General features: G+C 65.0%; 51 protein-coding genes and 1 tRNA gene (1 of these 52 cut by a window edge). 28 read left to right on the forward strand and 24 right to left on the reverse strand.

The genetic code is table 11. The features are described from left to right. Positions 1-1,599: DNA topoisomerase IV subunit B (locus tag ACHFFA_RS03750; protein WP_394269503.1), on the forward strand; the 1,599-nt coding region annotated here is incomplete at its 5' end. A 46-nt stretch (positions 1,600-1,645) separates the two neighbouring features. On the opposite strand, the gene ACHFFA_RS03755 is transcribed toward ACHFFA_RS03750, so the two are convergent. Then, positions 1,646-2,644 (reverse strand): TerC family protein, encoded by a 999-nt coding sequence (locus ACHFFA_RS03755; RefSeq protein WP_394269504.1) that lies wholly within the window; start codon positions 2,642-2,644, stop codon positions 1,646-1,648. A 317-nt stretch (positions 2,645-2,961) separates the two neighbouring features. Beyond that, entirely contained in the window at positions 2,962-4,176 is a 1,215-nt protein-coding gene (locus tag ACHFFA_RS03760; protein ID WP_394269505.1) for an alpha/beta fold hydrolase, read from the reverse strand. 85 nt (positions 4,177-4,261) lie between these two features. Between ACHFFA_RS03760 and ACHFFA_RS03765 the strand changes: the two genes are divergently transcribed. Then, positions 4,262-5,116 (forward strand): AAA family ATPase, encoded by an 855-nt coding sequence (locus tag ACHFFA_RS03765; protein WP_394269506.1) that lies wholly within the window; start codon positions 4,262-4,264, stop codon positions 5,114-5,116. Between the two features lie 30 nt (positions 5,117-5,146). Here ACHFFA_RS03765 and ACHFFA_RS03770 read toward each other — a convergent pair whose 3' ends face one another. Next, the gene (locus ACHFFA_RS03770) at positions 5,147-6,544 is read right to left on the reverse strand and encodes a methyl-accepting chemotaxis protein (RefSeq protein WP_394269507.1); all 1,398 of its coding nucleotides are present in this window, start codon (positions 6,542-6,544) and stop codon (positions 5,147-5,149) included. Between the two features lie 123 nt (positions 6,545-6,667). On the opposite strand from ACHFFA_RS03770, the gene ACHFFA_RS03775 reads away from it, so the two are divergent. Beyond that, positions 6,668-7,849 carry a VWA domain-containing protein gene (locus ACHFFA_RS03775; protein ID WP_394269508.1) on the forward strand — a complete coding sequence of 394 codons (1,182 nt, stop codon included), beginning with the start codon at positions 6,668-6,670 and terminating at the stop codon, positions 7,847-7,849. A 2-nt stretch (positions 7,850-7,851) separates the two neighbouring features. Further along, positions 7,852-8,685 carry a DUF817 domain-containing protein gene (locus tag ACHFFA_RS03780; RefSeq protein WP_394269569.1) on the forward strand — a complete coding sequence of 278 codons (834 nt, stop codon included), beginning with the start codon at positions 7,852-7,854 and terminating at the stop codon, positions 8,683-8,685. Here the strand turns inward: ACHFFA_RS03780 and ACHFFA_RS03785 are convergent, their stop codons facing one another. From ACHFFA_RS03785 to ACHFFA_RS03795, 3 genes are read right to left on the reverse strand one after another with little or no spacing between them, the layout of a single operon-like run. Then, positions 8,686-9,948 (reverse strand): M24 family metallopeptidase, encoded by a 1,263-nt coding sequence (locus ACHFFA_RS03785; protein WP_394269509.1) that lies wholly within the window; start codon positions 9,946-9,948, stop codon positions 8,686-8,688. An 11-nt stretch (positions 9,949-9,959) separates the two neighbouring features. Further along, positions 9,960-11,162, reverse strand: a complete 1,203-nt coding sequence (locus ACHFFA_RS03790; RefSeq protein WP_394269510.1) for an exo-beta-N-acetylmuramidase NamZ domain-containing protein — start codon at positions 11,160-11,162, stop codon at positions 9,960-9,962. Next, entirely contained in the window at positions 11,159-11,716 is a 558-nt protein-coding gene (locus tag ACHFFA_RS03795; protein ID WP_394269511.1) for a DOMON-like domain-containing protein, read from the reverse strand. The genes ACHFFA_RS03790 and ACHFFA_RS03795 overlap by 4 nt, the downstream gene beginning before the upstream one ends. A gap of 28 nt (positions 11,717-11,744) precedes the next feature. On the opposite strand from ACHFFA_RS03795, the gene tyrS reads away from it, so the two are divergent. From tyrS to ACHFFA_RS03810, 3 genes are all read left to right on the forward strand, one after another. Next, complete coding sequence (gene tyrS, locus ACHFFA_RS03800) at positions 11,745-12,983, forward strand: tyrosine--tRNA ligase (protein WP_394269512.1); 1,239 nt, start codon at positions 11,745-11,747, stop codon at positions 12,981-12,983. A 96-nt stretch (positions 12,984-13,079) separates the two neighbouring features. Further along, the gene (locus ACHFFA_RS03805) at positions 13,080-13,418 is read left to right on the forward strand and encodes a PilZ domain-containing protein (RefSeq protein WP_394269513.1); all 339 of its coding nucleotides are present in this window, start codon (positions 13,080-13,082) and stop codon (positions 13,416-13,418) included. A gap of 163 nt (positions 13,419-13,581) precedes the next feature. Continuing rightward, the gene (locus tag ACHFFA_RS03810; RefSeq protein ID WP_394269570.1) at positions 13,582-14,793 is read left to right on the forward strand and encodes an MFS transporter; all 1,212 of its coding nucleotides are present in this window, start codon (positions 13,582-13,584) and stop codon (positions 14,791-14,793) included. 3 nt (positions 14,794-14,796) lie between these two features. On the opposite strand, the gene ACHFFA_RS03815 is transcribed toward ACHFFA_RS03810, so the two are convergent. The 4 genes from ACHFFA_RS03815 to ACHFFA_RS03830 form a co-directional block, all read right to left on the reverse strand. After that, the gene (locus tag ACHFFA_RS03815) at positions 14,797-16,602 is read right to left on the reverse strand and encodes an acyl-CoA dehydrogenase C-terminal domain-containing protein (protein ID WP_394269514.1); all 1,806 of its coding nucleotides are present in this window, start codon (positions 16,600-16,602) and stop codon (positions 14,797-14,799) included. A gap of 33 nt (positions 16,603-16,635) precedes the next feature. Beyond that, complete coding sequence (locus ACHFFA_RS03820) at positions 16,636-17,109, reverse strand: MerR family DNA-binding transcriptional regulator (protein WP_394269515.1); 474 nt, start codon at positions 17,107-17,109, stop codon at positions 16,636-16,638. 33 nt (positions 17,110-17,142) lie between these two features. After that, on the reverse strand, positions 17,143-17,517 hold the full coding sequence (hisI, locus tag ACHFFA_RS03825; protein WP_394269516.1) for a phosphoribosyl-AMP cyclohydrolase: 375 nt from the start codon (positions 17,515-17,517) through the stop codon (positions 17,143-17,145). A gap of 322 nt (positions 17,518-17,839) precedes the next feature. Beyond that, on the reverse strand, positions 17,840-18,508 hold the full coding sequence (locus tag ACHFFA_RS03830; protein WP_394269517.1) for a ComF family protein: 669 nt from the start codon (positions 18,506-18,508) through the stop codon (positions 17,840-17,842). A 56-nt stretch (positions 18,509-18,564) separates the two neighbouring features. Here ACHFFA_RS03830 and ACHFFA_RS03835 point away from each other — a divergent pair, with 56 nt between their 5' ends. Then, positions 18,565-19,326, forward strand: coding sequence for a methyltransferase domain-containing protein (locus ACHFFA_RS03835; protein ID WP_394269518.1), 762 nt, complete (start codon positions 18,565-18,567; stop codon positions 19,324-19,326). Here the strand turns inward: ACHFFA_RS03835 and ppdK are convergent. From ppdK to ACHFFA_RS03850, 3 genes are read right to left on the reverse strand one after another with little or no spacing between them, the layout of a single operon-like run. After that, positions 19,323-21,986 (reverse strand): pyruvate, phosphate dikinase, encoded by a 2,664-nt coding sequence (ppdK, locus tag ACHFFA_RS03840; protein ID WP_394269519.1) that lies wholly within the window; start codon positions 21,984-21,986, stop codon positions 19,323-19,325. The two genes, ACHFFA_RS03835 and ppdK, sit on opposite strands and share 4 nt — an antisense overlap. A gap of 58 nt (positions 21,987-22,044) precedes the next feature. Next, positions 22,045-24,288 (reverse strand): glycine--tRNA ligase subunit beta, encoded by a 2,244-nt coding sequence (gene glyS, locus ACHFFA_RS03845; RefSeq protein WP_394269571.1) that lies wholly within the window; start codon positions 24,286-24,288, stop codon positions 22,045-22,047. A 50-nt stretch (positions 24,289-24,338) separates the two neighbouring features. After that, positions 24,339-25,238: a glycine--tRNA ligase subunit alpha gene (locus tag ACHFFA_RS03850; protein ID WP_394269572.1), complete on the reverse strand. Its 900-nt coding sequence runs from the start codon at positions 25,236-25,238 to the stop codon at positions 24,339-24,341. Positions 25,239-25,442: 204 nt separating this feature from the next. On the opposite strand from ACHFFA_RS03850, the gene ACHFFA_RS03855 reads away from it, so the two are divergent. From ACHFFA_RS03855 to ACHFFA_RS03910, 12 genes are all read left to right on the forward strand, one after another. Continuing rightward, positions 25,443-25,640, forward strand: coding sequence for a helix-turn-helix transcriptional regulator (locus ACHFFA_RS03855; protein WP_394269520.1), 198 nt, complete (start codon positions 25,443-25,445; stop codon positions 25,638-25,640). Continuing rightward, a complete protein-coding gene (locus tag ACHFFA_RS03860) occupies positions 25,624-26,052 on the forward strand; it encodes a hypothetical protein (protein ID WP_394269521.1) in 429 nt (142 codons plus the stop codon). The genes ACHFFA_RS03855 and ACHFFA_RS03860 overlap by 17 nt, the downstream gene beginning before the upstream one ends. A 23-nt stretch (positions 26,053-26,075) precedes the next feature. After that, positions 26,076-26,996 carry a TraB/GumN family protein gene (locus tag ACHFFA_RS03865; protein ID WP_394269522.1) on the forward strand — a complete coding sequence of 307 codons (921 nt, stop codon included), beginning with the start codon at positions 26,076-26,078 and terminating at the stop codon, positions 26,994-26,996. Between the two features lie 10 nt (positions 26,997-27,006). Next, positions 27,007-27,930 (forward strand): TraB/GumN family protein, encoded by a 924-nt coding sequence (locus ACHFFA_RS03870; RefSeq protein WP_394269523.1) that lies wholly within the window; start codon positions 27,007-27,009, stop codon positions 27,928-27,930. A gap of 141 nt (positions 27,931-28,071) precedes the next feature. After that, on the forward strand, positions 28,072-28,731 hold the full coding sequence (locus tag ACHFFA_RS03875; RefSeq protein WP_394269524.1) for a 50S ribosomal protein L25/general stress protein Ctc: 660 nt from the start codon (positions 28,072-28,074) through the stop codon (positions 28,729-28,731). 121 nt (positions 28,732-28,852) lie between these two features. Beyond that, entirely contained in the window at positions 28,853-29,428 is a 576-nt protein-coding gene (pth, locus tag ACHFFA_RS03880; protein WP_394269525.1) for an aminoacyl-tRNA hydrolase, read from the forward strand. Further along, entirely contained in the window at positions 29,428-30,027 is a 600-nt protein-coding gene (locus ACHFFA_RS03885; RefSeq protein ID WP_394269526.1) for a CPBP family intramembrane glutamic endopeptidase, read from the forward strand. Before pth ends, ACHFFA_RS03885 begins: the two co-directional genes overlap by 1 nt. A 68-nt stretch (positions 30,028-30,095) precedes the next feature. Next, positions 30,096-31,196, forward strand: a complete 1,101-nt coding sequence (ychF, locus tag ACHFFA_RS03890) for a redox-regulated ATPase YchF (RefSeq protein ID WP_394269527.1) — start codon at positions 30,096-30,098, stop codon at positions 31,194-31,196. Next, positions 31,193-31,567: a VOC family protein gene (locus ACHFFA_RS03895; protein WP_394269528.1), complete on the forward strand. Its 375-nt coding sequence runs from the start codon at positions 31,193-31,195 to the stop codon at positions 31,565-31,567. The genes ychF and ACHFFA_RS03895 overlap by 4 nt, the downstream gene beginning before the upstream one ends. Continuing rightward, positions 31,564-32,874 carry an ectonucleotide pyrophosphatase/phosphodiesterase gene (locus tag ACHFFA_RS03900; protein WP_394269529.1) on the forward strand — a complete coding sequence of 437 codons (1,311 nt, stop codon included), beginning with the start codon at positions 31,564-31,566 and terminating at the stop codon, positions 32,872-32,874. The genes ACHFFA_RS03895 and ACHFFA_RS03900 overlap by 4 nt, the downstream gene beginning before the upstream one ends. A gap of 54 nt (positions 32,875-32,928) precedes the next feature. After that, entirely contained in the window at positions 32,929-33,735 is an 807-nt protein-coding gene (locus tag ACHFFA_RS03905) for a DUF1206 domain-containing protein (RefSeq protein ID WP_394269530.1), read from the forward strand. A 54-nt stretch (positions 33,736-33,789) separates the two neighbouring features. Beyond that, positions 33,790-34,248, forward strand: coding sequence for a MaoC family dehydratase (locus ACHFFA_RS03910; RefSeq protein ID WP_394269531.1), 459 nt, complete (start codon positions 33,790-33,792; stop codon positions 34,246-34,248). 6 nt (positions 34,249-34,254) lie between these two features. Here the strand turns inward: ACHFFA_RS03910 and ACHFFA_RS03915 are convergent, their stop codons facing one another. Further along, positions 34,255-34,770: a hypothetical protein gene (locus tag ACHFFA_RS03915; RefSeq protein WP_394269532.1), complete on the reverse strand. Its 516-nt coding sequence runs from the start codon at positions 34,768-34,770 to the stop codon at positions 34,255-34,257. A gap of 70 nt (positions 34,771-34,840) precedes the next feature. On the opposite strand from ACHFFA_RS03915, the gene ACHFFA_RS03920 reads away from it, so the two are divergent. Further along, positions 34,841-35,086: a hypothetical protein gene (locus ACHFFA_RS03920; RefSeq protein ID WP_394269533.1), complete on the forward strand. Its 246-nt coding sequence runs from the start codon at positions 34,841-34,843 to the stop codon at positions 35,084-35,086. Positions 35,087-35,092: 6 nt separating this feature from the next. Here the strand turns inward: ACHFFA_RS03920 and mutL are convergent, their stop codons facing one another. Further along, a complete protein-coding gene (gene mutL, locus ACHFFA_RS03925) occupies positions 35,093-36,907 on the reverse strand; it encodes a DNA mismatch repair endonuclease MutL (protein ID WP_394269534.1) in 1,815 nt (604 codons plus the stop codon). 190 nt (positions 36,908-37,097) lie between these two features. Between mutL and ACHFFA_RS03930 the strand changes: the two genes are divergently transcribed. The 6 genes from ACHFFA_RS03930 to ACHFFA_RS03955 all read left to right on the forward strand — a co-directional run bounded on the left by ACHFFA_RS03930 (position 37,098) and on the right by ACHFFA_RS03955 (position 43,092). Then, a complete protein-coding gene (locus ACHFFA_RS03930) occupies positions 37,098-38,141 on the forward strand; it encodes a rod shape-determining protein (RefSeq protein WP_394269573.1) in 1,044 nt (347 codons plus the stop codon). 19 nt (positions 38,142-38,160) lie between these two features. Next, positions 38,161-39,159: a rod shape-determining protein MreC gene (gene mreC, locus ACHFFA_RS03935; RefSeq protein WP_394269535.1), complete on the forward strand. Its 999-nt coding sequence runs from the start codon at positions 38,161-38,163 to the stop codon at positions 39,157-39,159. Beyond that, on the forward strand, positions 39,159-39,710 hold the full coding sequence (locus tag ACHFFA_RS03940; protein ID WP_394269536.1) for a rod shape-determining protein MreD: 552 nt from the start codon (positions 39,159-39,161) through the stop codon (positions 39,708-39,710). Before mreC ends, ACHFFA_RS03940 begins: the two co-directional genes overlap by 1 nt. Then, entirely contained in the window at positions 39,710-41,779 is a 2,070-nt protein-coding gene (gene mrdA, locus ACHFFA_RS03945) for a penicillin-binding protein 2 (RefSeq protein ID WP_394269537.1), read from the forward strand. The genes ACHFFA_RS03940 and mrdA overlap by 1 nt, the downstream gene beginning before the upstream one ends. Beyond that, entirely contained in the window at positions 41,776-42,897 is a 1,122-nt protein-coding gene (gene rodA / locus ACHFFA_RS03950) for a rod shape-determining protein RodA (protein ID WP_394269538.1), read from the forward strand. Before mrdA ends, rodA begins: the two co-directional genes overlap by 4 nt. A 119-nt stretch (positions 42,898-43,016) precedes the next feature. Next, positions 43,017-43,092: transfer RNA gene (locus ACHFFA_RS03955), tRNA-Lys, on the forward strand. Positions 43,093-43,208: 116 nt separating this feature from the next. Here the strand turns inward: ACHFFA_RS03955 and ACHFFA_RS03960 are convergent. From ACHFFA_RS03960 to ACHFFA_RS04000, 9 genes are all read right to left on the reverse strand, one after another. Next, complete coding sequence (locus ACHFFA_RS03960) at positions 43,209-44,615, reverse strand: UvrD-helicase domain-containing protein (RefSeq protein WP_394269539.1); 1,407 nt, start codon at positions 44,613-44,615, stop codon at positions 43,209-43,211. After that, a complete protein-coding gene (locus ACHFFA_RS03965; RefSeq protein ID WP_394269540.1) occupies positions 44,615-46,324 on the reverse strand; it encodes an ATP-dependent endonuclease in 1,710 nt (569 codons plus the stop codon). The genes ACHFFA_RS03960 and ACHFFA_RS03965 overlap by 1 nt, the downstream gene beginning before the upstream one ends. Before the next feature lie 197 nt (positions 46,325-46,521). Next, complete coding sequence (locus tag ACHFFA_RS03970; protein WP_394269541.1) at positions 46,522-50,232, reverse strand: AAA family ATPase; 3,711 nt, start codon at positions 50,230-50,232, stop codon at positions 46,522-46,524. After that, positions 50,229-51,455, reverse strand: coding sequence for an exonuclease SbcCD subunit D (locus ACHFFA_RS03975; protein WP_394269542.1), 1,227 nt, complete (start codon positions 51,453-51,455; stop codon positions 50,229-50,231). Before ACHFFA_RS03975 ends, ACHFFA_RS03970 begins: the two co-directional genes overlap by 4 nt. A gap of 151 nt (positions 51,456-51,606) precedes the next feature. Continuing rightward, positions 51,607-52,311, reverse strand: a complete 705-nt coding sequence (locus ACHFFA_RS03980) for a hypothetical protein (RefSeq protein WP_394269543.1) — start codon at positions 52,309-52,311, stop codon at positions 51,607-51,609. Then, positions 52,308-53,333 carry a helix-turn-helix transcriptional regulator gene (locus tag ACHFFA_RS03985; RefSeq protein WP_394269544.1) on the reverse strand — a complete coding sequence of 342 codons (1,026 nt, stop codon included), beginning with the start codon at positions 53,331-53,333 and terminating at the stop codon, positions 52,308-52,310. Before ACHFFA_RS03985 ends, ACHFFA_RS03980 begins: the two co-directional genes overlap by 4 nt. Before the next feature lie 133 nt (positions 53,334-53,466). Further along, on the reverse strand, positions 53,467-54,351 hold the full coding sequence (locus tag ACHFFA_RS03990; protein ID WP_394269545.1) for a hypothetical protein: 885 nt from the start codon (positions 54,349-54,351) through the stop codon (positions 53,467-53,469). A 76-nt stretch (positions 54,352-54,427) separates the two neighbouring features. After that, positions 54,428-54,964 (reverse strand): hypothetical protein, encoded by a 537-nt coding sequence (locus ACHFFA_RS03995; protein ID WP_394269546.1) that lies wholly within the window; start codon positions 54,962-54,964, stop codon positions 54,428-54,430. A 113-nt stretch (positions 54,965-55,077) separates the two neighbouring features. Further along, entirely contained in the window at positions 55,078-55,923 is an 846-nt protein-coding gene (locus ACHFFA_RS04000) for a 3'-5' exonuclease (protein ID WP_394269547.1), read from the reverse strand. Positions 55,924-56,172: 249 nt separating this feature from the next. On the opposite strand from ACHFFA_RS04000, the gene ACHFFA_RS04005 reads away from it, so the two are divergent. Next, on the forward strand, positions 56,173-56,566 hold the 5' portion of the coding sequence (locus ACHFFA_RS04005; protein ID WP_394269548.1) for a hypothetical protein. 260 nt of this gene lie beyond the right edge of the window; only the first 394 of its 654 coding nucleotides appear in the window; the start codon lies at positions 56,173-56,175; the stop codon falls past the right edge of the window.

Genomic DNA, 56,566 nt, shown 5'->3' on the forward strand with positions numbered 1-56,566 from the left:
CACGGCGTCGGCGTGAGCGTGGTGAATGCGCTGTCGAGCCTGACGCGGGTGGAGGTGGCGCGCGACCGCCAGCTTTATGCGCAGGAATTTGCTCGCGGCGTGGCGGTCGGCGGGCTGCAATCGCTTGGCCTAACGCCCAACCGGCGCGGCACCACGGTCAGTTTCGTACCCGACACCGAGATTTTCGGCGACCGGCAGTTCAGCCCTAAACGCCTGTTCCGCCTCGCCCGGTCGAAGGCCTATCTGTTCGCGGGCGTGGAAATCCGCTGGAAATGCGCCCCCGCGCTCGCTGGCGACGATGTGCCGGTCGAAGCAGTGTTCAAGTTCCCCGGCGGCCTCGCCGATCACCTTGCCGAGCAGGTTGGCGGGCGCGAGTGCGTCACCGCGCAGCCCTTCACCGGGCGACAGGATTTTCCCGACGATCAGGGCCGCGTCGAATGGGCGATCGCCTGGCCGCTCTGGTCGGACGGCGCGACCAGCTGGTATTGCAACACCGTGCCGACCCCCGATGGCGGCACCCACGAGCAGGGCCTGCGCGCCGCGCTGACCAAGGGGCTGCGCGCGTTCGGCGAACTGACCGGCGCCCGCAAGGCCAAGGACATCACCGCGGATGACGTGATGAACGGTGCGGAAGTCATGCTCAGTGTGTTCATCCGCGAACCGCAATTCCAGAGCCAGACCAAGGATCGCCTGACCTCGCCCGAAGCCGCCCGGCTGGTCGAGAATGCCATGCGCGACCATTTCGACCATTTCCTTGCCGACAACATGGATCGCGGGCGCGCGCTCCTCGGCCAGGTGATGGAGCGCATGGACGAGCGCCTGCGCCGCAAGCAGGAACGCGAGATCAAGCGCAAGACCGCGACCAATTCGCGCAAGCTGCGGCTGCCCGGCAAGCTCACCGATTGCAGCGGCGAAGGGCCGGGCGAGACGGAATTGTTCATCGTGGAAGGCGACAGCGCCGGCGGCAGCGCCAAGCAGGCGCGCGATCGGCGGACGCAGGCGATCATGCCGATCCGCGGCAAGATCCTCAACGTCGCCAGCGCCAGCGCCGACAAGATCCGCGCCAACAGCGAGATCGCCGACCTCGCGCTGGCGCTGGGTTGCGGCACGCGCAAGGACTGCGATCCGGAACAGCTGCGCTACGACCGCATCATCATCATGACCGATGCCGATGTCGACGGCGCGCATATCGCCACGCTGCTGATGACGTTCTTCTTCCAGGAGATGCCCGAACTGGTGCGCAAGGGGCACCTGTTCCTGGCCCAGCCCCCGCTCTATCGCCTGACCAGCGGCAAGGAAAGCCGCTATGCCCGGGACGACGCGCACCGTGCCGAGCTTGAGGCGACGGTGTTCAAGGGCAAGAAAGTCGAGGTCGGGCGGTTCAAGGGCTTGGGCGAGATGAACCCGGGTCAGCTGCGCGAAACGACGATGAATCCAGAAACCCGCAGCCTGATCCGCATCACCTTACCGCAGGAATTCGAGCAGCGCGCGGTGGTGAAGGAACTGGTCGACCAGCTGATGGGCCGCAACCCCGAACACCGCTTCAATTTCATCCAGAACCGCGCCGGCGACGTCGAGCGCGAGATGATCGACGCATAACGGAAAAGGGGGGCCCGCGCCGGCGGGCGCAGCACCCCCTTTCCGGTCATGATCGGCCGTCAGCCGGGCTGGCCGCTTCCTCGCCCCTGGTTTTCACCAATGACCAGATCACCCCGCCCGCGATCAGCGCCAGCGTGACCAGCAGGCTGGCAAGCGGCGGGAATTTGGCCCCATCCAGCAGGAAGTCCGCGATCAGAATTTTGCTGCCGATGAATACCAGCACCAGCGCCAGCGCGTATTTGAGGTAGTGGAACCGGTGGACCATCGCTGCCAGCGCAAAATACAGCGCGCGCAGGCCGAGGATCGCCATGATGTTCGAGGTGTAGACGATGAAGGTGTCGGTGGTGATCGCGAAGATCGCCGGCACCGAATCCACCGCGAACACGAGGTCCGCAAGGTTGATCACGACCAGCGCGAGGAAGAGCGGGGTTGCGGCCCGCACCATCTTGCCGGTCTTGCTGTCGGGCACCCGGACGAAGAACTTTTCGCCATGCAGTTCGGGCGTCACCCGCATGTGGTTCGATATCCACTTCACCGCGGGGTTGTTGGCGATGTCGGGTTCGTGATCGCTCGCCCACAGCATCCGGATCCCGGTCGCGATCAGGAACGCGGCGAACAGGTAGAGCACCCAATAGGCTTCGGCGACCAGCGCCGCCCCACCCGCGATCATGATGCCGCGCAGCACGATCACCGCGATGATCCCCCACAGCAGCGCACGATACTGATACTTGGCCGGAATCGCGAAGTAGGTGAAGATCATCGAGATCACGAAGACGTTGTCGATCGACAAGGCCTTTTCGAGGAAGAAGCCGGTATAGTACTTCATCCCCATGTCGGCCCCCTTCTGGGCCCACACCCAGGCCCCGAACAGCAGCGCAACGGTGATGTAGAAGGCCGACAGCTTGAGCGATTCGCCCACCCCCATCTCGCGGTCCTCCTTGTGGAGAAAACCAAGGTCGAAGGCGGTGAGGCCGATGACGATGACTCCGAAGGCAAGCCAGAACCAGACCGGCGTGCCGAGCCACCCTTGCATCAGGAATTCCATGACGCAGCCCCCCTTTCAACAGCGGGGGGCGCGGTGCGGCGCCGCAGGCGGGTGCGATGTGAAGCGGACATGATCTGTCATCCCTATCAAACGGTTTCGTTCGATCGGATGGTTGCCGGCACGAGGCGCAGAGAGAACAGCTGTTCCGGACCCTTCATCGGCAAACATCCGATGCGGTCCGACATCACGCGCATCCGGCCGCGATAGTGACCGGGACGCCGCGCCAGAGGGGCCCGGTCCGCTGATGTCTTTTTAGGCGAAGGTAACCGGCCGTTCAAGGGCCGATGTCCGCCCGGCCCGTCCCCCCTGCCTTTCCGTCAGGCGGGGGAGGTATGGATATGCAAGTCGCCTTCGAGCGTGCGATGCACGGGGCACCGGTCGGCGATCTCCATCAGGCGGGCCCGTTGGCTGTCGTCGAGATCGCCCTCGATCAGGATGTCACGCAGAAGCGCCTGGATCGCCTCAGCGCCTGCCATCGCCTCGACATGTTCGCCTTCGTGCCGATGATTGCGTTCGTGCCGCACCCGGACCGTCACCCGGTCGAGCGGCCACGCCTTGCGGTCGGCGTAGAGCTTCATCGTCATAGCGGTGCACGAAGCCAGCGATGCGGTGAGAAGATCATACGGGGTCGGCCCTGCGTTCTCGCCCCCGCTGCTGCGCGGCTCGTCGGCGAGCAGGCGATGCGTACCGACCACCAGTTCGGTGCCGAACTTCCCGTGTCCCGTCATCGCCACCACTCCGTCGTCAGGCGCCGGAGCTGAGGCCGGAGCTGGCAGATAGCGCCGCCCCCATCCGGCGATGACATCGGCCGCGAATTCGGCATCCTCGTCCTCGCTCAACAGGTGATCCGCGCCGGCCAGGCTCAGGAAGCTCTTGGGATGCTTTGCGGCAAGGAAGATGCGCCCGGCATTGTCGATGTCGACCACGTTGTCGGTCGGCGCGTGGCAGATCATCAACGGGACGCGGATGCGCGAGACCTCGTCCAGCAGGTCGATCTCGCGGGTGCGCTGGAGGAAACGGCTGGTGAGGACGAAACGTCGCCCGGCGATGGTCACTTCGCCCTTCCCGTCCCGCTCGATCGCATCGAGATCGCCCTTCACATTGCCGAGCACATGGGGAACGTCGGCCGGCGCGCCGATCGTGGCGATCGCGGCGATGCGGCCTTCGGCCACCATGCCTGCGCTGGCGAGGATCGCCGCCCCGCCCAGACTATGGCCGACCAGCAGCAAGCCTTCGCCAAAGCGCCCGGCCATGTACTCGGCGCTATCGAGCAGATCCTCGACATCGCTGGCAAAGCCTGCCTGGCCGAAATTGCCGCCGCTGCCGCCGAGGCCGGTAAAGTCGACCCGCAGGCAGGCGATGCCGTGCCGCGCTAGCGCCCGCGTCACCGCGACGGCAGCGCGGCTTTGCTTGGTGCAGGTGAAGCAGTGTGCATAAAGCGCCGCCCCCCGCACGAGACCGCCGGGCAGTTCGAGGCTGCCTGCAAGCGTGTGCCCGCGGTCAGTCGGTATTTCGATGGTCTCTGTCGGCATGATGTTCCCTTCCCCCTCCTAACGCCCTCTTGCCCTGCACGGTCCCGCACCCTAACGCTTACGTAAACCAAAATCAGGACCAGCGATGAGCGACCAGACCCGTTTCGAAGGCACCAAATCCTATATCGCGACAGAAGATCTCAAGGTCGCCGTCAACGCCGCGGTGACCCTTCGCCGCCCGTTGCTGGTCAAGGGCGAACCGGGCACGGGCAAGACGGTCCTGGCGCACGAGATATCAAAGGCTCTGAACGCGCCGCTGATCGAGTGGAACGTCAAGTCGACCACCAAGGCGCAGCAGGGGCTTTACGAATATGATGCGGTCGCCCGCCTGCGCGATGGCCAGCTGGGCGAGGAACGGGTGCACGACATCCGCAACTACATCAAGCGCGGCAAGCTGTGGGACGCCTTCACCGCGCCCGAACTGCCGGTCCTCCTGATCGACGAGATCGACAAGGCCGACATCGAATTTCCCAACGACCTGTTGCAGGAACTCGACCGGATGAGCTTCGACGTCTACGAGACGCAGGAGCGGATCGAGGCGCGCGAGCGGCCGATCGTGGTCATCACCTCGAACAACGAGAAGGAACTGCCTGACGCGTTCCTGCGCCGCTGCTTCTTCCACTATATCAAGTTCCCCGACCGCGAGACCATGCGCGAGATCGTCGAGGTCCATTTTCCCGGCATCCAGAAGACGCTGGTGAGCAAGGCGATGGATATCTTCTATGAGCTGCGCGACGTGCCTGGGCTCAAGAAAAAGCCCAGTACCAGCGAATTGCTCGACTGGCTCAAGCTGCTGTTGAACGAGGATATGCCGCTGGAGGTCCTGCAGGACAGCAATCCCAACAGCGCGATCCCGCCGCTGCACGGTGCGCTGCTCAAGAACGAACAGGACATCATGATGTTCGAGCGCCTTGCCTTCATGGCGCGCCGGCAGAGCTGACCGCCGGCGATGCGGTAAAAGGCATCTCGGTCAAAGGGTATAGGCGACCTCGAAATTGCCATAGCGGCGGCCCTGAATCTCGATCGGCACATAGGCGATGCGCCGCACGCTGTATCGATCACCGCCGTCCGAATGGCGATAGACGGCCATCGTGTAGGCGTCGGGCGACGTCTTGGCCCGTTCGTCGGTGGCGTTGAACATGATCAGTCCGTTGCGGCAATAGTCCGCGTCATGGACCGGGTCGCCGGTTGGCGTGCGCGAATGGCGCGTCTCGTGGGTCGGCAGGAAGCCGCGCATATCCGATATGGCACAGGCGACGACGCGCCCGTCCGCGGTGGAGAACGCGTCGAGCAGCGGGCGCCAATACATATCGGCCCAGGTCGTGATGCTGTTGGTATAGCGCGGCGGATTGGAACCGGGGATCGGGCGATAGTTCTGATCGTGCAGCGCCGCGGGCGAAAGCGAGCCGTCCGCCAGCGCCGCCTCCGCGAGCCTGGCCGCCTCGCCGGCGAATTGCCTGATCCGCTCGACGATCAGGCTGTCTTCGGGCGACAGGCCGGAATGGACGATCGCATTGAACATCTCGCTTGCCGTGGCTTCGAGATCCTCGATCCGGACATGGGCATATTCCAGCTGCTGTTCGTTGCGCGTCGCAGCCTGGTCGAAGCTGTCGAGCACGTCGGACACCCGGCGTACGTTGCCGGTCATCAGCTGGGTTGCGCGGGTGATTTGTTCGTTCTGGTTGTCGACCTCACCCACCAGATCGCTGACGCCGACGATCAGCGTTTCGATGCTGGCGACCGATGTTTTCGCCTGGTTCGAGGCGCGGGCGCCGGTCTCGATCCGGTCGATCATCGTGCCCGCCTCGCCTGCCAGCGTATCGACCACCTTAGTGATCTCGTCGGTGGCCTTGCGGGTCTCGCCGGCAAGCGACTTGACCTCGTTGGCAACCACCGCGAAAGTGCGGCCGGCATCGCCTGCCCGCATGGCTTCGATCGTCGCGTTCAGGGCAAGGATATTGGTCGTCTCGGCAATCTGCTCGATGTCGCGCGAACAGCGCTTCACCTGATCCATCGCCGCGGCAAAGCCGGTGACATGGGTGGTCAGGGCGCCGACGAGGTCGAGCAGCTCGGTGATCTGGGCAAGCGATGACTGGATCTGCGCCGTCCCCTGCCCCAGTCGCTCGATCGCGCGTTCGGATAGCAGCCGCGCCTCGTCGCTCGCCTCGGCAACCCGGCGCTGGTCCTGTTGAAGTTCGCGCACCGTCTCCTGCAGTTCGACATGCTCTGCGCGCAGCACCCCGGAACTGTCGATGACTGCTTGGACGATGCCCGCGACATCGCTGCATCCGACGGTGACCTTGCCACACTTTTCGGGAATGCGATCGAGTAGTGCCGTATCCTGCGGCTCGATCTTGCCGAGTTCCATACTTTCAACCCCTTGCTGTCCTGCGCACGCTAGTGCGTGCTGGTTATCAGCGGATTAAGAACCCGCCGCCCGTGCCGCGCAAAAGGCTTCGCGAAGTGCACCGCTCCCGCTAGGTACAGGGCCATGTTCTACAATTTCGTCGACGAGCTGCGCGCGGCCGGCATACCTGCCAGCTTCAAGGAACACCTCACGCTTCTCGAGGCGCTGGATCGTGACGTGATCGAGCAAAGCCCGGAGGCGTTCTATTACCTCAGCCGCGCGACCTTCGTGAAGGACGAAAGCCTCCTCGACCGGTTCGATCAGGTATTCCAGAAGGTCTTTCGCGGCGTCTTCTCCGACTATGGGCAGAACCCGGTCGAAATTCCGGAAGACTGGCTGAAGGCCGTCGCCGAGAAGTTCCTTACCCCCGAGGAGATGGAGCAGATCAAGTCGCTCGGCGACTGGGACGAAATCATGGAGACGCTGAAGAAACGGCTCAAGGAGCAGCAGGGGCGGCACCAGGGCGGCAACAAGTGGGTCGGCACCGGCGGCACTTCGCCGTTCGGCAATTCAGGCTACAATCCCGAAGGCGTGCGGATCGGCGGCGAAAGCCGGCACAAGCGCGCGATCAAGGTGTGGGACAAGCGCGAGTTCAGGAACCTCGACAACACGAAAGAGCTTGGCACCCGCAACATCAAGATGGCGCTGCGCCGCCTGCGCCGCTTCGCCCGCGAAGGAGCGGCCGACGAGCTCGATCTCGATGCGACCATCGCCGGCACCGCGCGTCAGGGCTGGCTCGACATCCATATGCGGCCCGAGCGGCACAATGCCGTCAAGCTGCTGCTGTTTCTCGATGTCGGCGGGTCGATGGACCCGTTCATCAAGATCACCGAGGAACTGTTCAGCGCGGCGACGACCGAGTTCAAGAACCTCGAGTTCTTCTACTTCCACAACTGCCTTTATGAAGGCGTGTGGAAGGACAATCGCCGCCGCTGGCAGGAGCGGACCAGGACCTGGGACGTGCTCCATAAGTACGGGCACGACTACAAGATCGTCTTCGTCGGCGATGCCGCGATGAGCCCCTACGAGATCACCCACCCCGGCGGCAGCGTCGAACACATGAACGAGGAAGCCGGCGCTGTATGGATGCAGCGGGTAGTCAATACCTACCCGGCAACCGTGTGGCTCAACCCGGTGCCGGAGAAGCAGTGGGGGTATTCCCAGTCGACCAAAATCATGAAGCAGCTGGTGAACGAGCGGATGTATCCGCTGACCCTCGACGGGCTGGACGACGCGATGCGCGAATTGAGCCGGAAGCAGGGTTAGGTATCGCTCACTCCCGCTTCGCCGCAGTCCGCCGGCGGCTCGAGGCGTTCGACCCCGGGGCCGGCTGGCGGCTGTGGCTCTACGAGTTCCTGCTGTTCGGGTTCAAGCAAGCGTGGGCGTGTCTGTTCGGCGCGCTGCTGCTCGTTCTCCTGCTGGCGACCCACCTGTTTTACCCCGAAGACGCGCCGCTGCACCGCTATGATTTCCTCACTCTGACGGCACTGGCGATCCAGATCGCGATGCTGGCGTTCCGGCTCGAGACGTGGGAGGAAGCCAAGGTCATCCTCGTCTTCCACGTGGTCGGCACGGTGATGGAGCTGTTCAAGACCAGCGTCGGATCGTGGACCTATCCCGAGGCGAGTGTGCTGCACATCGGCGCGGTGCCGCTATTCTCGGGCTTCATGTACGCCAGCGTCGGCAGCTATATCGCGCGCGCGTGGCGGATCTTCGACTTCCGCTTCACGCACTATCCAGCGCGCTGGGCGACCTGGGCGCTGGCGGCGGCGATCTACGTCAACTTCTTCGCCCACCACTGGCTGCCCGACATCCGCCTCGCGCTCTTCGCGGCAACGGCGCTGCTGTTCTGGCGCACCCGCATCCATTTTCGCAACTGGCGCCGGCATCGCTGGATGCCGCTGTTGCTGGGTTTCGGCCTTGTTGCGCTGTTCATCTGGCTGGCCGAGAATATCGCCACGTTTGCCAACGCGTGGAATTACCCCGGCCAGGAGAGTGGCTGGCAGATGGTCGGAGCGGCAAAGCTCGGCAGCTGGTACCTGCTGATGCTGATAAGCTTTGTTCTCGTCAGCCTCGTCAGCCCGATCCGCCGGCCGGACTGATCAGCCGATCGGATCGGCGAGGCTGCGGGGCGGCTGGCTGAACCAGCGCGGGCCGCTGTTGGTCATGTAGAAGCAGTCCTCGATGCGGATGCCGAATTCGCCCGGAATGTAGATCCCGGGTTCGTTCGAGAAGCACATCCCGGGTGCAAGCCTCGTCCGCTCGCCATGGACGAGATTGATCGGTTCGTGGCCATCCATTCCGATGCCATGCCCAGTGCGGTGCGACGTGCCGGGCAATTTGTACCCCGGACCATAGCCGAGCCCTTCGTAATAGCTCCGCACCGCATCGTCGACGCGGCCCGCCTCCGTCCCGACCCGGGCGGCCTCGAAAGCGACCTGCTGGCCCTTGCGCATCTGGTTCCAGACCATCGTCTGCCGCGGGGTTGGCTCGCCGTACACGATCGTGCGCGAGATATCTGACTGATAGCCGTGCAACGTGCATCCGACATCCATCAGCACGACCTCGCCCGGTCGCACCTCCTGCGGCTTGCCCGAGCCGTGGGGATAGGCGCTCGCCTCGCCCAGCAAGACCAAGGCGAACTCGGGATTGCCGCCAAGCTCTCGCGTTGCGCCGTTGATCAGCGCGCCGATGTCGGAAGGGCGCATCCCCGCCTCGATCCGCGGCACGGCATGACGATAGGCGGCCATCGTGATGTCGGCCGCGGTCTTCATCAGCGCAAGCTCCGCCGGCGACTTGATCATCCGGCATCCTCTTACCACCGGATCGCCGCTGACGATTTGCGCCTGCGGCAACGCGGCGCGCAGCTTGTCCACGGCGAAGAAACGCACCGTCTCCTCGATGCCGACGCGAGGGAGCCCGCGCAATTGCCCGATACGGTCGGCGACCAACGCAAGCGGATCCTCGTGTTCATTCCAGGTCAGCACCTCGGCCGGCAGCACCAGCGTTTCGCGGACCGAGGGTTCCTCGAAGAACGGCGTGACGACGAAGATCGCCCCTTCGCGGGTGATGACGGCGCCGGTCAGACGTTCGCTGCGCCACCACTTGATGCCGGTGAAATAGTCGAGGCTGGACCCTGCCTCGATCAGGACGGCATCGATATCGTTCGCGCGCATCAGCGCCGCTGCACGGGCAACGCGTCCCGCGCGCTCCTCGGGCGTGATCGGCTGTGCATCGGCGGCAAGGTCAGGCAGGCTCCCGCTCTCGCCTCCACCGGCCGCAGACCTCGCAGTCTGAGCACCCAGCGGCATCGCGGTCGCCATTCCGGCGATGGCGGAGCCGGCAAGAAAAACTCGTCTTCGCATCATCCGCCCTTTCAACCGTAAATCAGATGCGGCGCGATGCTGTCGCGCCAACGGGCCTCGTCCGCCGCGGCACGCGCATCAAGATCGCCGGGCTGTGCGGCCTGGTCGTCGACCCACTCGCGCAGTGATGGTCCGCCATTGATGACGTCGATCGCCAGCCGATCGAATTCATACTCGTAGGGAAAGTCACGCCACAAGGCATAGTCGGGATAAAGGCTGCGGATCGCCTTGAAGGCCAGCGCCTGCAACCTCCAGGGGCGGAACTCATGGTGATCGTAGAACACCCCTTCTGCGTGGACCATCAGCCCGTTGCACAAGGTTCCTGCGTGCTTGTGGAACGTCGGCTCGAACCAGCATTCGCGCAGTTTGCATCCGCGCAGCCATGCCGGCGCAATCCGCTCCATTTCGCCAAGCACCGCGCGCGCATCGATATCGGGCGCGCCGAACAGCACCTCGAGCGGGCGGGTGGTGCCGCGCCCTTCCGACAAGGTCGTCCCTTCGAGCATCACCGTCCCGGCATAGGCGCGCGCCATGTTGAGCGATGCGGCATTCGGGCTGGGATTGACCCAGACCCGGCCATCGGGCCAACCGTAACCCGGCGCATGGCCCGGTTGCCAGCCTTGCATTTCCACGACGGTCAGCGGGACGTCGATCCGGAAATGGTCGACGAACCACAGGGCCATCTCGCCCATCGTCAGCCCATGCCGCATCGGCATCTGCGCCGCGCCGACGAAGCTTTCGGCACCCGGTTCGAGCAAGGTCCCCTCGACCGGACCGCCCGCCGGGTTCGGACGGTCGAGCACCCAGACTTCCTTGCCATGGCGCGCCGCCTCTTCCAGAAGGTAGAGCAGCGTGGTGACGAAAGTATAGATGCGGCAGCCGAGATCCTGCAGATCGAACAGGAAGACATCGGCGGTGCCCATCATCTGCCCGCCGGGGCGGCGTACTTCGCCATAGAGGCTGAAGACGGGGATACCATAACGCGGATCGGTCTCGTCCGCGGTTTCCACCATGTTGTCCTGCTTGTCGCCCTTCAGCCCGTGCTGGGGGCCGAAAGCGCTGGTGATGTTCACCCCCTGCCCGATCAGCGCGTCCAGCGAATGATCGAGATTGGCCGTCACCGAAGCAGGATGGGCGACGAGGCTGACGCGCCGGCCCTGCAGGCGCTGGCGCAGGGGGTCTTCCGTAAGCAGACGATCGATGCCGAATTTCATGGCGGCAGCGGTGGCGCATGGTTGAAGGCGAGGCAAGCCGGATCGTGGAAATCCGGCCGTTCGCCAGGATGCTTCGCGGCCCAGTAGCTGACGATGCCGCCTTGCTCGGCTATCACCATCGTCATTCCATAGGGCCACGGCGGGGGCGGCAGGGCATCGGTAGCGAGCCAGACGTCGAGCAAGGCGAGTTGCCCCCGCCCCCGCCAGGCGATGACCGGGGGGCGGCCGACCCGGACATTGCCGTCGCCCGTCCGATAGGCTGCGAAGCGATAGGCGGCCCATGCTTCCGAGGGGGAGAAGTTGAACTCGCGGTAGGCACCGGCGGTGCCGGTCTCGCCAGGCTCAGCCACGAACAGTTCGCCGCAGGTCGCCTGCCACAAGCCGTCCTTCCGCCGGGAACCGGCGAAGGGGGGCACGACGATCCTGTCCGCGCCCTCGATCCGCCATCGCAGCCTGATCCACCCTGCCTCTGGCTGATCGAAGCTGGCTGCGACGCGACGCGCCGACATCGGCGGGAATGCCGGATGCGCAATCAGTTCATGCGTTTGCACCATCCGTGCTTCCTGCTAGCGCCGGCGCGCCATGACCAGCTATCGTTCCGACCTTCTGCGCCTGCTCGACGAGCGCGGCTATATCCATCAGATGACCGATGCCAAGGGGCTAGACGAGCTTGCCGCGCGCGAGGCCGTGTCCGGCTACATCGGCTTCGATGCGACCGCCCCCAGCCTCCACATTGGCAGTCTGGTGCAGATCATGATGCTGCGGCGGATGCAGCAGACGGGGCACAAGCCCGTGGTGCTCATGGGCGGCGGCACCACCCGCATCGGCGATCCCACCGGGCGTGACGAAAGCCGCAAGATGCTGACCGACGAGGCGATAGCGGCCAATATCGCCGGTATCCGCTCCGCGTTCGAAAACCTGCTGTCCTTCGGCGATGGGCCTGGCGACGCGGTGATGGTCGACAGTCACGATTGGCTGGGGTCGCTCGGCTATATTGAAATGCTCCAGAAGGTGGGGACGCATTTCACGGTCAACCGGATGCTCACATTCGATTCGGTGCGGCTGCGGCTCGAACGCGAACAGCCGATGACCTTCCTCGAATTCAACTACATGATCCTGCAGGGATACGACTTCCGTCATCTGGCGCAGAGCATGGGGGTGCGGTTGCAGATGGGCGGCAGCGACCAGTGGGGCAACATCGTCAACGGCGTGGAACTGGGGCGGCGGATGGACGGGGCCGAGCTGTTCGGGTTGACCACGCCGCTGCTGACCACGGCTGATGGCGCCAAGATGGGCAAGTCGGCCGCCGGAGCCGTGTGGCTCAACGAAGAGCAGCTGCCCGCCTATGATTTCTGGCAATACTGGCGCAATGTCGACGACCGGGACGTGGGCCGATTCCTGCGGTTGTTCACCGACCTTCCGCTGGACGAGATCGCGCGGCTGGAATCGCTCGAGGGGGCAGAGATCAACGCTGCCAAGCGCGTGCTCGCCAACGAGGTGACCCGGCTGGTGCGCGGGGACGATGCGGCCCGGGCGGCCGATGCCACGGCAAGCGAGACCTTCGCCGGTGGCGGGGCCGGAGCCGATCTTCCCACCCTCGCCCTCCCGGCCGAAGGAATGCGGATCGCCGCGGTCCTTACCGAACTCGGGTTCACCGCATCCAACGGCGAAGCAAAGCGCAAGCTTGCCGAAGGCGCGGTTCGCCTAGACGGCGCGGTCGTGACCGATCCGGCATTTCCTGTCACCTTGTCAGATGGTTGTTCGGCAAAGCTGAGCCTGGGCAAGAAGAAGCATGCGGTGCTGGTCGCCGCAGCTGGCTGATCGACGCGCGGCTGCAAGCCTGTCCCAGTCTTTACCATTTGTCATTGATTTGCGCGTAACCACCGGTTCGCACACAAGCAACCGAGGGGTCATGGCATGGGAGCCGGGGCACAATTGAGCGTGACCGACCAGCGCCGCATGGCGCGCCATCCGGTCGATCATCCGATCATTGCCGAACATTACGGCAAGGGCGACGTGCGGATGCACATCGCCAATCTCTCGGCCAATGGCTTCATGATCGACGATGCGCGCGAGATCGCCCGGGGAGACCGCGTGGTCGTCCGTTTGCCGGTAATCGGCCGGATCGAGGCCTATTGCATCTGGAGCCGCGACAACCGCGCCGGGTTCCAGTTCGAACGGATCATCCGCGTCGACGATTTCCTCGCCCTTATCGATACGCTGCAACCCAACCCGCGCCTGCGCAAGCCGCGCTGAACGCCGCCGGCCCGCGCCGGCCTGACGACACGCGCGCTTTTCATTCGATCGCAAGCCTGTCATGCGCGGGCCGGTGACCGACACCGCACCCGCCGACGCTGACACGATCCGCAGCCCGTTCTCCATCCCGAACTTCCGCGCCTACTGGATCGCGCGGCTGTCGATGACGCTCGGCCAGTATGCGATGATGCTGATCATCGGCTGGCAGACCTACAACATCGCTCGCGATGGCGGGCTGGGGATTGCCGAGGCATCGGGCCAGTTGGCACTGATCGGGCTGTTCCAGTTCCTGCCGCTGTTCGTGCTCACGCCGTTCTGTGGCCTAGCTGCCGACAGTTTCGACAGGCGGACAATCGCCCGGCTCACGGTGCTGTTGCAGATCGCATGCGGAGCGGCGCTCGCCCTGCTCACGTGGAGCGGGCATGTCGAGCTTGTCTGGCTTTATCTGGTTGCCGGCGTGCTCGGCGTGGTGCGGGCGTTCAACGGGCCGGCACTGTCCGCGCTGGCGCCTAATCTGGTGCCCAAGGCGATCCTGCCCAACGCCATCGCGCTGTCGTCCATCTCGTGGCAAAGCGGAATGATCGTCGGGCCGGCCATCGGTGGCTATCTTTATGCGATTTCGCCGCCGTTGCCCTATGTCGCGGCCACGGCCCTGTTCTGCTTTGCGCTGATGGCGTTGAACCTGATCGGCAAGGTGCCCCAGCCACCGCGCGAAGCCAATCGCCGCCCGATCGGCCAGATGGTCGACGGCCTGCACTATGTCGTGCGCAACAAGATGGTGCTGGGTTCGATCACTCTCGATCTGTTCGCGGTCCTGCTGGCCGGGGCGACCGCGCTGTTCCCGGTCTTCGCCCGCGACGTCCTGAAGGTGGGAGAGATCGGGCTGGCGCAGCTCGCCATGGCACCCGCCATCGGGGCGGCGCTCACCGCGCTATGGTTCTCGTTTCGCCCGCTGAAATCGCGGGTGGGGCCGAAGATGCTCTTCGCGGTGGCGGTCTTCGGCGGTGCGACGATCGTGTTCGGCCTGTCCAAGTCCATGCCGCTGTCGCTTGCCGCCCTGTTCGTTGTCGGCGCGGCTGACATGTTCAGTGTGTACATCCGCCAATCGCTGATCCAGCTTCACACCCCTGACGACAAGCGCGGACGGGTATCGTCGGTCAGCCTGCTGACGATCAGCGCGTCCAACGAATTCGGCGACTTCTTTTCCGGCACCCTCGCCTTTCTGCTGGGGCCGGTGATGGCCGTGGTGGCGGGGGGCGCAGGCGCAATCGTGACAGTCGCCTTGTGGAGCCGGCTCTTTCCGGTCCTGCGCACCACCCACACCTTCGATCCGCCCCCGGAACTCGACCACCATCCGCCGGGAACGACCAGCTGAACCTCAAGCGGCGGTAGCGAAGGCCTCCTCGCTCAGGGTCATCATGCTGTCGCTGCCGCTCTCGATCTTGCGACGCAGGGCCCCGGCGTCGGGCAGATAGCGATCCATGAAATAGCGCGCCGTGACGATCTTCGCCTCGTAGAACGCCTTGTCCTCGCCCGTTTCAGTCAGTTGCGCCTTCGCGGCGGAGGCCATACGCAGCCACATCAGGCCAAGGGTCACAATGCCCATCAGGTGCATATAGTGATGCGCACCTGCGCCGAGGTGGTTGGGGTTTTGCATCGCGTTCTGCATGAACCACATGGTTGCCGCCTGCTGCTGACCGACCGCCTTTTCCAGAATGGCGGCCATCTCTTCCAGCCCGGCTACGTCCTTGGCCCTGGCGATATCATCGGCGGCGAGCTTGAAGAACGCCTGGATCGCCGCCCCGCCCTTGTGCGCCAGTTTGCGGCCGCACAGGTCCATCGCCTGCACCCCGTTGGTGCCTTCATAGATCTGGGCGATACGGGCATCGCGCACGAACTGGCTCATGCCCCATTCCTCGATGTAGCCGTGGCCGCCGAAGACCTGCTGCATGTTGGTTGCCACCTCATAACCCTTGTCGGTGCCGTATCCCTTGATGACCGGGGTAAGCAGGCCGATCAGAAGGTCGGCTTCCTCGCGCTCCTGTTCGGTCTGGGCCTTGTGCGTCAGGTCGACCAGCAGCGCCCCCCACAGGCACAGCGCCCGCATCCCCTCGGTGAACGCCTTGGCGTCCATCAGCATGCGGCGCACATCAGGATGTACGAAGATCGGGTCGGCCTGGGCCTGCGGGTCTGCCGGGCCGGTCAGTGCCCGGCCCTGCCGCCGGTTGAGCGCATAAGCGACCGCGTTCTGGTAAGCGACCTCTGCCTGGCTGAGGCCCTGAACGCCAACCCCGAGGCGCGCCGCGTTCATCATGATGAACATCGCCTTCAGCCCCTTGTTCTCCTCGCCAACCAGCCAGCCCTTGGCACCGTCGTAGTTAAGAACGCAGGTGGCATTCCCGTGGATGCCCATCTTGTGTTCGATCGAGCCGCAGCTGACCGGATTGCGTTCGCCCAGCGAGCCATCTTCTTCCACAAGGAACTTGGGCACGATAAACAGCGAGATGCCCTTGGTGCTGTCGGGCGCGCCGGGGGTCTTGGCCAATACCAGATGGATGATGTTCTCGGCCATGTCGTGTTCGCCGGCCGAGATGAAGATCTTGGTGCCGGTGATGGCATAGGAACCGTCGTCGTTCGGCACGGCGCGCGTGCGGATCATGCCCAGATCGGTCCCGCACTGGGGCTCGGTCAGGTTCATGGTGCCGGTCCATTCGTTGGAGATCATCTTCGGGAGATATTTCTCCTTCTGCTCCTGCGAACCCTGCGCGATGATCGCGGAGACCGCGCCATTGGTGAGGCCGGGGTACATTCCGAACGACTGGTTGGCGCTGGAAATGAACTCCTCGAGCGCGAAGCCGAGCACGTGCGGCATCCCCTGCCCGCCGAACTCCTCCGGCTGCGACAGCGTGCCCCAGCCCGCCTCGCGGAACTGATCGAACGCCTGCTTGAACCCTTCAGGCGTGGTCACCGAACCGTCATCGTGCCGGGTGCAGCCCTGCGTATCGCCGATGCGGTTCAGCGGAGCCAGCACCTCGGCGCAGAACTTGCCGCCTTCGCCGATTACCGCGTCCACCACGTCCGGCGTCGCCATTTCGAACCCCGGAAGGTTGTTGTAGCTCGCCAGATCGAGGACTTCGTTGATGATGAAGCGCGCGTCGCGGGCAGGTGCGGTATAGACGGGCATGAAGGTGTCCTTGTTGCAGGTTCGTTCGCGTGATCAGTCGAGCTTGGCTTCGACCAATGCGATGAATTCATTCAACTCGTGGATCGAACTGTCGATATCGTCGCGCTGGCGTACCAGCTTGGCGACATGCTTGCGGCATTTCTCGATCGTAACGCGGCGTTGTTCCACCCGCCCGTCGCCAAGATCGTAGAGGTCGATCATTTCGCGAATTTCCGTGAGCGAGAAGCCGACGTTCTTCGCCCGCATGATCCACGCAAGCCGGGCGCGATCGCGCGTGGAATAGATGCGCGTCAATCCGACGCGGGACGGCGCTATCAGGCCCTCGTCCTCGTAAAAGCGCAATGCCCGTGCGGTGCAGCCGAACTCGTCCGTCAGATCGGAAATCGAGAATTGCTGCCGGTCCAGCGCGTCGGGACGATCGAGATGCGCCCCGGAATGCGTACGATCACCGACTGCGTCCTTGCCGTTCCCGCGCGCGTCCTGCTGGGTTTTCGATAGGGCGTTCATCGCGCCCTCGATAGCAAGCGCTTTACGTTAGCGTCAAGACTTTACGGGTTGGAGAGTATTGCTATCAAGTCGGCGAAAGAAGCATGACCGTGCCCCGGTGTGGCACGCCGGCCCGGCGGGACGACAGCGAAGGATCAGCGCATCCTGATCGCAATCGACGAGGATCTCCACGACATGCAGGACATTACCCGATGTCTCCCCCTTCTTCCACAGCGCCTGGCGGGACCGGGAATGGAAATGCGCAACACCCGTGTCGCGGGTCGCCGCCAGGGCCTCCTGGTCCATGTAGGCGACCATCAGGATGGCGTCGTCCGCTACATCAACCGCGATCGCGCATAACAGCCCCGCTCGATCGAACTTGGGTGTAAATCGTTCGCCCGCGACAAGCCGAGCGTCGTTTCCGTCCATCAGAACCCTATCCCTGCGCAATCATGTTGTTGCATCCCCGTAACACCGGCAATGCAAAACAGCGCAGTATGGTATTTGCCTGTTTTCACAAGTCATGCGCTGAGGGATACCGGATCGGCGGGCAAGCGATGCCCGCATGATCCGAAGGCGGTCGATGTCGCCAAGGTTCAGGGATGTCGGTGTTGCAGCCTCTTGGCGGGGCGCCTCCGGCATGATGAGGTTTGTGACGGCGCGCATGTTGGGGGACAAGCGCCCGTCATTCGAAATTTCGTCACGCGGCGCCCGGGCTCTTGCAGCCCGGGCGTTCCGTTTTCCGCGCTTCTCATTCAACCTTGGCGAAGCAGGCCACGATCACCTGTGCCGCGCCCGCATGGCGCAGGACTTTCACGCATTCCCAACTCGTCGCGCCGCTGGTGAAAACATCGTCGACCAGAATGATCGTCCGTTCGGCAATCCTGGCGGCCGCCCGGGGCGATACGGCGATGCTGCCGGCAAGCACATCCCGCCTCGCCTGCGCGCCCATTCCGCCGAGGCTTGGCGTCCGGACCAATCGCCGCAGCCCGTCGACCGCCAGCCCGCCCCCGCGCAGCCGGGCCAGATCGCCCGCAATCAGGGCCGCCTGATTGTAGCCCCGTTTCCACAAGCGCCAGCGATGCAAGGGCACCGGCACGAAGACGGTATCGGCGCAAGTTTCGGGTAGACGCGCAGCGATCAGCCGCGCCATCATGCCGGCAAGGGAGATGCGGCCGCCGTGCTTCAGCGCCAGCACCAATTGGCGCGAGACATCGTTGTACTTCGTCGCAGCGACTATTCCCGCCTCGGACCCCTCTGCCGGCAGTTCGAGCCTGCCCCAGCAATCGGTACACAGGCCGCCCTGATCCATGATTCCGGCACCGCATACCGGGCAGCGGGGTGGGTACAGAAAGTCGACCAGCGGCGCGATACCCTCGCGTACGGCTTTGGCAGCGATGCGGAAATCGGCGCTTTGCATGGCAAACCAGTCATGCGCTGCTTGATGCCGGCGAGCAAGAGCGGCAGGGGCCGCGCATGAGCGAACGCCCCGCCCCGCCCGCCATCTTCTCGCGCGAACGACGGATCGCGGCGCTTCACCGCGCGCGGCAGCGGCAAGGGCGCACCAATGCGGCGCGCTACATCCTCGACGATATGGTTGCCGACATCATCGACCGACTGGAATTCATGCGCTTTTCCCCCGCCCGCGTGGTGATCATCGGCGACTGGACGGGAACCCTTGCCCTCTCGCTCGGCGGAAACGGCGCTGCGGTTCGCGAGGAAAGCGTGGCCACGATCGACGAGGAGCAACCGCTTCCCGGCGCGCCCTACGATCTCGTCGTGTCTCTCGCCTCGCTGGAGCGGGTGAACGACCTTCCCGGCGCCCTCCTCCATGCGCGCGCGGCCTTGGCGCCTGACGGGATTTTTCTTGCCAGCATCATCGGCGCCGGTTCGCTCGGCGCCTTGCGCGCGGCGATGATCGACGCGCAACCGGAGCGTCCGGCGGCCCGCATGCACCCCCTGATCGATACCCCGTCCGCCAGCGCACTGATGCAGCGGGCGGGCTTTGCGCGTCAGGTGGTCGACAGCCGGACCCTTACGGTCGCCTATCCCTCGCTCGGGCGGCTGGTAGGGGATCTGCGCGATCAGGCACTCGGCAACGTGCTGCGCGACCGGCCGCCGCCGCTTGACCGTGCAGCGCTCGCCCGCGCCGAAGCCTCTTTCCTGGCCCGCGCGGGCAAGCACGGATCGGTTGCGGAAAGCTTCGAGATTCTCACGCTGACCGGTTGGAAAGACTAGCGAAGTGCCGCCTGAGCAGCGGCCAGACGGGCAATCGGCACGCGGTATGGCGAGGCGCTGATATAATCCAGCCCGACCTGTTCGCAAAAGGCGATGCTGGCCGGATCGCCGCCATGTTCGCCACATATGCCGAGCTTGATATTGGGACGGGTCTGTCGCCCGCGCGCGGCCGCGAGTTCGACCAGCTGGCCGACGCCATCGACGTCGAGACTGACGAAGGGGTCGCGCGCGAAAATGCCCTTGTCGACATACTCGGCCAGGAACCGGCCCGCATCGTCCCGGCTGACACCGAGGGTGGTCTGGGTGAGATCGTTGGTACCGAAACTGAAGAACTCGGCATCGGCCGCGATCTCGCCCGCCATCAGCGCGGCGCGGGGCAGTTCGATCATCGTGCCGACCAGGTAGTCGACCCGCATGCCCCGCTCGGCAAAAACCTCTTCCGCGACCTGGTCGACCAGTGCCTTGAGTATCTGAAGCTCGCGGCGCGTGGCGATCAGCGGAATCATGATCTCGGGAAGCGGCGCCTCGCCCGAGCGCTGACGGACAGTACAGGCTGCTTCGAAGATGGCGCGGGCCTGCATTTCGTAGATTTCGGGGTAGGTAATGCCGAGCCGGCAACCGCGATGGCCGAGCATGGGATTAAATTCGTGCAGCTCGGCCGCTCTGCGGCGTAGCTTCTCGACCGGCACATTGCTCGCCTCGGCCAGGTCTTCGAACTCGGCATCGCCGTGGGGCAGAAATTCGTGAAGCGGGGGATCGAGAAGGCGGATCGTGCAGGGCAAGCCGGCCATCACTTCGAAGATCGTCTCGAAATCGCCCCGCTGTTCGGGCAGCAGGGTGCCGAGCGCCTTGCGCCGACCAGCCTCGTCATCGGCCAGGATCATCTGCCGCACTGCGCTGATCCGCGCCGCGTCGAAGAACATGTGTTCGGTCCGGCACAGGCCGATGCCTTCCGCGCCGAACTGCCGTGCCATGCGGCAATCGGCCGCGGTCTCGGCATTGGTGCGGACCCGCATCCGCCGATGCCGATCGGCCCATTCCATCAATGTCGCGAAATCGCCAGCAAGTTCGGGTTCGATCGTGGCTACCTCGCCGGCCATGACCTGCCCGTTGGCGCCATCGATAGTGATGACATCGCCCTCGCGCAGCTCGCGATGGCCGATCGTTAACGTGCGTCCTTCCCGCGCAATCGCCACCTTGTTCGCGCCAGAGACGCAGGGGCGTCCCATCCCCCGCGCCACTACGGCGGCGTGGCTGGTCATCCCGCCTCGCGCCGTCAGGATGCCGGCGGCGGCGTGCATGCCGTGGATGTCCTCCGGGCTTGTTTCGACCCGGACCAGGATGACCTTCTCGCCGCGTCCCGCCCATCGCTCGGCTGTATCCGCGTCGAGCACGATCCGGCCGCTGGCGGCGCCCGGTGATGCCGGCAGGCCGGTGGTCAGCACATCGCGCGGCGCATCGGGGTCGAGCGTGGGGTGAAGCAACTGGTCGAGCGCCATCGGGTCGACCCGCAGGATCGCGGTGCGCTCGTCGATCAGGCCCTCGCCCACCATGTCGACCGCGATCTTGAGCGCCGCCTTGGCCGTGCGCTTGCCGCTGCGGGTCTGCAGCAGCCACAGCTTGCCCTGCTGCACCGTGAATTCGATGTCCTGCATGTCGGCGTAGTGCTTCTCGAGCAGGTCGAAGACCGCAGTCAGCTCGCCATAGGCGGCGGGCATGGCTTCCTCCATGCTCGGTTTTTCGGCGCCTGCCGCCTCGCGCCGCGCCCGGGTCAGGTATTGCGGCGTGCGGAGCCCGGCGACCACGTCCTCGCCTTGCGCGTTGACCAGCCATTCGCCGTAATAGGCTTTCTCGCCGGTGGACGGATCGCGGGTGAACGCGACCCCGGTGGCACTGGTTTCGCCCATGTTACCGAACACCATGGCCTGCACGTTGGCCGCCGTGCCCATGTCGTGCGGAATGTCGTTGAGCCGGCGATAGACCTTGGCCCGCTCGGTATCCCAACTGTCGAACACGGCGGCAATCGCGCCCCACAGCTGGATGTTGACGTCCTGCGGGAATTCGTGGCCGAGTTCGCGCCGGGCGATTGCCTTGAATTCATCGACGAGCGCCCGCCAGTCCGCCGCCTGCATTTCGGTATCGGAGGACAGCCCGCGATCCTCCTTGGCTATTTCAAGGGCTTCTTCGAAGAGGCCGTGATCGAGGCCGAGGACGACGTCCGAATACATCTGGACGAAGCGGCGATAGCTGTCCCAGGCGAAGCGTTCGTCGCCCGAAGTCGCGGCCAGTCCCTCGACCGTATTGTCATTGAGGCCGAGGTTGAGGACCGTATCCATCATACCCGGCATCGATACCGCGGCGCCCGAGCGGACCGACACCAGCAGGGGATCGGCGGCATCGCCGAACCGCTTGCCCACCGTGCGCTCGACATGGGCCAGAGCCACGGCGACATCGTTGCGCAGGGCGTGGGAGAAATCGGCACCGCCGGCGAGATAGGCGAGGCATTCGGAGGTTGCGATGGTGAAGCCGGGCGGCACCGGCAGCCCGATGGCGGCCATTTCGGCAAGGTTGGCACCCTTGCCGCCGGTAACGGTCTTATCCTTCTGGCGGGGATTTACCTGCGTCGCATCGCCGCCGAAAGTGAAGACCGTTTCGCTCATGCTGTACCCTGGTAGGCTGAACCATGTCACACATGTCACACAGTCTTGGACAAGAAATCTACCCCTCGATCCGGTCGAAATCGGCGACCTGACGAACGGCATCGCGGAACCGGCCGAGCAGGGCGAGGCGCTGCCGGCGCCGCGTCTCGTCCTCGTCGTTGACGGTCACTTCGATAAAGAACCGGTCGATCGGTTCGCGCAACCCCGCGAGCGCCGCCATCGCGCCCGCAAAGTCTTCCTGTCCCACGGCGGCACGGGCGCGAGGTTCGGCATCCTCGAGCGCATCCATCAACGCCTTCTCCGCCGGTTCGGCTTCGTAGGAAACCCCTTCCCGCTTCTGCGCCATCTTGGCCTGGACGACAGCGGCAAGTTCGGGATCGTCGACAAGGGCCAGCGGGTCTTCCTCGCCGGTACGGGCGATCTCCGCCTCCGGCCCCTGCCAGTCCTCCTTCTTGAGGATATTGGCCGCACGCTTGTAGGCGGCCAGCAGGTCGGCCCCCTCGGGCGTGTCGATATAAGCTTGCAGTGCCTTCACACGGGCAAGAAGCCGGACGAGGTCGTCTTCGTTCCCGAGAGCGAAGACTGCGTCGATGAGGTCGTGACGGACGCCGGCCTCGCGTTGCTGGACCTTTAGGCGCTCGGCGAGGAAAAAGAGCAGCGCAAACTCTACCTCGGCCGGGTGCAATCCTTCACCCAAATCGTCGCGATTGCTCTCAACTGACCAGAATATTTCCCAACACTGACGCTCAGATAAATCGGGATGAAGGTCTCTGACCTTGCGCATCAGCCCCGGTCTGTGCTTCAGAATGAGATAGTGCATCGCATCTCGCACCAGCGAGAAGAGTAGCCCCCCCAGTGAAACGCGGAGCTCGTTTTCAGTGATTACTCGGATCACTGAAATTGCAGCACGGCGAAGGGCAAATGGATCCTTTGACCCGGTCGGCTTCTCATCGATCGCGAAAAACCCAACCAGCGTATCCAGCTTATCCGCGAGGCTCACCGCCACCGTGACCGGTGCCGTTGGCACCGCATCACCCTGCCCGACCGGCTTGTAATGGTCGCGGATGGCGTCGGCCACTTCCTGCGGCAGGCCTTCGGCGCGGGCGTAATAGCCGCCCATAAGCCCTTGGAGTTCGGGAAACTCGCCGACCATTTCGGACACCAGATCCGCCTTGGCGAGGCGCGCTGCCTGCTCGGCGAGGTCGGGGTCGGCGCCCTTGACGATCCCTTCCTCGGCCAGCCAGCGGGCCAGCTTGGCCACCCGCTCGACCTTGTCGGCGACGGTGCCGAGCTTTTCGTGAAAGGTGATCCGCTCCAGCTTTTTCGCGTGCTCGGCAAGCGGGGTCTTGCGATCCTGCTCCCAGAAAAAGCGCGCGTCGGCAAGGCGGGCTGCGAGCACCTTGCGGTTGCCTTCGACGATGGCTGCGCCGCCGTCTGTCGCATCGATATTAGCGGTGCAGACGAAGGCGTTGGCAAGCTTGCCCGCCGCGTCATTGCAGACGGAATACTTCTGGTTGACCCGTGCGGTCAGCTGGATCACCTCGGGCGGCACGTCGAGGAAAGCTTCATCGAACCGGCCAAGCAGCGGGACGGGGTATTCGGTAAGCCCGGCATTTTCGATCACCAAACCTTCGTCGGCAACAAGGGTCAGTCCCGCTTCGGCAGCGAGCCGTGCGGCACCTGCGCGAATAATCTCCTCGCGCTCCGCATGGTCGAGGACGACATGGCAGGCGCGCAATTTTTCCGCATAATCATGCGCCCCGCCGATGGTGATCGGGCCCGGGTGATGGAAGCGGTGGCCGAACGTCGTCGCGCCCGCTTCGATCCCGCCGACGCGGCACGCGACCACCTCTTCACCGAACAGCGCCACGATACCAGAGAGCGGGCGGACCCAGCGGGGGCTTTCGGTGCTAAGGGATGCGGCACCCCAGCGCATGGACTTGGGCCAGGCAAAGTCGCGTACGATCGCCGGAATGGCCTGGGCCAGAACCTCGGCAGTGCGCCGGCCGGGCCGCTCGATCACCGCAAACCACGTCTGCCGCCCCTTGACGTCACGAAGTTCGAGCTGCTCCCTCGTGACGCCGTTCTTGCGGCAGAAGCCGTCAATTGCAGCATCGGGCGCACCTTCCGGCGGCCCTTTGGCTTCCTCGCTGACGGCAGCCGTGGCGTCAGGCAGATCGCGCGCGACGAGAGCGAGGCGGCGCGGGGTGGACCATACGCTTACCTCGCCGAAGGACACCCCCGCCGCATCCATTTCGCGGCGGAACAGCCGTTCGAGTTCGGCGCGCGCGCCGGCCTGCATCCGCGCGGGGATTTCCTCGCTGCGCAGTTCGAGGAGAAAGTCGGACCCGCTCACAGCGACCACTCCGGATATTTCGCCTGCCACGCAGGGGCCATCGCCTCGGCATAGGCCTCGCACGACGAGCGGGCGAGATCGCGGACCCGGCCCATGTAGCTCGCCCGTTCCTGCACGCTGATCACGCCGCGTGCCTGCAACAGATTGAACACATGGCTCGCCTCGACCGCCTGTTCATAGGCCGCCACAGGCACCTGATTTTCCAAGGCATTGCGGCATTCCGCTTCGGCCTTGTTGAACAGGTCGAACAGGGCGTCGGTATCCGCCACCTCGAAATTCCACTTCGACATCTGGCGTTCGTTCTCGAGGAACACCTCGCCATAGGAAACGCCGTGGCCGTTGAAGTCGAGGTCATAGACGTTGTCGACCCCCTGGATGTACATCGCAAGGCGCTCGAGCCCGTAGGTCAGCTCGCCCGCCACCGGCTTGCAGTCGAACCCGCCCATCTGCTGGAAATAGGTGAACTGCGTCACCTCCATCCCGTCGCACCAGACTTCCCAGCCCAGCCCCCAGGCGCCCAGCGTCGGGCTTTCCCAATCATCCTCGACGAAGCGGATATCGTGCTTCAGCGGATCGATCCCGATCACCTTCAGGCTTTCGAGATAGAGGTCCTGAATATCCGGCGGACTGGGCTTCAGGATGACCTGATACTGGTAGTAATGCTGGAGACGGTTGGGATTCTCGCCATAGCGCCCGTCGGTCGGCCGGCGGCACGGCTGGACGAAAGCCGCATTCCACGGCTCGGGACCCAGGGCCCGCAGCGTGGTCGCGGTGTGGAACGTGCCTGCCCCCATGCGCATGTCGTAGGGCTGGAGGATGAGACAGCCCTGCCCGCTCCAGAAATCGTGGAGCGCGAGGATCATGTCCTGGAACGAGGATTGAGGCTGACGATGCATGGCGGCGCCGGCCATGGCTCAGGCACGAAAGACCGTCAACCACGCAAGGCTGGCCTGACCATCTGTCGTGCGCTTGCTACAAAATGTCAAGTTCTATTGACATCTGTGAGGTCGACGCGTCATTATGTCAGGACTACCTGACGATTCGTGGAGACGCAGTTTGCATGACCTACCGCTCGCATACCCCAGTGCCATTCGGCGACCATGAAGAACCGCCTCAAGGTCCTGCGCGCCGAACGCGACTGGAGCCAGGCCGAGCTTGCCGGGCGGATCGACGTATCGCGCCAGGCCATAAACGCCATCGAGACCGGCAAGCACGACCCGTCCCTGTCGCTGGCATTCCGGCTCGCCCGCTTGTTCGAAATGCCGATCGAGGAGATTTTCGATGACGAACAGTCCTGACACGCCGCTCAGTGGCGAGGCTCGCCTGCGCCAGAAGCGACGCCGCTTCATTGGCTGGGTCGCGGCCATGGGCGCAGGCTTTGCGATCCTCGGCTTCGCGACGGGATACAGCCAGGCCGCCGCCGAGGGCGGACGACTGCCCGGGTGGATCATCATTCCCCTGATCGCAGCGGCAGTCATCGGGCTGGTGCTATTCTCCGCCAGCTATTTCCGGCGCATCGACGAGGTCGATCTGCAGGACAATCTGTGGTCGTCGCTCATCGGTCTTTACTATTACCTTGCCGCTTTTCCCGCTTGGCATCTTCTGCACATGGCCGGATATGTGGCGGAGCCCAGCCACTGGGTGCTTTGGGGGTCCACCGCACTCGTCGCAACAGCAGCTTACGTCGCACGCAAACTGGGTCTGCGCTGAGCAGGTCCGAACAGGAGAGTTTTATGGTTTCGCTTCGCAAATTGTTCGTCACCGTTTCGGCCATGGGCCTTGCCCTGCAGGGATGCACCACCGCGACGTCTGGCGTGGGCGAACCCGCCGCGGTGGCGCCGGTCGCCTCCGGCTCGGGCCCGGCGCTGTGGAAGGCCGCCGATGCCGATACGACGATTTACCTGTTCGGCACGGTTCACGCCCTGCCCCAGAACGTCGAGTGGTTTCCCGGAATGATCGAGAATGCCCTGAAGGGGTCGGGCGAACTGGTGACCGAGATCCCGGTTTCCGCGATGACCGATCCGGCCACCCAGCAGGTGATCATGCAGAAGGCCATGCTCCCCGCCGGCCAGTCGCTGCGCGATCTTCTCAGCGACACGCAGCGCACGCGCTATGAAGCGGCGCTGGCATCCTTCTCGCTTCCGCCCGCCGCGTTCGATCAGTTCGAACCCTGGTTTGCCGCGATCACGCTGTCGGTGCTGCCGCTCATCAAGAACGGCTGGACTGCGGAAAGCGGGGTCGAGCATGTGATCAATACGAAGGCCGGGCCGGCGATGCCGCGGTCCGCGCTGGAAACGGTCGAACAGCAGATGGCGATCTTCGACACGCTCTCGCAGGACGCACAGGTGGCGTATCTCGATAACGTGGTCGAGAATATCGATCAGGTGCAGCCCACGATGGACCGGATGCTGGCCGAATGGGTCGAGGGCGATGCCGACGATCTGGCGGATATCATGAACGAAAGCATGAGCGACCCGGCCCTTGCCAAGGCCCTGCTGTACGATCGCAATGCCAACTGGGCGCAGTGGATCGATGACCGGATGGACCGCCCGGGCACCGTGTTCGTCGCCGTGGGCGCAGGACATCTGGCCGGCGACCAGAGCGTGCAGGATTACCTCGAGCAACGCGGCCTCAAGGTCACCCGCGTCAAGTAGGACGAGGCGCGTGGGCGCTTTCGCTGCCCTTGCAAGCGTCATGCGGCGGTGGGCCTTCGGGCTTGCCGCCGCTGTTGCGCTTGGCGGATGCGACCGGGCGCCGGACGAGCCGGCCGTACAGGCGTCGCCCGCCTTGTGGGCGGTCTATGCGCCCGGCGCCAACGACGACGCGCAGACGCCCGATGCCTGGCTGTTCGGGACGATACACGCCCTGCCCCCGGGGGTCGCCTGGCGCACCCCGCGGCTCGATACTGCGATCCGCCATGCCGGGGTACTTGCAGTGGAAGTGGCGGGACTGGACGATGATGGCGACGCGATCGCCGCGACCTTTCGGCGGATGGCGCAGGATCGTCCTCCGGCCGCACCGCTAGTCCGACGTGCAGACCCCGACCTGCGCGACGAACTGGCCTTGCTGCTTGCCCGCTCGAACATATCCGCCCCGGGGGACGGAATGGAAACCTGGGCGGCGGCCTTGATGCTGGCCCGCCTGGCACAAGAGGGCGATCCCGCGCTCGGCGTGGACCGCGCCCTCATCGAGGCGTTCGATGCGCGCCTCATCCTCGAACTCGAGGGGGCGCAAACGCAGTTCGCCGTCTTCGATGCCCTGCCCGAGCAAGAGCAGCGCGACCTGCTGAACGCAGTCATCGTCGAGGCGAGCGAACCGGCCGGCCTCGCAGGCCGCCTGGGGGATGCGTGGATGCAGGGCGACACGGAACAGATCGAGATGCTGAGCCGCCGCGGAATGCTCGCCGATCCGGAACTGCGCGAGGCTCTGCTCGACAGGCGCAACCGGGCCTGGGCAGCGGCCATCGTCAGGCTGATCGAAGACAGACGGCGCCCGCTGGTGGCAGTCGGCGCCGGACACATGATCGGATCGGCGGGGCTCCCGGCCCTGCTTATTCGGCAAGGTTATCGCGTGCGCCGAGTCCAGTAGCTTTGCGCGGCCGTCCCCTCGGGCGGCGGCGCTGGTCTTGCATTTGCGCGGCATCCTGCTATCGGCGCGCCTCCCGGCGTCATGGTCATCCCTGGAGGCGTGGCGGACCGGGTGTTCCGATGCATTCGAAAGGCAAGACCCATGAGCGACGCTCTGACCCTGCCGGCCGAGGCGCGCGAACGGGCTGGCAAGGGAGCCTCCCGTCAACTGCGCCGCGAAGGCCGCGTACCCGCCGTCATCTATGGCGGCAATGAAGAACCCACCCTCATCCACGTCGAGGCGAAAGCGCTTGTGAAGCAGCTCGATACCGGGCACTTCATGAATTCGATCGTCAACATCGAAGTCGGCGGCGAAACCATCCGCACCCTGCCCAAGGACGTGGCCCTGCACCCGGTCAACGACCGGCCCGAGCATGTGGATTTCTTCCGCCTCGTGCGCGGCGCCAAGGCGCAGGTCAGCGTGCCCGTCGTGTTCCTCAACGAAGACGACAGCCCCGGCCTCAAGAAGGGCGGCGTGCTCAACATCGTGCGGCACGAACTCGAACTGATCTGCGATGCCGACAGCATCCCGAGCGAGATCGAGATCGATGTGACCGGCAAGGACGTTGGCGATTCGATCCACATTTCCGACGTCACCCTGCCCCAGGGCGCGGAAAGCGCGATCACCGATCGCGACTTCACCATCGCCACCCTGGTTGCCCCGTCGGCGCTGCGCAGCGAATCCGACAGCACCGAGGCTGACGAGGTGCCCGCGACCGAACAGGGCGGCGGCGAAACCGAGGACGACAGCGACGGCGAATAACGCCCGGACTGCACCATCCGATCACGCTGACGCCGGTCCCCAAGGGGCCGGCGTCTTGCGTTGGGGCCTGCTTTGCCCCTCCACGCTTGCCCCGCCCGCGCCAGCCGTTATGCGCCTGCCCATGCAAATCTGGACAGGTCTGGGCAATCCCGGCCCGCAATACGCGCTGCACCGCCATAACGTCGGGTTCATGGCGGTCGACGTCATCGCCGAGATGCACGGCTTCGGCCCGGTGCAGAAGAAGTTTTCGGGCTGGGTCCAGGAAGGACGGGTCGAAGGCCGCCGGATACTGCTGCTCAAACCCGCGACCTTCATGAACGAAAGCGGCCGCGCGGTGAGCGAGGCGCTACGGTTCTACAAGCTTAGTCCCGAGGCGCTGACCGTGTTTCATGACGAGCTCGACCTTGCGCCCTTCAAGGTCAAGGTCCGCATCGGGGGCGGATTGGCAGGACACAACGGCCTTCGCTCGATCGACCGGCATCTTGGCCCCGAGTTTCGCCGCGTGCGCATCGGTATCGGCCATCCTGGCAGCAAGGACCGGGTGACGGGGCATGTGCTGGGAAATTTCGCGAAGCAGGAATTCGATCCCCTGTCCGATATGCTCGCCGCCCTTGCCGCCGAGGCGGGCTGGCTGGCGCAGGGCGACGAAGCGCGATACATGAGCGAGATCGCGAGCCGGCTTCGCGCGGAGGATTGATGGACAGCCCCGCCCCCGCTCTCGCTCCGACACCCGGCAAGGTCGCCGCGATGCTGACCTTTCAGTTCGCGCTGTTCACGGTCGTGGGGGCATTGCTGTGGCGATTGTCGGGCCGCGATCTGGCGGACTTCGTGCGCGCCGATCCCCGCGAATTTGTCCAGGGATTGCTCCTCGGCGGCATGATGATCGTGGTCGCCTGGGGCTGTTTTCGCTGGTTTCCGCGTCTGTCCGAGCGACTGGTGCGGATGCAGGCGCCCGGCTATTCCTTCTTTCGCCGCAAGTTCGGCTGGCCGCTGGTCGTCCTCGTCTCCGTCGGTGCCGGGGTTGGCGAGGAGGCGCTCTTCCGGGGCGGAGTGCAGACCTTGCTCGGAAATTATGTCGGCATACCCGCCGCAATCCTGATCGCGTCGGCGCTGTTCGGGCTGGTCCACCGCAGCAAGCCGCTGATCATGGCGGTGATCGTGCTGATCGGCGCGCTGTTCGGAACCCTCTTTGCCTGGACCGGAAGCCTTCTGACCGTGATGGTGGCTCACGCGATCTACGATGTTTTCGCCTTGCATTACCTCCTTCAGGAAATGCGCCGGCTTGGGCTGAGCTGAGGCTGGCCAAGCGCCGCCCGCCCCTCTACAGGCAGCGCGATTTTCTAACCTTTCCATCGGAGTGACGCATGGGTTTCCGCTGCGGGATCGTGGGCCTGCCGAATGTCGGCAAGTCGACCCTGTTCAACGCACTGACCGAAACGCAGGCTGCGCAGGCTGCCAACTATCCGTTCTGCACGATCGAGCCCAATGTCGGCCAGGTCGCCGTCCCGGACGAGCGGCTGGACCGGATCGCATCGATCGCAGGGTCTGCGAAGATCGTGCCGACCCAGCTGGCCTTCGTCGACATCGCCGGCCTTGTGAAGGGGGCCAGCAAGGGCGAAGGGCTGGGCAACCAGTTCCTCGGCAACATCCGCGAGGTCGATGCCATCGTCCATGTGCTGCGCTGCTTCGAGGATGACGACATCCAGCATGTCGCCAACAAGGTCGATCCCATCGCCGATGCCGAGGTGGTCGAAACCGAACTCATGCTGTCCGACCTCGAGAGCCTGGAAAAGCGCGTTCCGGCCGCCGCCAAGCGGGCCAGCGCGGGTGACAAGGAGGCCAAGGTGCAGGCCAGCGTGCTCGGCCAGGCGCTCGACCTTCTACGCGATGGCAAGCCGGCCCGCCTCACCGAACCCAAGGACGAAGAAGAGGCGCGGGTCCTGCGCCAGGCGCAGCTGCTGACTGCCAAGCCCGTGCTTTATGTCTGCAATGTCGCGGAAGGGGATGCCGCGAACGGCAACGCCCTGTCCGGGCTGGTGTTCGCCAAGGCCGCGGCCGAAGGCGCGCAGGCGGTGGTGGTTTCCGCCGCCATCGAAAGCGAACTCGTGGGGATGGAGGAAAGCGAGCGGGCCGAGTATCTGGCGGAACTGGGGTTGACCGAAAGCGGGCTCAGCCGCGTCATCCGGGCGGGTTATACCCTGCTGGGTCTGAACACCTTTTTCACCGCCGGCCCCAAAGAGGCGCGGGCGTGGACCTTCCCGGTCGGCGCCAAGGCCCCGCAGGCGGCAGGCGAAATCCATACCGATTTCGAACGCGGCTTCATCCGCGCCGAAACGATTGCCTATGACGACTATATCGCCCTCAACGGCGAAAGCGGCGCGCGCGAAGCAGGCCGGCTGCGGCAGGAGGGCAAGGAATATCTCGTCCAGGACGGCGACGTCATGCTGTTCAAGTTCAACGTGTGAGCGGGTTCCGGGTCCTGGGCATCAGCTGGATCGGCGTCGGCAGCGATTCCTACGACGGCACGCTGGCGCTGTTCCGCGATATCCTCGGCCTTGAGGTCGAAACATCGGTCGAAAGGCAGGCGATCCTGAAAACCGCGGCGGGTCAGCAGGTCGAAGTGTTCGGCCGCGAAGGCCCGGGCAAGGTCCGGAACACGCCGCCGGCGATCGGCTTCGAGGTCGACGATCTCGATGCGGCCCGCGATGCATTGATTGCCGGAGGCGTCGAACTGGTGGGCGAGCCCGGTTCGTGGGATAGCCACCGCTGGCAGTATTTTCGCACCCCGGACGGCTTCATGATGAGCATCAAGACGAGCAGCGGAGGACCGACATGATCACAAGGCAGCAGGTTGCGCGCGCGATGGCCCCGCTTTGCGCGCTGTTGGCGCTAGGGCTTGGCGGGTGCGCGGCCGTGGTCGACGGGGCAGCCCCGATTGCCAACGCAGCTGCCGCCACTGCCACCGATCGCCAACCGGTGACCATTCTCGTCTCGATCGACGGTTTTCGCCCCGACTATCTCGATCGCGGGCTGACGCCTGCCTTGTCGGCGCTGGCCAGCAGAGGCGTGCGCGCGGCGATGCGGCCTGCGTTTCCCAGCAAAACCTTTCCCAATCATTGGGCGGGTGTCACCGGCGTCGTTCCCGACCGCAACGGGATCGTCGCCAACAGCTTTACCGACCCCGCGCGGCCGAACGAGAAGTTCACCATGGCCACCACCGATCCGTTCTACTGGGCGGGCGCGGAGCCGATCTGGGTGACGGCAGAGCGGGCCGGCATCCGCACGGCGGCGATGTTCTGGCCGGGATCGGCGGTTGCCTGGGGCGGCGAGGCGATACCGGGCGGATATGGCCGTATCGAAGGCGGCACCCGGCCACAGGACTGGACCGCGTTCGATCAGAACGTCTCGCCTACTCAGCGGGTCAATACGGTGATCGACTGGCTCCGCCGGCCCGAAGCCATCCGCCCCCGCTTCGTCACGCTGTATTTCGACGAGGTCGATACGGCGGGCCACGCCTCGGGCCCGCAGAGCGCCGCCGTCAACCGGGCCATCGCCAACGTCGACCGCGATGTGGCCCTGCTGCTTCGCGGTCTGGCCGAGCTGGACCAGCCGGCGAACATCATCGTCACCTCGGACCACGGGATGGCCGAAACCCGTGCGAGCCGGACCATCGAACTCGATGCCCTGCTTGCAGCGGACGCCTATCAACTGGTCGAAGCCGGTCCCTATGCCACGCTCAACCCCGCGCCCGGGCGCGAGCGCGAGGTCGCAGCGTCGCTGTTGATCGCCCACCCGCGGATGCAATGCTGGCGCAAGGACGGCATTCCGGCGCGGCTGCGCTATGGCAGCAATCCCCGGATCCCGGCATTTCTCTGCCTTGCCGAAACCGGGTGGCAGATCTTTCCCGCCCGCAGAGCCGATGCGGATGAGCAGGTGGGCGGCGCCCACGGCTACGATAGCACGGCCCCAGAAATGGCTGCCATCTTCATTGCCGATGGTCCGGCCTTCCGCGACGGCATCACCGTGCCCGCGTTCGACATCGTCGATGTCAATCCGCTCCTTCGTGCCGTCCTGGGCCTGCCGCAGGATCCGACACTTGACGGACGATTGGACCCGGTCGCCTCTACCCTCGAACCGCGTTGACCGGAACGCTTGCCGCCGGGCCCCGTTACCGACAAAACGAACGGGGAGAGCGGGATGGTCGACAAGTCGGAAAAGTTCAACTGGCTGGTGCGCATCGGCTATTTCAGCCGTGCGGTGCTCTATTTCGCGCTCGGTCTGATCGCGCTGACCGGCGCGGCCCGGATCGCCCAAGGAACCGACGGGATCTTCCAGGCAATCCGCGGCTTCCCGCTTGGCACGGTCCTCCTCTGGGTGATGGTCGTCGGCCTGTTCGCCTACGCCCTCTTCCGCCTCGCTTCGCTGGTCTTCGATATCGAGAACAACGGCAGCGACACCCGCGGCTGGGTCCACCGGATCGGTCACGGCGCCAGCGGTATCGCGCACCTTGCGCTCGCCTATGCCGCCTTCAAGTTCGCCACCACTCCTGCGGCTCCGGCGAGCGACGGGGCGCAGCAGGCGGCATCGACGCTCCTGTCGTACGAATTCGGCGGGGTCGTCCTGGGGCTTATCGGCATCGCTTTCCTGGGTGCGGCATTTTCGCAAGCCAAGAAAGGCATCACCGGCAGCTTCATGAACCGCATCAGTGCGCAGGCACCGGATGCGACGCGGTGGCTCGGCGCGGCGGGCTATCTCGCCCGCGCAGTGGTCTATGTGGTGATCGGCTGGTCGCTCATCCGTGCAGGCTTCCTGATCAGCACCGCGGAGCAGGTGAAAACGCTGGGCGATGCAGTCGCCAGCCTCGCCGACGATGGTATCGTCTTCACGCTGACGGCGCTGGGCCTGATGCTCTTCGGGCTCTTCAGCCTCGTGCTGGCCCGGTATCGGATCATCCCTGAAATGGACGTCGATGGCCGCATCCCCAAGTTTCGCGCCGGCCGCTGAACGTACGCAAAGCCAGGGTTGCGGTCGCCTTCACGCTGGTCCACCACTGCGTTCATGAAACACTACGAAGACATCAAAGTCGGCACTCGGCAGTCGTTCGGTCGGTACGAGGTGACCCGCGATGCGGTGATCGAATTTGCCTCCAAGTTCGATCCGCAACCCTTCCACCTCGACGACGAGGCCGCTGCCGCAACCCATTTCGGCCGGCTTTCGGCAAGCGGCTGGCATACCTGCGCCATGACCATGGCCATGCTGGTCGAGAACATGAAGGACGACCGGCAGGCGGGGCTCGGCTCGCCCGGGGTCGATCAGCTGCGGTGGAAGAAGCCGGTGTATCCTGGCGACACCTTGCGGGTCGAAAGCGAGATCATCGAGAAACGCCGCAGCGAATCCCGTCCGGAAATGGGTATCTTCAAGAGCCGCATCCGCACGCTGAACCAGAACGACGAGACCGTCCTCGAAATGATCAGCAACGGGCTTATCCGCACCCGCGATCCCGCCGGGAAGGATTGACCGGGTTCACGACCCGCACTGCGCGATCCCGCTTGCCTCGTAGACCGTACGATCCCGCCCATCGATGACCGTCAGGCGTGCGGGATAGTTGACCACCTCGGTATCCGCCTCTTTCGCCGCGGCTGCCTGTTCTGTCTCGATATCGAGAGTGAAGGCATATTCGCGCCCCGTGTACCGCCGGTAGGAATTGAGCGGCTGTTGCGCACTGCCCTTGTCGGCGGCGAAGGTCAGCACCTCGCCGCCGCGCTTCATGTAGCCTTCCTCCGCCTGCGCCAGCGCGATCGCACCGATGCCCCCACCCTCGGCGACGAAATTGCATCCGGCCCCGAACAGATCGTTCCGTTCGATATCGGGATAGGTGATCGGCTGCGGTTCCAGCACTTCGGGTGGAGGCTCCTGATTGGCGATGACCGCGGCGACGTCCCGCGCATCCTGCGCGGCCTGCTCCTCCGGCGTGGGGCCACAGGCGCCGAGTGCGATCGGCACCACCATCGGGAGCAAGAGCGAAAATCTCGGTCGCATGATATGTTTCCTTCCATCCTGACATGCGACAGTTTGCGCCAAAGCGCTTGTCGCATTCGGCGGTCCATTTATGGGCTGCAGCACGATGGGCGAAGTGCGCGACTCGATCTATCACCGGCAACTGGCCCGTCAGGCCCGCCGGATCGCGGCGACCCACCCCGATCCGCTGGTCGCCCGCCGGTTGCGCGAAGAGGCCATACGGCACGATCGCGTGGCGGTTCAGCTTGCCCGCGAAGAGGGAGATACGGCGACCGGCCCGAACTCGGCCGCCCCGCTAGGCGGTCTGATAAGAAAGGTGCGCGGCTGGTTGCGCTAGGCGCAGCTAGTGCCTGCCGAACAGCTTTTCGACATCGGCCATAGCCAGCCTCACCCACGTCGGTCGGCCGTGGTTGCATTGACCCGATCGGGGCGTGCGTTCCATTTCGCGCAGGAGGGCGTTCATCTCCTCGATCCGCAAGGCCCGCCCCGCCCTGACCGATCCGTGACACGCCATGGTGGCAAGGACCAGATCGAGCTTTTCGCCCAGCAGCAGCGCCTCGCCATTCACGGCAAGATCGTCGTCGATGTCGCGCAGCAGCCGTGCCGGGTCGGTGCGGGCGATGGCATGTGGCACGGCGCGGACCAGCATCGCGGCCGGCCCGAACCGTTCGATGACTAGACCGTGCCGGGCAAGGGTCGCTGCCGCTTCCTCCAGCCGGTCGCAGCCCGGTTCGTCCAGTTCGACGACTTCGGGGATCAGCAACGCCTGACTGCGGGCGACCGCATCTTCGGCTCCGGCAGAGCGCAGGCGCTCGAGCACCAGTCGCTCATGCGCGGCATGTTGATCGACCAGGATCAGGCCATCGGCGGTTTCCGCGACGATGTAGGTGCCGGCAATCTGGCCCCGCGCCACCCCGAGGGGATATTCTGCAATGTCGCCCGGCGGAACCACCTGGTTGTCTGCCCGGGCCTGCGGTTGGGCATCGAACCCGGCCTGCCGCCCCTGCCATTGCGCCGCCTGCTCGGCCACCCGGCTGGCGGCCTGCTCCCACCCGGCGCCGCCGAACATCGATCTCTCGGGGGGCGCCGATGGCCAGGCAGAAGCGTGTTTCACAGGCTCGACCGACCAGCGCGCCATCGCATCGGCGTCGGCCGGCTGGACACTGCGCCGGTCCCCCGTGGCGAGGGCCTGGCGCAGGCCCGACACGATGAACCCCCGCACCGCCGCCGCATCGCGAAAGCGCACCTCGGTCTTGGCCGGGTGGACATTGACATCGACGTCCTCGCCCGGAAGATCGAGGAACAGCGCAAGCACCGCGTGCCGGTCCCGCGCCAGCATATCGCGATAGGCCCCCCGCACCGCGCCGGTCAGTAGCCGATCCTTCACCGGGCGGCCGTTCACGAACAGGTACTGGTGATCGGCGACCCCGCGATTGTAGGTCGGCAGGCCGGCTACTCCCGAAAGCCGCATGGCGCCGCGTTCGAGCGCGATGGCGACGGCATTGTCCTTCAACTCGCGCGCGATCACCTGCGCAACCCGGTCATCGAGCGCTTCGCCGGGGCCGAGGTGCAACACCCGCCGATCGCCATGTTCGAGGGTAAAGCCGATGTCGGGGCGTGCCATCGCCAGCCGCCGCACGACGTCGAGACAGGCCGCGTATTCGCTGCGCGCCGAACGCAGGAACTTGCGCCGCGCCGGTACCCGAGCGAACAGCTGCTCGACCCGCACCCGCGTGCCGGGCGGCATTGCAGCAGGCCCTTCGCCGGCCAGCACGCCGTGATCGACCGTGCGGCGCCAGCCCTGCGCCGAACCCTGAGGCCGGCTCTCGGCGGTGAAGCGCGCGACGCTGGCGATGCTCGGCAAGGCCTCGCCGCGGAAGCCCAGGGTCGCCACCTGATCGATCGCATCGCCCGGCAGCTTGGAGGTCGCATGGCGTTCGAGCGCGAGCGCGAGCTCTTCCGCCGTCATCCCGCAGCCATCGTCCGTCACCTCGAGCAGCGCGAGGCCGCCTTCGGACAACCGGACCTCGATCCGCGAGGCCCCGGCATCGATCGCATTTTCGATCAGTTCCTTCAGCGCCGAGGACGGGCGTTCCACAACCTCGCCGGCGGCGATCTGGTTCACCAGCGTGTCCGGAAGGCGGCGGATCTGCGGCATCGCCCCGGCCTAGCGACGAAAAGCCGCAAATCCGAGCCGGACGATGCGCATTTCCCCCGAACGCTGCACGGAAATTTTTGGCATTTCGCAATGAGTGTCGCTACAGACCCGCATCGTTTCATCAGGGGTGCCGCAAAACGGGACAACGGCGGGCGGCCTTCCCAGCGCAATGACGGGCAATCGAAAGCACATGGGCTTCTTCAGCAATCTTCTCAAATTCGGCGTGTCGAACATGGCGATCGACCTCGGCACTGCCAACACGCTCGTTTACGTGCAGGATCAGGGTATCGTGCTCAACGAACCTAGCGTGGTCGCGCTGGAAACGATCAACGGCATGAAGCGCGTCAAGGCCGTGGGCGACGATGCCAAGATGATGATGGGCAAGACCCCCGATTCCATCGAGGCGATCCGCCCGCTGCGCGACGGGGTGATCGCCGATCTCGACGTGGCCGAAGAGATGATCAAGCACTTCATCCGCAAGGTCAGCGGACGCAAGAACCTGATGCGCTTTCCCGAGATCACGATCTGTGTGCCCTCCGGCTCGACCAGCGTCGAACGGCGTGCGATCCGCGACGCCGCATCGAACGCAGGCGCGAGTCAGGTCTATCTCATCCTCGAACCGATGGCCGCCGCGATCGGTGCCGACATGCCGGTGACCGAGCCGGTCGGCTCGATGGTCGTGGACATCGGCGGCGGCACCACCGAGGTGGCGGTCCTGTCGCTGCGCGGCCTTGCCTATACCACGAGCGTCCGGACAGGGGGCGACAAGATGGACGAGGCGATCGTCAGTTACGTCCGCCGCCATCACAACCTGCTGATCGGCGATTCGACGGCCGAACGGATCAAGAAGGAATACGGCGTTGCCCGTCCGCCGGCCGACGGTATCGGCGAATCGATCACGATCAAGGGGCGCGATCTCGTCAACGGGGTGCCGAAAGAGATCACGATCAATCAGGGCCATGTCGCAGAGGCGCTGGCCGAACCGATCGGCGCGATCATCGAAGGCGTCCGCATCGCGCTTGAAAACACCGCGCCCGAACTTGCCGCCGACATCGTGGACCAGGGCATCGTGCTGACCGGCGGGGGTGCGCTGATCGGCGGGCTCGACGAATATCTGCGCGAGGAAACCGGCCTTCCCGTGACCATCGCGGAAGACCCGCTGTCCTGCGTCGCCCTCGGCACCGGCCGCGCCATGGAGGACCCGATCTATCGCGGCGTCCTGATGACCGCCTGAGGCACAGTTAGGAGGGGCCATGGCGCCGTCAGGATCCCGGCGCTCTGGATATTCGCGCCGGGCGCAGTACAACCTGTTTACCGGCTATATCGTTGCCGGAGTGGGGGCCCTGCTCGGGGCGGGCCTCCTGATCCTGTCGTTTTTCCAGCCAACCCTGTTCGGAACCCCGCGCGGGGCAGCACAGGACGCCGTCTCGCCGGCCACCCACAGCGCCGCCTGGCTGCGGACCGGCTCCAGATCGCTGTGGGATTCGATCAGCGGTTACTATCGGGCGGGATCCAAGAATGCCTTGCTCAAGCAGGAAATGGAGCTGGCACGCATCCGCCTGGCCGAGGCCGAAGCGGTCAGGGCCGAGAACCGCCGGCTGAAGGGCCTGCTCGATCTGCGTGACGACGGCCGGCCGCAGGTTGCCGTCGCTCGGCTCGTCAGCTCGACGCCTACCAGCACGCGGCGCTTCGCCTATCTCGGCGCCGGTGCGGCGCAGGGAGTCCGGGTCGGCATGCCGGTGCGATCCGCGCGGGGCGTGGTCGGTCGCATCCTCGAAACGGCCCGCGGCAACTCGCGCGTGCTTCTGCTGACCGATCCCGAAAGCGTCGTCCCGGTCCGCCGCGCGACCGATGAAACGGTGGCATTCGCGGAAGGGCGCGGAGACAGCCTGCTGCGCATCAAGTTGATCAATCTTGGCCTCAATCCGCTCAAGAAAGGCGATATCTTCGTCACCAGCGGCGCGGGAGGATACTATCCCCCCGGTATTGCCGTGGCGATCGTCACCCAGCTCACCGATGATGGCGGGCTGGCGCGGATCATCAGCGATCCGGCAGCTACCGATTTCGTTGCCGTCGAGCCGATCTTCGAGCCGCAGGCGCTGACGGCGGCGGCGGCGCCCGAGGACGGCTCGCAAGGAGCCGATGACGGGACGGACGCCGGTCCGGCTGACGCAGGAACCGCCGCGTCCCCCGCGCCTGGCGCTGCCGCTGCGACCGCTTCCGACCCGCCCGCATCCGATACGTCGGAGTAATGGAACGTCTCGAACCCCGGGCCCGGCGCGATGCCTATGGCAGCCGGATAAACCGCGAACCGTCCGCGGCGATCGCGAACGTCGTCCCGTGGGTTTCGATCGTGATCGCCATCATCCTTCCCACCATCGTGATCGCAAGCGCGATGCCGCTGGCGCCGCCGCTTGGCTACATGCTGTTCCTCGGCTGGCGCCTGGTCCGACCGGGCCTGCTGCCGGTCTGGGCGGGGATGCCGCTGGGCCTGGTCGACGATCTGTTTTCAGGGCAGCCGTTCGGTTTTGCCATTCTTACCTGGTCGATCACGCTGCTCGTCATCGAAGCGCTTGAAATGCGCATCCCGTGGCGCAGTTTCTTACAGGACTGGTTCACCGCCGGTATAGCTCTGTGCGGCTACATCGTCTTCGGTTGGCTGTTTTCAGGGGCGGAGCCGACCATCCCCGGCCTAGTCGCATCCCTGCCGCAGATCGTTCTTGCCGTGCTGCTTTTCCCCGTGATCGCCCGTTTCGTCGCCGCGCTCGACCGGCTGCGCCTGCGCCGCTGGAAGCGGGTCTGATGCGCCTGTTTCCCAAGCGGCGGCGCGCACGGCGGCGGCGCAAGGACCTCGTCAGCCGCACCACGCTGGACAACGCCTTCGATCGGCGCACTTTCGTCGTCGCCGGTGCAATGGGCGGGCTGGCGACAATTTTGGCCGGACGCATGGCCTATATCGCCGTCGCCCAGAACGAGCGCTGGGAGCTCGAATCCGAAAGCAATCGCGTCAACCTGTCGCTGATCCCGCCGCGGCGCGGCTGGATTCTCGATCGTAACGGCGCGCCCCTGGCGTCCAATCGTGCGGATTTCCGCGTCGACGTGATCCCCGACCGGATGAAGAATGCCGATCGCACGATCTCGGAACTGGCGGGCATCCTCAATCTCGAGGCGAACGCCGTTGCCGATGTGCGCAAGAACATCCGCGATGCGCGCGGGTTTCAGCCGGTCGAGGTGGCGACCGGGCTGAACTACGATCAGTTCGCCGCCATCAGCGTGCGATTGCCCGATCTGCCCGGCGTGGTGCCCCAGCGCGGTTTCTCGCGCTTTTACCCCACCGGGCCGAGCGTGGGCCACCTGATCGGTTACGTCGGCCCGGCGTCGGCCGAGGAGTACGAGGAGAACCCTGACCCCCTGCTGATCACTCCGGGGTACAAGATCGGCAAGGACGGGATCGAGAAGATCTTCGAGCAGAAGCTGCGCGGCGTCCCTGGGGCGCGCCGGGTCGAGGTGACTGCATCGGGACGGATCGTGCGCGACCTGGAAACGCGCGAGGACACGCAGGGCGATCCGGTCAAGCTGACGATCGACGGTCCGCTGCAGGATTATGCCGCCCGCCGCATCGGGCTGGAAAGCGGGTCATGCGTGGTGATGGACTGCGAGAGCGGCGACATCCTGTGCATGGCATCGATGCCCAGTTTCGATCCCAACAGCTTTTCCGCCGGCATCGGACGGGTCGAATACAGCATGCTCAGCGAAGACGAGCGGGTGCCGCTGCGCAACAAGGTGCTGAAGGGGTTGTATCCGCCCGGATCGACCGTCAAGCCGATGGTTTCGATGGCCCTGCTGCGCGCCGGCATCGAACCACAGGAAACCGTGTATTGCGGCGGCGGCCTGAGAGTGGGCAACCGCGTTTTCCGCTGCTGGAAGCGCGGCGGGCACGGCACGGTCGATATGGCGAAGGCGATCTATCAATCGTGCGACGTCTACTATTATGCGATGGCGCAGCGCACCGGAATGGACCCGATCGCGGTCATGGCGCGGCGGTGCGGTATGGGGCAGCAGTTCGACCTGCCCGTCATCAGCCAGTTCTACGGCACCGTTCCCGACCCGGCATGGAAGCTCAAGAAATACGGTCGCCCGTGGCAGGCATACGATACCGTCAACGCCACCATCGGCCAGGGCTACATGCTGTCCAACCCGTTGCAACTGGCGGTGATGAGCGCGCGGCTGGCCACCGGGCGGCACGTCCAGCCCCGCCTGACCATGGCGACACCGATCAAGGGCTTCGAGGAGGTGGACTTTGCCGCGGACCACGTGACCTACGTGCGACAGGCGATGAGCGATGTGGTCAACGGCCCCGGTACCGCCGGGCGGGCCAAGCTGCCGTTCGAGGACATCATGATGGCAGGCAAGACCGGCACGGCGCAGGTCGTCTCGCTCAGCAAGTCGGACGGCAAGAGCGGCCCGTGGAAATATCGCGACCATGGATTGTTCATCTTCTTCGCCCCGTTCGACCGGCCCCGCTATGCCGGCGCAGTGGTGGTCGAACATGGCGGCGGATCGGGTTCCGCCTACCCGATCGCGCGTGACGTGATGACGTTCCTGTTCGATCCGGACAAGGGCATGGACGCCCTGCGCGGTTTCGAGCAGCAATGGGGCGGCACCGCGCAGGAGCGGCTGAACGCCAAATATGCTGCCTATGCCCGCGCCGCTGGCGAGGATGTGAAGCCGGCGCCCAAGCGCCCGGAGGAAATCTTCGACCAGGTCGAGGCCGAAGCCCGTCTCGCCGCCAAACAACCCGAGGCGCTGGCCGATCAGACGCTTCAGCCACGGATCGATACCTCGCAGGATGCTGCCCGGGTGCCCGAATGAGCACCATCGTTCCCGCCCCGATTGCCCGCCAGCCGTGGCAGCTTTTCTTCCCCCTGTTCGGGCTGGTGCTGTTCGGCGCGGCGGTGCTGTACTCCGCGGCCGCAAGTTCGATCAGCCCCTATGCCGATTCGCATCTCCTTCGTTTCGGCATCTTCTTCATCATGGCAGTGGTGATCAGCCGGCTCGATCGGCCGCTGGTGACGTTCATGGCCTATCCGGCCTATGTGGTGGTCCTGCTGCTGCTTGTCGCGGTCGAGGCGGCCGGGGCGATCGGCGGCGGGAGCCAGCGATGGCTGGAAGTCGGGCCGATCCGCATACAGCCTTCCGAACTGATGAAGCCTGCCGTCGTGGTGGCGCTGGCCCGCTATTACGGTGATTTGCCGGCGGGAATGGTGCCGACCTGGCAGGCGGTCATCCCCGCGGGTCTCATCATATTGATGCCCATGGCCCTGGTGCTGCTGCAACCTGATCTCGGCACATCGCTCGCCATCGCCTTTGGCGGCGGGCTCGTGATGTTCCTCGCCGGGCTCCCGCTGCGCTGGTTCGTCGGCGCTGCGGTGGCCGCAGCAGCCGCCATTCCCTTTGCGTTCTTCTTCTTCTTGCACGACTATCAGCGCAGCCGGGTGACCACCTTCCTTGATCCGGAGCGGGACCCATTGGGCGAAGGCTATCAGATTACCCAATCGAAGATCGCGATCGGCTCTGGCGGAATGTTCGGCAAGGGCTTCGGTGACGGCTCGCAAAGCCACCTGAACTATCTTCCCGAACCGCACACGGACTTCGTGTTCGCCACCATGGCCGAGGAGTGGGGGCTGATGGGCGGCCTGTTCACGATCCTGTGCTTCGCCCTGATCCTGAACTGGGGCCTCAGCGTCGCACGAGCGAGCGAGGACCGGTTTTCCAAACTGCTCGCCGCCGGCATGTCGGCCACGATCTTCTTCTATGTCGCGATCAATCTGCTGATGGTCATGGGGTTTGCCCCGGTGGTGGGGATCCCCCTTCCGTTCATGAGCCATGGCGGCAGTTCGATGATGACCAACATGATCTGCATCGGCGTGTTGATGATGGTGCGGCGCTGGAGCACCAAGTCACAGCGGACCGGTTTGCTGGTGCGCTAACTCACGGGTTTGCGGACGAGCACAAGGGGCGAGCGAACCCCCTTTCCAAGCAGAGATAAGCCGCTATATCAGCGCTTCCCGATTCGGGGGCGCCACGGCGCCGCAATCCGATCGCGAATGGACGCATAGCTCAGTTGGTAGAGCAGCTGACTCTTAATCAGCGGGTCCTAGGTTCGAGCCCTAGTGCGTCCACCACCTTTTCAGAGACTTACCAGCAGGGGTCGGCCGGGCTTCGGCTTTCCGCAATCACCTGGCAATCACAGTGGCCGATCTGAGCGGGCAAGCTGTGGTTCGATGCTCCGCCTGATCTATCAGAAGCCGAGGATGGGCGAGGCTGAGCACACTATCAGCTTTTTCGCGCCTCGCGTTATTGCGACGTAGAGGTTGTGGAAATTCAGGTCGTCGCCGTCCAATACAACAGCGATATCGCCTTCTAGGCCCTTCATCAGCAGCGTGCTGCCGACCGAACGCCCGGCGAGTGGACGTCCGACCAGGCGGCTCTGCTCCCGCACCTGGATCGTCGAATCGTAAAACGATGGCGCCTGCGGCCCCAGACAGCCACGAAACGCGCGGATGCATGCGCGCATCACCGCGTCACGATGAATTCCGCCGGACGCCTGCCGACCGAGTTCCACGAGAAAATCTAGCGCCGCCGAATAGCTGCGATCGCTGACCAACGAATAACCAGCAGCCTCCAAAGGGCCGTTTGGCGGAAGGCCCAACGCAATATGGTTTCTGATCTCAGCGGCCACCTGGACGGCGCCAGCGCCAGACATCAACTCATCGGCGAAGGCAGACAATTCCTCTAGCGCGCTCACAGAGGTCGGTTCGAATGACCGCCCGAACTCAACGAGATCCTTCAGGTCGACCGCTTCGAGGACGATCGCTCCTGACACTCGGCTGGCGATACCCCGCTGCTGCGCCGGCCACCTCGAAAATCCAATGATGAGCACCTTTTCGTCGGCCATCGCCGGAGTCGACGCTGCGGCAACTCTCGCGGCCAGATCATTGGTCCCGGTGAGCTGAACCCACTCCACCCGACCTGCGGGGCCCGTGCGCACGTCGACCGGCTGTCCCGCGACCATCGAGGCCCGCGCCTGAAGGAGCCAATTGCCGAGATCCGCCGCTCCCGCGTTTATCCATCGCCAAGGCTGTGTCAGCTGCGCAACGACGGGGAAATAGGAACATACGTCGTCATCCCACCCGGGAAGGTCGTCGCCGCCGAACCCGAAGATCGCCTGGAGAGGATCACCAAGGACGCAAGTTGGAAGCGTCTGGGCCAGCCAAGTGACCATGGCATGCTGCCGTTGCGAGCAATCCTGATACTCGTCGACGATCAGTCGGGCGTAGCTTGCCCTCACGACATCTGCGACATGACCGGCCGCAAGAAGCGTCGTTGCGGCATTCCGTATCGCTGGGTAATTCGCGCCGGGGTTGCCAAGCCGCAGCGTTGCTGGATCGATCTCGCTCCGGAAGGGAAACGTCGCCGCGAGCCGCATCGCCCAGCCATCGAGCGTCGCCAATCGATAGCGGGTTGCGGGAACACCAAATGCATCTAGTCGACCGCGGAGAGCCGCAACCCCCGCATTTGTGTGCGTCAGGACGAGTATCGGCTTCGGCCCGCGATGGCGCTTGAGAGCGTTAGCAATGAGATACGTCTTTCCGCACCCCGCCGGTGCGGTCACCGCACCGCGACTGATGGTCAAAAGGTCGACCATCACGAATCCTTCGCAAGCCATTCAAATATTCCGCCGATCTGGTCCCTTCCGGGCTGCTGGAATTCAGCAAGCCCCGGACCGAGGATTTCCCGGCCGACATGTTCCATCCACCCTACCTGCTTGAACCATCCGGACTTTTTCGCGCGCGATGCCGACGCAAGCAGGGTCCTGTTTGCCGGTGACGCATCTCCCCGCACGGTGGCGAGGTTCTTCGAGCCTTGGGAGATCGTCGAGATCTTGCTGTTCACGTGATCGTCACCGTGAACATCAACGGCATAGTCCAGCAGCCGGTCGATGTCGGCTTCACGAATGCCGTGAAAGAGTTCGTCCTCGAGAGCAAAGCCTGGGCGCCATTTCACTAGCTCTCCGCCGTCGAGCTGGAATTGCGCTTCGACCATCAGATCCGGCTGCTCGTCGTCGTCGCGGAGCACCATGGTTCGGTAGCCAAGAGCTAGAAACGCTGTGGCTCTTCCATACAACTTGGAGACGCCGCCGGCATCAACCAGGGCACCGCCGAGCGTCTCGATGCTCTTGCCGCCATTCGCAGCCGCATATTGGCTCAGCCCGCGGAGAAGCCCCACCTCACTTGCGCCTTCGCACACGATGACGGATCGGGCGAGGAATGCTTCGGGGAACACTCTGAGGGCGCCTTGGATGGCGCCGTCGGTTCCGGCAAGACGCATCTCGTGGCGGTCCCCACGACGCCGCATGATCCACAACTGCGACCCTGCGATCTCACGGACGACTACTGGCGAATGCGTGGTGGCAAATGTCTGCACCTTCGGTTGCTGAGCCTTGACCTCAAGCGACTCAAGAAGGCGGGCGACACGGTGGGGCTCTAGGCCATGCTCAAGCTCATCGACGAGAAGCATCGTCGAAGATTTTGAGGCCTCGCGTTGTAGCCCAGCAAGAAGCAGGCGGCTGGATCCGACCCCCAGGCTCCGCAGGGGAACGCCATCGCCATCGTGCAGACTTATTGCGCCGCCGGTGATTGAGACACTCTGAGCCTCAAGCATCGCCCTCGCGGCATCGCCGACGGATATACCGAGTTCGCCGGCCGTGCGAGTGACGATCTCGAGCACGTCCTTTAGCTGGTCCTTCACTTCGGTGCCGAACGCCTCGCGCGCATCCCGAGCGGCCTTCGTCATGAACGCGCCGAAGTCCGGCTTCTCTTCGGAGAGCTTGGTTAGAATGCTTCCGCGGCGCCATCCGAGGTTCTGCACCGCCAGTTCGCCAATGCGACTTGGGGCGAGCCGCTGCCTGTCCGCCCAGATCAGGTTGCGCGATAATCCGGCGGCGGCAGCGCGATCCGAATAAAGCGACCACGCGGGCTCCAGATCGTTAGCCACCGTGAGCACCACCGTAAGGATCGTGTCCAGACCCACCCCAGGCTCATCTTCTGTCCGGCCAGTCGCCACCTCGAACCCGCGAAGATATTGGCCATAGGCCTCCATGACCTTCAGAGGCTCGTCGAGGTCGCCGATCGACACTGCGATTTGGATCGGCTGCATCAGGTCGAGCGCGTGAAAATCGGCGTCGGTGAACTGCACGTTCCGACGTGCGCCCAGACAGAGATCAATGGCGTCCAGAATGGTGGTTTTGCCGCTATCCCCGGGTCCGACGATGCAATTCAACCCCGGCGTCGGGAACCAGTCGAAATCTCGGATGCTCCGGAAATTTCTGATGTTGATCTGCCTGATCCGCGCCAAATCTTCCTCCCCCCAGAATCTGATGACAACACTGCTTCCGCGGCCCGATTATAGCCGATGGTAGGGAAATCGCCGCGCCCGGCAACGGGCTCGCAGTGATTTCGCCGCAGTTCGAAAAAACGATGAACTATTGTGCGACCCGCGGCCCGCTGTGATACACCACGCGGGCAACCTCATCGGATGCGCAAGCGTCCGCGCTATTCCGCCAACACGTCGACCACACTCCGTCCACGGGCGACCGGGGTTACGGTGATCTTGACTGGGATGCGCTCCTTCACTTCTTCAATATGGCTAATCACGCCGACCCTCCGGCCGGTAGCGTGGAGCTGCTCGAGCATTGCGATCGCAGCCCCCAGGCTCGCACTATCAAGCGCGCCGAAACCTTCGTCGATGAACAGGCTTTCGATATGGAGACCTTGACTGGTCGACATCTCGGAAAGGCCCAAGGCAAGCGCGAGGCTGACTAGGAATCGCTCGCCTCCGGAAAGGTTGTGAAGGCCCCGCACCTCGCCGGCTAAGTCATGGTCGATCACCTGAACGAGCATATCGCCGCCAGTGCCCCGCTGGAGCTCGTAGCGAGGCTTGAGTTCCGCAAGGCGGGCGTTGGCGTGGCCGAGCAGTCGATCAAGCGTGAGTCCTTGCGCGAAGCGACGGAATTTGTTTCCGGTCACGTCGCCGATCAGCGCGTCGAGCTGAAGCCAGACGTGTGCCTTGGCTTGTCGTTCTGCATGCTCGGCGCGCAAAGCGGCGGTGGCGGCCCGGGCGGCGTCGTCCTGACGGATCACTAGCGCCGCTTGGCCTTCGGTTTCACGGGCCTGCGCCTGCTTCGCTTCAGCCGCATCGACAGCTGCTGCAAGCGCATCGCCGGCCAGATCAGGCACGTCCGTTGCGACATGGGTTGTGTAATCATGGGTTCGGGCGCTGTGTTCGGCCTCGGCGCGGGTGACTGCTTCGTCGAGGAGATCCAGCGCCTTCTGCTCGGCGGCCAGCGCGCCCTCCCCGGCGTGCGCCTCAGCCGCGACAGCGTCCGGCGTGAGGCTCATAGCAGCGAGCCGCGCCGCAAGGTCGGACGATCGGCGGGCCGCCTCGGTCTCGTCGGCGCTCTGTGTTTCGCGCCTTGATTGGAGCGAGGCCTCGGCTGCGGCGCGTGCCGCGAGTGCGCCGCTCGCAGCCGTTCGCGCCGCCTTGATGGTAGTCGCTGCCAGCTCCAGTCCTTCTTCGAGCCGCCCCGCGACAGCAGTGGTGGCCTCGCCGCCCAGCAAGGCCGCTCGTTCATCACTCAGGCGTTGGTGCCGCTCGCCGAGCCCGGCGACGCTCGCTTCCGCCTGGTCGCGTGCGCTGCGGGCCTGGGTCCGTGCTAGGTCTGCCGCGTGAACAGCCTGCGCGATTTCAGGCAGTGCCGCAGCCGCGGCCCTGTGCTCCGTCTCTCGCGTCCGCCACTCGAGGACCAGCTTTGCGAGGTCCGCCCGCGGATCGCGCGCCCGGGTCCAATCAAAGTGGGCCGACAGTTCGGCATCGAGCGCAGCGCCAAGCCGGTTGCGGCGCTCCGAAAGGTCTGCAAGCCGGCGGGTCAAATCGGCCTCACTGGAGATAGCGTCGCGCTCGGCCTGAAGTGCGGCGAGGCGCGCTGCTTCCTCCAAATCACGGGCCGCGCGAAGCCGCTCGACTTCGGCACGCGCATCATCGAATGCTTGCCGCGCAGCCTCAAGCCTCGTCCGGACCGCGTCCGCCTCCATTAGGCATTCAGCCAACGTCACGCGGTCTTCAGTGAGGTCAGCCACAAGGTCGAGATCGGCCGCCGCCGCGGCAGCAGCCAGCGCAGCCTGCGCCGTGGCCTGCGCGGCCCGCACTTCGATCAGCGCTGTGTCGATCCGCTGCTTCTGCGCCTTGAGGGCGGCCAGGCGCTGCTCGGTCGCGGTCGCGCGATCGGCAAGCACCGCCGCGCGTCGCTCGTGCTCGCGCACCTCGTCGTCCAACGCCGCCACGCGCGCGAGATCGGCAGCGGCACGGCTTTCGATCAGGGCGGTCACCGCCTCGACCTCATGCTCCCGCGATCCGCACACCGGGCACGGCTCGCCGGACGCAAGTGTCGCGCGCAATCGCGCGGCAGCCTCATCGCCGGCAGCCTCGGAGAGCGCGCTGCTGCGCCGTGCTTCGTCGAGCCGGGCGCGAAGCTGCGGCAGGTCGGATTCGATCTCACGTGCTTCCGAACGGTCGCGGGCCAGCGCCTCCGTCTCCCGCTCGTGATCCCTACTGACTCGGGCTGCCTCGCCTCCAAGCTGCGCCACGCGTGCGCCATGATGCTCAACCGCATCCAGCTTCGGTTCGATCGCCGTGAGCGCGTCCCGTCGGCGCGTTGCGGCCTCCAGCGCAGGTGGAGACGGCATAGCCGCCTGCGCCCGCTCAAGCCGTGCCTGGGCCGCGGCATGAGCTTCGGCAGCTGAGGCAGCTGCTTCTTCGGCGATGGCGCGAGCCTTGCCTCGGGTGGCGACCTCTGCAGCGACGGTGTTCGCGTCCGTCGAAATGCGCAGGGCCTGCTCCGTCAGCACCACATGCTCCGCAAGATCCGCGGCCAGCGCCTCTTCGCGGTGTGCGAGCGCGCGCCGCGCCTCGTTCGAGGCGATCCATTCCGCAAGCCCGGCAAGCTCTGCCTCCGCATCGCGGCGCTGCTGTTCGGCGGCCTCCCAATCACCTTCGGCCTTGTTGAGTTCCGCAGCCCGCTCCTCCCTGGCGACGTCGAGCGGCACCAGTTCCGCCCCGAGTCGCTCGATCTCTCGATCGAGCGCGCGTGCCTGCTCGAGCGCAGGGCGCGCAGCTTCCAGTTCGGCCTCCGCGCGGCGCAACGCGTCGCTTGCCTCCCGCTCAGCGGCGGCGAGCCGCTCCGCCTCGACGTGCACGCGGTTCAGGTCCGCTTCGAGTTTGGCCACCTGCTCGGCACCGCGGGCGGCCCTGGCCCCGGCCTCTTCGGCTGCCTTCCACTCGGCGACGAAGGCTACTGCCGCACGACGCCGCCGCAGCCCCTCACGCCGCGGGCCGGCCTCGGTCTGCGCGGCCCGTGCTGCGTCGAGCGCCGCTTGCGCCGTCCCAACAAGCTCGGCGAGCTTTGCCGCGGTCTCGTGCCACCGGCGCTCGCGCTCTAGGCAAGTGAGTGCTTCTCCCGCTAACGCAAGCGCGGCCCGCGCCTCGGTGAGCTTCGCCTCGGCATCGGCGCGCGCGACATCGTCGAGCCCGCGATGATCGGCGATGCGCTGCTGGATCTGGGCAAGCTCGGCTCGGAGCCCGTCGGCCTTGCGCTTCGCGGCAACCCCGAGCTGCGCATAAATGCCGGTGCCGGTGAGCTTCTCGAGCAAGGCCGCGCGATCATTGGCGTCGGCTCGGACGAAGGCGTCGAACTCGCCCTGAGCGAGCATCACCGCGCGCGTGAACTGCTCGGCCGTGAGACCGACGCGATCGCGGATCGCCTCCAGGGTTTCGGTGCGGGTGCCACCGATCCGGTCGCCTGTGTCGAGATTGGTAAATTCCTGACCGATGTTCTGGAACGCGCCGTCGGCTTTCCCGCGCGCCCGCCTCACTGTCCAGCGCGCGCGGTAGCGGACCCGGTCGCGCCCGACGAAATCGACCTCGGCATAGCCCTCGCCGGCGCGGTGGCGCAGGACGGCGCGCGGATCGCTCGTGGAGATCGCCTCGCCGCCTTCCGGGCCGACCTGACCGCCGGCTGCGTAAGCCAGCCGCGGCAGCCGGTTGAACAGGGCCAGGCACATCGCATCGAGCACGGTCGACTTGCCCGCGCCGGTCGGGCCGGTGATCGCGAAGATACCGGCAGAGTCGAGCGGCTCGGCAGTGAAATCGACCGCGAAATCGCCTTCGAGGCTGGCAAGATTCCGACCGCGGATCGCCAGGACCCTCATGCCACGTCCTCCGACTGGACCTCGATCAGCAGTCGTTCGAACGCCTCGGCAAGGTCGGCTTCGGGCTCCCTGCCATGCTTCTGGCGGTAGAGCTCGGCGAATACATGTTCGTGCTCGAGCTCGGCCAGCGCCTCTGCCCGCGCCGCGATACCTCCTCCCCCGCCTCCGCCATCGGGATAGACCGGCTGAACGCGGGTGAGCCGCACGGGCTTGTCAGCGAGGGCAGCAGCCACGCGGGCGGCAAGACCATGCTCAGGGCGGTCAAGCAGCACCGATACTTCGACGAACGGCTGCGCGCCGGGGGTCGTGGGCTCGCCGAAGTCAAATACGGCGAGCAACGCCTCGACCTCGGCGATTGGCCGCGCCCCGCTCTCGGGCAACGCGAGGAATGGGGCCAATCGCGGAATTGGCACTTCCTCAACGTGAACGCCTCCGGGTGAAAGATCCACCACCGCGATCGAATGCTTGTAGCCGCGCTCGCTCGCAGACATCGGGAAGGGCGAGCCGGCATAGCGGATCGCAGTGGTTCCCTTCACGACCTGCGGGCGGTGGAGATGACCGAGCGCCACATAGGCCGCGCGCGCATCGAACAGGCTCGCGGCCTCTGCTTCCTCGCCGCCAATCACGATCCGCCGCTCGGAATCGATCGAGACGTCGCCGCCCGCGACGTGGAGATGGCCGGTCAGCACCAGCGGTAGACCGGCGCAGCGCGCCTCGGCGGTCGCCAGCACTTCGCCATAGAGCGAAGCGAGGTCGCCCTGCCCCAGGTCGCCTGGCCGACAATAGGGCACCGCCGCGACCCACGCTGCGGTCGTCCCGTCGCGTCTGGGCAGCGGCACCAGCAGTCGGTCGAAATCGAGTGCGCGCTCGATCCGCGGCAGGCAGCCGACCAGGTGCACGCGACCACGTCCGAGCAGCGCGCCCGGAAGGTTGATCCGCGCCGCTGAGTCATGGTTGCCGCCGACCACAACGATGTGGAGGTCCGCGCAGGCGGACGTCGCCTCCCGCAGAAAGCGATAGAAGCGTTCCATTGCCGGCACCGACGGATTGGCGACGTCAAACACGTCGCCGGTGACAACCAAGCCATCGGCTTCGCGCCGAACAAGCTCACCGATCAGCCACGCGAAGAAGGCGTCATGCTCCTCCGCGCGGTCATGACCGTGAAGTTCGTGGCCGATGTGCCAGTCGGAACTGTGAATGACTCGGAAGGGGCGTGTGGTCATGAAGCTCGCTCTCCGGGAGAGATGCGACAGCTTCGGTCGTGCACTTTAGCGGCGACCTCAGCTTCACGCGGGGAAGACGGGTTACGCACCGATATGCACGCCTGACCAGCAGATGCGAGCAAGCCGAAGCGGCGTGGCGGTTCGTTCATTGTCAACGCTCCAGCACAGCACGAACCAGCGGCGTCGGATCGGCAGCGGGATTACGCCAATCGGCCCGACCGGGGTGAGTGACGGTAACGACTGCGCGGCCGTCCACAGCGATATGAGCTTCACTCGCCCAGCCCCGGTCATTTCGTTCTTGAAAGCGATCGATCAGTTTGTGGGCGCCGATCGCTTCGCGGGTCCATCGACCTGCCGTCGTGCCAAGGCACAGGATCGTTCGGATACCGAGCTCCTGAATCACCGCGGCGTGCACCGGCCAACATTGCGCGAGCAGGACGGCCTTATCGGCGGAAAGCGCCGCTTCATTAGCCGAGCGCACGAACACGACGTTGCTTGCCGGAACGTCGCGCAGATCGATCTCGAGCTGCCCGAACATGTGCCGCATGCGCGGCTGCATGCCATGGGTCCCAGCAGGTTTACCCTGCCAAGATTCGTCGAGATACGCCGACCAAGGTTTCGTCAGTGCACGCCAATCTGCAATGTCGCGCTCGACCGTTTCGTCCGCCTGGCTGACGGGTGAGCCGCCCGGATTAAGGCCGAGCACGTAAAGGCTGCGGTGTCCACTGAACGCGCTTGGCCCCGAGTAGAACAGCGATCCGGAGCGGCGCGTGATGGACGGCGGCAACTGCTCGACGGCCGACGAGATAGAGGCTGGCTGTATGCCGGGCAGAAGTGTGGATGGACGACTCGTCATGCCGCACCAGTGGCCGGTTCTCGCGACAAAATCGGTCGTGGCTCGGTTTCGTTGAGCATAGCATGTGCCGCTTCGAGGCGTTCGCGCATCACTGCGATGAGCGCATCCGGTCCCTCGATCGCCAACTCGCCACCCCAAGTGAACAGGTGTTCGGCTAATTCGCGCATGCCGCCGGTCGTGAACCGGATGCGTAGTTCGCCACCCGCCAACTCCTCGATCTGCTGCAGGCGGTGGAAGCGCCATCCACGTGCGCGGGGGACGGACGGCGCCCGCACGCGTAGCACTACGTCATACTTCTCATCGCGCCACACCGCGAAGCTCTCGGCCAGCCACGCATCAATATTCCAGTCCTCCGGCGCGCACCCGAGCGCCTCGCTCACCATCGCCTCGGTCATGCGGTCCAACCGGAAATAGACGGGTTGATCGTCGCGCCCAGGAATCTTGCCGAGCAAGTAGGTTAGCGGTCCGTGCACGAGGCCGTAGGGGATCACGCGCCGCCAGCGCGGCTCCGGCCGCTCCTCCGTCGCATATTGAAATTCAACACAGCGCCCAGCGAGGATGGCGCTCTGGATTACGGTAACGGTTTCCGGCGCGACGGTCGCGATAGGCCCCGCCGTCACCATAGTCCGCTGAATTCGGGCGAGCGCATCGAGGTCCGGATCGATCCGCCGCTTCTCGCGATCGTCGAGGGAACCCTTCACCTTCGCCAGGAGACTGGCCAGTTGACTGGCGCGCGCGGCTCTGCCGGCGGCGCGCTGGCCATCGACCTCCGCCTGAAGCGCGGCCACCTCGGCTGCAGTAGGACGGGTATAGACACGCCGCAGACTGTCGCGGATCAAGAAACGCTTACGCCGATCGTCGGCGAGCTCGTCCAGATCGAAATGACGAGCGATGATGTCCCGCATCCGCTCGGCCGTCCGCCGGGTGACGCCGAGGCGCTCCGCCATTTCATCGAGCGTCAGCCCCTCGGTGGTCTCCGAGAGTGCGTGGACCAGCCCAAGCAGCCGGTCCAGCTTCGCCATCCTCTCCGTCACTGCCCTGCCCCCTGCGTCCGGATTTGTCGCAGCTTGGATACTTCCGCCCGCCTTAGCAAGCACTTGCGAAGACAATCGATTATTTGGTCGCGACGGCGATCACCGTCGCGACCGGCAGATGCTAAGCTGCCTCCTCCTCCTCCGTCCAAGGCGACAGGCCCGCTGCGTCGTTCGCCGCCGTGCTGAACGCCTTCGCGAACCCGTTCTGACGTCGCGCCTGTAGAGCTGCCGTGTAACCGCGGCCGGCCCGAAGCTCGATGACTTGCCGGAGGATGCGATCTTCGACGACGCCTGCGTCGGCGCGATCGTCGTGGAGCTGTCGCCAGCGTGCGAGCAGCAAGGCAGTGCTGATTACGTCGCCTTCACACGCCTCTTGGACGGCATCCCATTGGTCGGCGTAGATGAGCCGGGCTACGGCGAACGCCGGCACGCTGATCTTGGCAGGGATATCGAGGCTTGCGAGGATCTCGGCCATATGCACCGGCTTCATCTTAAAGCCGCCGGTGGTGGTCCTGGCGAAATCCAGATGTCGGACCGGATCGTTGCCGCCGAACCCCAGCCAGCGCCACCCCTTGGGCAAGGTCAACCCGTGACGCATTGCAGCTAGAGAAAGCATAGGTCCATCGTGGAGCATGCCAGCCCACGATACCAGTTCCGCCTCCTTCGGCGCCTCGCTCAGCACACGGAGGATGCCGGAGACAATCTGACGCTCGTCGAGGTCCGGCCGGCTCAGCGTGGTGAACCGCGCGACATCGACGCCGCCCTCATCGTTCTCCGTGAGAACCATGATCGACGCGGTGACAATGGTCTGGAATGGCCAGCGCGGGGTAAGGCACGGATCCTCGCTGCGGGTATACCCGCGGCGCGAAGGCTCTCCATTTCTCGGCGCCCAGCGTTCCATTGCGAGGTAGCGTTTGTGACCGGTTTCGTCGGTGACAGCACTCTCGAGATCGAGAACAACATAGGCGCGCGGGCGACGCGGCTCGAAGATATGATCAAACTTCATAGGGTTTCTCCTCCGGCACTGGACCGGTATTGGCGGTAACAAGGGGCGGACTCCGCTCGTGTGTGTCCGACGATGATCAGCCGAAGCGGACGACTGTCTCGACCGGCGCTTCCGGCTCGATCCAGTCGGCGCCCGGGGCGATCCAGCTGTTGTTCTCGAGCAACGTGTCGCCCATCGTAGCTGCCACGGTCTTGATGCGTTTCATCGCGAGCTTGCGACCCCTTCCGATGTTTTTCGGCTTGCCCGGCACCCGAACGAGAGATCCGCGGCGGTCGACCGCAAAATGCTCATCGGCGCGGGTGCTGACGAAGATGATCGGCGCCTCGTCATTGGCGGCGAAGGGCACCAGCCGGTCGACAATGTCGACCGTCAGGATCTCGCGGAAAGCGATAGTGAAGCCGGTTGGTTCGGTCGCCTTGGCGCTAGCCCAGCCCGAGTAGACCAGGTCCTTCCGCATCAGCCGGGCGATGCGGGCGATCTCCATGCCGATATGGATGTCCATCTCGCGCCCCGACGAGAAACCAATTGCGTCGTTGGCGGGCTTGAAGGGCGGCCACCCCATCTGCTGCCTGACGGCGAGCATGAAGTTCTGGTGGTGCAGCATCATTTTCATTTCTTCATTCCTTTCGTGATGGCCGATCGGCCAGAGCATTTTCCCCTCTCTTAGGGTGCTCGCTTCTCTCGTCTGGAGATCGATCAGCGCGCGCGGCGGCGCGCCTCTCGACTTCAGCGGTGCCGCTGGCTCCAAGTGATCGGCAGCTTCTTGGGCGCTGGGCCATGGGCGGCGATCTCGCGGCGGAACCACCGCTCTTCCTCGGCGCATGCAGCCTCCTGCACTTCGCACCACCAGACCCGATGACGCGGATCCCAACGATAGCCGCGCGCCTTGAGCAGGCTGCGCCGGTCGAAAGGCGCACCGGTAGCCTCGAAGCGAATGGTCGGCTGCTCGGCGTTGGCGAGCAGGTCGCCAAGCACCGTCCCGCCGTGTTGCAGGCGATGCGCGAGCAGATGGATGAGGCTGACGACATCGGCCATCGCGCGGTGCGCATCGCCGAAGCGGCCGATTTGCATCAGCAGGTGGCCGAGCTTGCGTCCGTCGAAGTCGGCCGCGAGCCAGTCAAAGTCGGAGGCGGAGCATGCCCAGGGTGCTCCGGCCAAACCTGGCATCAGGCTTTCGATGAAAGCGATGTCGAAGCGTGCGTTATGTGCGATCCGAACATCCGCGCTCGCCAACCGACGTTCGAGCCGTTCGAGGTCGATCGCTTTGCCGCGCACGTCGTCATCGGTGATGCCGGTGATCTTCGTGATATGCGGCGAGATCGGTATACCCGGATCGCGCAGCGCCTGTCCCGCGCTCGCGATGCCTACGATCTCACCGGCGGCGTTGACCTCCAAGATCACGACGGCGATGTCGATGATCTCGTCGGTCAACGAATCAGTTCCGGTCGTCTCGGTGTCGATGACTGCGACGCGGCGGATCGGCCCCTCGCCGCGCGGCGCCAGCGGCAGATCGTCCAGCGTCGATACCCGGCGTAGAATGCGGATGTCCGGGTCGTTGGCGTGTTCAGCCATCAGGGCGTGGGCCCCTAGGTGGCGGATCTTGTGCATGCTTGGTCTCCTGTAAGACCGAGCGGCAGCGAGGCTTTTCCCCTCTGCATCTTCGGTCACGGAGACGGGTCAGAGCCCGGCCTTTTCCGCTCACGGATCAAAAGTTGTTCCTTCAAGCGGCAAGCACCGCCTATGGCGGCGGCGCAAAGCCGCTTGACAGGCGTTACAAAATGCCGTCTCATCTGAGAGAGCAAAACGTAACAGGTGACGCCCATGGAATGCGCGATCTGGTTCGATCCAAACGACGTTCAGCGTCGCCTGAAGGCGCTCGGCCTAACTTTCGAAGAGTGCATGCGTGTTGTGAACGCCATGGTTGCGGCGTTCAACGGCTGCACTGACAACGACCCACCCACCGCCGCCGGCTGGGATGCGTGGCGCTTCGGCACGCGCACCTTCCGCGACGTCAAACGCTCGCACGGTTGGGAGAAGGACGATCAGGACAATCTCTCGACCATCGTCCACCCCGATCGCGCTTTCCGCATTGCGGTGGTGAATACCAACGAAGCGACGGGCGTCCGGGAGGCGCAACCGAAGAACAAGTCCGCTAAGGGCAACGGCTCCGAGCGCGCCGTTCGACTGAACCGTGAACCGCCGTTGCCAATTCCCG

The sequence above is a fragment of the Qipengyuania sp. genome (assembly GCF_043423005.1).
Classification (GTDB): Bacteria; Pseudomonadota; Alphaproteobacteria; order Sphingomonadales; family Sphingomonadaceae; genus Qipengyuania.

Bases quoted from the DNA above. Each gene is read 5' to 3' on its own strand.
- ACHFFA_RS03835 (WP_394269518.1), top strand. From the start codon at position 18,565: ATGAGCGAACGCCCCGCCCCGCCCGCCATCTTCTCGCGCGAACGACGG.
- ACHFFA_RS03995 (WP_394269546.1), bottom strand. From the start codon at position 54,964: ATGAAAATGATGCTGCACCACCAGAACTTCATGCTCGCCGTCAGGCAG.
- ACHFFA_RS03760 (WP_394269505.1), bottom strand. From the start codon at position 4,176: ATGCCGACAGAGACCATCGAAATACCGACTGACCGCGGGCACACGCTT.
- ACHFFA_RS03930 (WP_394269573.1), top strand. From the start codon at position 37,098: ATGGGCTTCTTCAGCAATCTTCTCAAATTCGGCGTGTCGAACATGGCG.
- ACHFFA_RS03815 (WP_394269514.1), bottom strand. From the start codon at position 16,602: ATGCCCGTCTATACCGCACCTGCCCGCGACGCGCGCTTCATCATCAAC.
- tyrS (WP_394269512.1), top strand. From the start codon at position 11,745: ATGACCAGCTATCGTTCCGACCTTCTGCGCCTGCTCGACGAGCGCGGC.
- ACHFFA_RS03785 (WP_394269509.1), bottom strand. From the start codon at position 9,948: ATGCGAAGACGAGTTTTTCTTGCCGGCTCCGCCATCGCCGGAATGGCG.
- ACHFFA_RS03940 (WP_394269536.1), top strand. From the start codon at position 39,159: ATGGAACGTCTCGAACCCCGGGCCCGGCGCGATGCCTATGGCAGCCGG.
- ychF (WP_394269527.1), top strand. From the start codon at position 30,096: ATGGGTTTCCGCTGCGGGATCGTGGGCCTGCCGAATGTCGGCAAGTCG.
- ACHFFA_RS03795 (WP_394269511.1), bottom strand. From the start codon at position 11,716: ATGGTGCAAACGCATGAACTGATTGCGCATCCGGCATTCCCGCCGATG.
- ACHFFA_RS04000 (WP_394269547.1), bottom strand. From the start codon at position 55,923: ATGGCTGAACACGCCAACGACCCGGACATCCGCATTCTACGCCGGGTA.
- ACHFFA_RS03850 (WP_394269572.1), bottom strand. From the start codon at position 25,238: ATGCATCGTCAGCCTCAATCCTCGTTCCAGGACATGATCCTCGCGCTC.
- ACHFFA_RS03975 (WP_394269542.1), bottom strand. From the start codon at position 51,455: ATGACCACACGCCCCTTCCGAGTCATTCACAGTTCCGACTGGCACATC.
- ACHFFA_RS03775 (WP_394269508.1), top strand. From the start codon at position 6,668: ATGTTCTACAATTTCGTCGACGAGCTGCGCGCGGCCGGCATACCTGCC.
- ACHFFA_RS03985 (WP_394269544.1), bottom strand. From the start codon at position 53,333: ATGGCGAAGCTGGACCGGCTGCTTGGGCTGGTCCACGCACTCTCGGAG.
- ACHFFA_RS03820 (WP_394269515.1), bottom strand. From the start codon at position 17,109: ATGAACGCCCTATCGAAAACCCAGCAGGACGCGCGCGGGAACGGCAAG.
- ACHFFA_RS03980 (WP_394269543.1), bottom strand. From the start codon at position 52,311: ATGACGAGTCGTCCATCCACACTTCTGCCCGGCATACAGCCAGCCTCT.
- ACHFFA_RS03755 (WP_394269504.1), bottom strand. From the start codon at position 2,644: ATGGAATTCCTGATGCAAGGGTGGCTCGGCACGCCGGTCTGGTTCTGG.
- ACHFFA_RS03990 (WP_394269545.1), bottom strand. From the start codon at position 54,351: ATGAAGTTTGATCATATCTTCGAGCCGCGTCGCCCGCGCGCCTATGTT.
- pth (WP_394269525.1), top strand. From the start codon at position 28,853: ATGCAAATCTGGACAGGTCTGGGCAATCCCGGCCCGCAATACGCGCTG.
- glyS (WP_394269571.1), bottom strand. From the start codon at position 24,288: ATGCAGGCCGGCGCGCGCGCCGAACTCGAACGGCTGTTCCGCCGCGAA.
- ACHFFA_RS03770 (WP_394269507.1), bottom strand. From the start codon at position 6,544: ATGGAACTCGGCAAGATCGAGCCGCAGGATACGGCACTACTCGATCGC.
- ACHFFA_RS03805 (WP_394269513.1), top strand. From the start codon at position 13,080: ATGGGAGCCGGGGCACAATTGAGCGTGACCGACCAGCGCCGCATGGCG.
- ACHFFA_RS03855 (WP_394269520.1), top strand. From the start codon at position 25,443: ATGAAGAACCGCCTCAAGGTCCTGCGCGCCGAACGCGACTGGAGCCAG.
- ACHFFA_RS03905 (WP_394269530.1), top strand. From the start codon at position 32,929: ATGGTCGACAAGTCGGAAAAGTTCAACTGGCTGGTGCGCATCGGCTAT.
- mreC (WP_394269535.1), top strand. From the start codon at position 38,161: ATGGCGCCGTCAGGATCCCGGCGCTCTGGATATTCGCGCCGGGCGCAG.
- ACHFFA_RS03765 (WP_394269506.1), top strand. From the start codon at position 4,262: ATGAGCGACCAGACCCGTTTCGAAGGCACCAAATCCTATATCGCGACA.
- hisI (WP_394269516.1), bottom strand. From the start codon at position 17,517: ATGGACGGAAACGACGCTCGGCTTGTCGCGGGCGAACGATTTACACCC.
- mrdA (WP_394269537.1), top strand. From the start codon at position 39,710: ATGCGCCTGTTTCCCAAGCGGCGGCGCGCACGGCGGCGGCGCAAGGAC.
- ACHFFA_RS03915 (WP_394269532.1), bottom strand. From the start codon at position 34,770: ATGCGACCGAGATTTTCGCTCTTGCTCCCGATGGTGGTGCCGATCGCA.
- ACHFFA_RS03875 (WP_394269524.1), top strand. From the start codon at position 28,072: ATGAGCGACGCTCTGACCCTGCCGGCCGAGGCGCGCGAACGGGCTGGC.
- ACHFFA_RS03810 (WP_394269570.1), top strand. From the start codon at position 13,582: ATGACGCTCGGCCAGTATGCGATGATGCTGATCATCGGCTGGCAGACC.
- ACHFFA_RS03830 (WP_394269517.1), bottom strand. From the start codon at position 18,508: ATGCAAAGCGCCGATTTCCGCATCGCTGCCAAAGCCGTACGCGAGGGT.
- ACHFFA_RS03865 (WP_394269522.1), top strand. From the start codon at position 26,076: ATGGTTTCGCTTCGCAAATTGTTCGTCACCGTTTCGGCCATGGGCCTT.
- ACHFFA_RS03970 (WP_394269541.1), bottom strand. From the start codon at position 50,232: ATGAGGGTCCTGGCGATCCGCGGTCGGAATCTTGCCAGCCTCGAAGGC.
- ACHFFA_RS03885 (WP_394269526.1), top strand. From the start codon at position 29,428: ATGGACAGCCCCGCCCCCGCTCTCGCTCCGACACCCGGCAAGGTCGCC.
- ACHFFA_RS03960 (WP_394269539.1), bottom strand. From the start codon at position 44,615: ATGGTCGACCTTTTGACCATCAGTCGCGGTGCGGTGACCGCACCGGCG.
- ACHFFA_RS03900 (WP_394269529.1), top strand. From the start codon at position 31,564: ATGATCACAAGGCAGCAGGTTGCGCGCGCGATGGCCCCGCTTTGCGCG.
- rodA (WP_394269538.1), top strand. From the start codon at position 41,776: ATGAGCACCATCGTTCCCGCCCCGATTGCCCGCCAGCCGTGGCAGCTT.
- ppdK (WP_394269519.1), bottom strand. From the start codon at position 21,986: ATGAGCGAAACGGTCTTCACTTTCGGCGGCGATGCGACGCAGGTAAAT.
- mutL (WP_394269534.1), bottom strand. From the start codon at position 36,907: ATGCCGCAGATCCGCCGCCTTCCGGACACGCTGGTGAACCAGATCGCC.
- ACHFFA_RS03860 (WP_394269521.1), top strand. From the start codon at position 25,624: ATGACGAACAGTCCTGACACGCCGCTCAGTGGCGAGGCTCGCCTGCGC.
- ACHFFA_RS03920 (WP_394269533.1), top strand. From the start codon at position 34,841: ATGGGCTGCAGCACGATGGGCGAAGTGCGCGACTCGATCTATCACCGG.
- ACHFFA_RS03910 (WP_394269531.1), top strand. From the start codon at position 33,790: ATGAAACACTACGAAGACATCAAAGTCGGCACTCGGCAGTCGTTCGGT.
- ACHFFA_RS03790 (WP_394269510.1), bottom strand. From the start codon at position 11,162: ATGAAATTCGGCATCGATCGTCTGCTTACGGAAGACCCCCTGCGCCAG.